The sequence below is a fragment of the Pseudomonas iridis genome (genome assembly GCF_017980685.1).
In the GTDB taxonomy this organism is placed as follows: Bacteria; Pseudomonadota; Gammaproteobacteria; order Pseudomonadales; family Pseudomonadaceae; genus Aquipseudomonas; species Aquipseudomonas iridis.
Genome location: NZ_JACXXO010000002.1, coordinates 284,170 through 341,840, shown reverse-complemented (window position 1 = coordinate 341,840; position 57,671 = coordinate 284,170). Strand labels below are relative to the sequence as shown.

At 60.6% G+C, this 57,671-nt stretch carries 50 protein-coding genes and 1 pseudogene (2 of these 51 only partly in view); 31 read left to right on the top strand and 20 right to left on the bottom strand.

Going from position 1 to position 57,671, the window contains the following annotated elements; genetic code table 11:
* The 4 genes from IEQ42_RS27645 to selO all read left to right on the top strand — a co-directional run.
* Nucleotides 1-99, top strand: partial view of a methyl-accepting chemotaxis protein gene (locus IEQ42_RS27645; protein ID WP_371042268.1) — the end only. The gene continues 774 nt to the left of window position 1, outside the view; 99 of the gene's 873 nt are visible here — the last part of the coding sequence; the start codon falls outside the window, past its left edge; its stop codon occupies nt 97-99.
* Nucleotides 100-531: 432 nt separating this feature from the next.
* On the top strand, nt 532-2,274 hold the full coding sequence (locus IEQ42_RS06505) for a potassium/proton antiporter (protein ID WP_210702946.1): 1,743 nt from the start codon (nt 532-534) through the stop codon (nt 2,272-2,274).
* A gap of 34 nt (nt 2,275-2,308) precedes the next feature.
* Nucleotides 2,309-5,686, top strand: a complete 3,378-nt coding sequence (gene mscK, locus IEQ42_RS06500) for a mechanosensitive channel MscK (protein WP_210702945.1) — start codon at nt 2,309-2,311, stop codon at nt 5,684-5,686.
* Between the two features lie 48 nt (nt 5,687-5,734).
* On the top strand, nt 5,735-7,198 hold the full coding sequence (gene selO, locus IEQ42_RS06495) for a protein adenylyltransferase SelO (protein ID WP_210702944.1): 1,464 nt from the start codon (nt 5,735-5,737) through the stop codon (nt 7,196-7,198).
* Between the two features lie 125 nt (nt 7,199-7,323).
* Here selO and IEQ42_RS06490 read toward each other — a convergent pair whose 3' ends face one another.
* The 3 genes from IEQ42_RS06490 to IEQ42_RS06480 all read right to left on the bottom strand — a co-directional run bounded on the left by IEQ42_RS06490 (nt 7,324) and on the right by IEQ42_RS06480 (nt 8,574).
* Entirely contained in the window at nt 7,324-7,779 is a 456-nt protein-coding gene (locus IEQ42_RS06490) for a hypothetical protein (RefSeq protein WP_210702943.1), read from the bottom strand.
* Between the two features lie 100 nt (nt 7,780-7,879).
* Nucleotides 7,880-8,281, bottom strand: coding sequence for a helix-turn-helix domain-containing protein (locus IEQ42_RS06485; RefSeq protein ID WP_047299431.1), 402 nt, complete (start codon nt 8,279-8,281; stop codon nt 7,880-7,882).
* Entirely contained in the window at nt 8,278-8,574 is a 297-nt protein-coding gene (locus tag IEQ42_RS06480; protein WP_047299429.1) for a type II toxin-antitoxin system HigB family toxin, read from the bottom strand. Before IEQ42_RS06480 ends, IEQ42_RS06485 begins: the two co-directional genes overlap by 4 nt.
* A 194-nt stretch (nt 8,575-8,768) precedes the next feature.
* Between IEQ42_RS06480 and trxC the strand changes: the two genes are divergently transcribed.
* Nucleotides 8,769-9,203 (top strand): thioredoxin TrxC, encoded by a 435-nt coding sequence (gene trxC / locus IEQ42_RS06475; RefSeq protein ID WP_210702942.1) that lies wholly within the window; start codon nt 8,769-8,771, stop codon nt 9,201-9,203.
* A gap of 129 nt (nt 9,204-9,332) precedes the next feature.
* On the opposite strand, the gene IEQ42_RS06470 is transcribed toward trxC, so the two are convergent.
* A complete protein-coding gene (locus tag IEQ42_RS06470; protein WP_042557297.1) occupies nt 9,333-10,103 on the bottom strand; it encodes a ParA family protein in 771 nt (256 codons plus the stop codon).
* Between the two features lie 356 nt (nt 10,104-10,459).
* Between IEQ42_RS06470 and IEQ42_RS06465 the strand changes: the two genes are divergently transcribed.
* From IEQ42_RS06465 to IEQ42_RS06360, 22 genes and pseudogenes are all read left to right on the top strand, one after another.
* Complete coding sequence (locus tag IEQ42_RS06465) at nt 10,460-11,185, top strand: beta-ketoacyl synthase chain length factor (protein ID WP_210702941.1); 726 nt, start codon at nt 10,460-10,462, stop codon at nt 11,183-11,185.
* Complete coding sequence (locus IEQ42_RS06460) at nt 11,161-11,970, top strand: lysophospholipid acyltransferase family protein (RefSeq protein WP_210702940.1); 810 nt, start codon at nt 11,161-11,163, stop codon at nt 11,968-11,970. Before IEQ42_RS06465 ends, IEQ42_RS06460 begins: the two co-directional genes overlap by 25 nt.
* Nucleotides 11,951-12,211: a phosphopantetheine-binding protein gene (locus IEQ42_RS06455; protein ID WP_047299425.1), complete on the top strand. Its 261-nt coding sequence runs from the start codon at nt 11,951-11,953 to the stop codon at nt 12,209-12,211. The genes IEQ42_RS06460 and IEQ42_RS06455 overlap by 20 nt, the downstream gene beginning before the upstream one ends.
* Nucleotides 12,212-12,220: 9 nt before the next feature.
* A complete protein-coding gene (locus IEQ42_RS06450; RefSeq protein ID WP_042557293.1) occupies nt 12,221-12,475 on the top strand; it encodes an acyl carrier protein in 255 nt (84 codons plus the stop codon).
* Nucleotides 12,472-13,017, top strand: a complete 546-nt coding sequence (locus IEQ42_RS06445) for a COG4648 family protein (protein ID WP_150593964.1) — start codon at nt 12,472-12,474, stop codon at nt 13,015-13,017. The genes IEQ42_RS06450 and IEQ42_RS06445 overlap by 4 nt, the downstream gene beginning before the upstream one ends.
* The gene (locus IEQ42_RS06440; protein ID WP_210702939.1) at nt 13,014-14,693 is read left to right on the top strand and encodes an acyl-CoA synthetase family protein; all 1,680 of its coding nucleotides are present in this window, start codon (nt 13,014-13,016) and stop codon (nt 14,691-14,693) included. The genes IEQ42_RS06445 and IEQ42_RS06440 overlap by 4 nt, the downstream gene beginning before the upstream one ends.
* Nucleotides 14,686-15,420 (top strand): glycosyltransferase family 2 protein, encoded by a 735-nt coding sequence (locus IEQ42_RS06435; protein WP_210702938.1) that lies wholly within the window; start codon nt 14,686-14,688, stop codon nt 15,418-15,420. Before IEQ42_RS06440 ends, IEQ42_RS06435 begins: the two co-directional genes overlap by 8 nt.
* Nucleotides 15,417-16,364, top strand: coding sequence for an LpxL/LpxP family acyltransferase (locus IEQ42_RS06430; RefSeq protein ID WP_210702937.1), 948 nt, complete (start codon nt 15,417-15,419; stop codon nt 16,362-16,364). Before IEQ42_RS06435 ends, IEQ42_RS06430 begins: the two co-directional genes overlap by 4 nt.
* Entirely contained in the window at nt 16,345-17,889 is a 1,545-nt protein-coding gene (locus IEQ42_RS06425) for an HAL/PAL/TAL family ammonia-lyase (RefSeq protein WP_210702936.1), read from the top strand. Before IEQ42_RS06430 ends, IEQ42_RS06425 begins: the two co-directional genes overlap by 20 nt.
* Complete coding sequence (locus tag IEQ42_RS06420) at nt 17,882-18,307, top strand: acyl-CoA thioesterase (protein WP_095187415.1); 426 nt, start codon at nt 17,882-17,884, stop codon at nt 18,305-18,307. Before IEQ42_RS06425 ends, IEQ42_RS06420 begins: the two co-directional genes overlap by 8 nt.
* Nucleotides 18,304-18,906, top strand: a complete 603-nt coding sequence (locus IEQ42_RS06415) for an outer membrane lipoprotein carrier protein LolA (protein ID WP_210702935.1) — start codon at nt 18,304-18,306, stop codon at nt 18,904-18,906. The genes IEQ42_RS06420 and IEQ42_RS06415 overlap by 4 nt, the downstream gene beginning before the upstream one ends.
* Nucleotides 18,890-21,229, top strand: coding sequence for an MMPL family transporter (locus IEQ42_RS06410; RefSeq protein ID WP_210702934.1), 2,340 nt, complete (start codon nt 18,890-18,892; stop codon nt 21,227-21,229). Before IEQ42_RS06415 ends, IEQ42_RS06410 begins: the two co-directional genes overlap by 17 nt.
* A complete protein-coding gene (locus tag IEQ42_RS06405; RefSeq protein ID WP_210702933.1) occupies nt 21,226-22,389 on the top strand; it encodes a cation:proton antiporter in 1,164 nt (387 codons plus the stop codon). Before IEQ42_RS06410 ends, IEQ42_RS06405 begins: the two co-directional genes overlap by 4 nt.
* Nucleotides 22,376-23,623 (top strand): NAD(P)/FAD-dependent oxidoreductase, encoded by a 1,248-nt coding sequence (locus IEQ42_RS06400; protein ID WP_210702932.1) that lies wholly within the window; start codon nt 22,376-22,378, stop codon nt 23,621-23,623. The genes IEQ42_RS06405 and IEQ42_RS06400 overlap by 14 nt, the downstream gene beginning before the upstream one ends.
* Nucleotides 23,620-24,345, top strand: coding sequence for a class I SAM-dependent methyltransferase (locus IEQ42_RS06395; RefSeq protein ID WP_210702931.1), 726 nt, complete (start codon nt 23,620-23,622; stop codon nt 24,343-24,345). The genes IEQ42_RS06400 and IEQ42_RS06395 overlap by 4 nt, the downstream gene beginning before the upstream one ends.
* A 131-nt stretch (nt 24,346-24,476) precedes the next feature.
* Nucleotides 24,477-24,959 carry a hypothetical protein gene (locus IEQ42_RS06390; protein ID WP_210624090.1) on the top strand — a complete coding sequence of 161 codons (483 nt, stop codon included), beginning with the start codon at nt 24,477-24,479 and terminating at the stop codon, nt 24,957-24,959.
* A complete protein-coding gene (locus IEQ42_RS06385; protein ID WP_210702930.1) occupies nt 24,956-26,152 on the top strand; it encodes a beta-ketoacyl-[acyl-carrier-protein] synthase family protein in 1,197 nt (398 codons plus the stop codon). The genes IEQ42_RS06390 and IEQ42_RS06385 overlap by 4 nt, the downstream gene beginning before the upstream one ends.
* Nucleotides 26,149-26,613: a hotdog family protein gene (locus IEQ42_RS06380; protein WP_150596011.1), complete on the top strand. Its 465-nt coding sequence runs from the start codon at nt 26,149-26,151 to the stop codon at nt 26,611-26,613. The genes IEQ42_RS06385 and IEQ42_RS06380 overlap by 4 nt, the downstream gene beginning before the upstream one ends.
* Nucleotides 26,606-27,334 (top strand): 3-ketoacyl-ACP reductase FabG2, encoded by a 729-nt coding sequence (locus IEQ42_RS06375; protein ID WP_210702929.1) that lies wholly within the window; start codon nt 26,606-26,608, stop codon nt 27,332-27,334. Before IEQ42_RS06380 ends, IEQ42_RS06375 begins: the two co-directional genes overlap by 8 nt.
* Nucleotides 27,334-28,560: a beta-ketoacyl-ACP synthase gene (locus IEQ42_RS06370; RefSeq protein WP_150687604.1), complete on the top strand. Its 1,227-nt coding sequence runs from the start codon at nt 27,334-27,336 to the stop codon at nt 28,558-28,560. The genes IEQ42_RS06375 and IEQ42_RS06370 overlap by 1 nt, the downstream gene beginning before the upstream one ends.
* A 25-nt stretch (nt 28,561-28,585) precedes the next feature.
* Nucleotides 28,586-29,389: a hypothetical protein gene (locus tag IEQ42_RS06365; protein WP_042557276.1), complete on the top strand. Its 804-nt coding sequence runs from the start codon at nt 28,586-28,588 to the stop codon at nt 29,387-29,389.
* Nucleotides 29,390-29,664: 275 nt separating this feature from the next.
* Nucleotides 29,665-29,853 (top strand): annotated as a pseudogene (locus IEQ42_RS06360) (excinuclease); the annotation flags it as partial.
* Between the two features lie 42 nt (nt 29,854-29,895).
* On the opposite strand, the gene IEQ42_RS06355 reads toward IEQ42_RS06360, so the two are convergent.
* Nucleotides 29,896-30,339, bottom strand: a complete 444-nt coding sequence (locus IEQ42_RS06355; RefSeq protein ID WP_210702928.1) for a DUF2846 domain-containing protein — start codon at nt 30,337-30,339, stop codon at nt 29,896-29,898.
* Nucleotides 30,340-30,408: 69 nt separating this feature from the next.
* Nucleotides 30,409-31,302 (bottom strand): LysR family transcriptional regulator, encoded by an 894-nt coding sequence (locus IEQ42_RS06350; RefSeq protein ID WP_210702927.1) that lies wholly within the window; start codon nt 31,300-31,302, stop codon nt 30,409-30,411.
* Between the two features lie 118 nt (nt 31,303-31,420).
* Between IEQ42_RS06350 and IEQ42_RS06345 the strand changes: the two genes are divergently transcribed.
* A complete protein-coding gene (locus IEQ42_RS06345; protein ID WP_210702926.1) occupies nt 31,421-32,692 on the top strand; it encodes an MFS transporter in 1,272 nt (423 codons plus the stop codon).
* A gap of 177 nt (nt 32,693-32,869) precedes the next feature.
* On the opposite strand, the gene hemE is transcribed toward IEQ42_RS06345, so the two are convergent.
* The 11 genes from hemE to IEQ42_RS06290 form a co-directional block, all read right to left on the bottom strand.
* Nucleotides 32,870-33,937 carry a uroporphyrinogen decarboxylase gene (hemE, locus tag IEQ42_RS06340; RefSeq protein WP_007909440.1) on the bottom strand — a complete coding sequence of 356 codons (1,068 nt, stop codon included), beginning with the start codon at nt 33,935-33,937 and terminating at the stop codon, nt 32,870-32,872.
* 247 nt (nt 33,938-34,184) lie between these two features.
* Nucleotides 34,185-35,603: an FAD-dependent oxidoreductase gene (locus IEQ42_RS06335; protein ID WP_042557272.1), complete on the bottom strand. Its 1,419-nt coding sequence runs from the start codon at nt 35,601-35,603 to the stop codon at nt 34,185-34,187.
* A gap of 123 nt (nt 35,604-35,726) precedes the next feature.
* Nucleotides 35,727-40,172 (bottom strand): glutamate synthase large subunit, encoded by a 4,446-nt coding sequence (gene gltB, locus IEQ42_RS06330; protein ID WP_210702925.1) that lies wholly within the window; start codon nt 40,170-40,172, stop codon nt 35,727-35,729.
* Nucleotides 40,173-40,522: 350 nt separating this feature from the next.
* Nucleotides 40,523-42,115: an AAA family ATPase gene (locus tag IEQ42_RS06325; RefSeq protein ID WP_210702924.1), complete on the bottom strand. Its 1,593-nt coding sequence runs from the start codon at nt 42,113-42,115 to the stop codon at nt 40,523-40,525.
* A 10-nt stretch (nt 42,116-42,125) separates the two neighbouring features.
* Nucleotides 42,126-43,226 carry a 3-dehydroquinate synthase gene (aroB, locus tag IEQ42_RS06320; protein ID WP_210702923.1) on the bottom strand — a complete coding sequence of 367 codons (1,101 nt, stop codon included), beginning with the start codon at nt 43,224-43,226 and terminating at the stop codon, nt 42,126-42,128.
* Between the two features lie 151 nt (nt 43,227-43,377).
* Nucleotides 43,378-43,896 (bottom strand): shikimate kinase AroK, encoded by a 519-nt coding sequence (gene aroK / locus IEQ42_RS06315; protein WP_042557267.1) that lies wholly within the window; start codon nt 43,894-43,896, stop codon nt 43,378-43,380.
* A gap of 4 nt (nt 43,897-43,900) precedes the next feature.
* Entirely contained in the window at nt 43,901-45,976 is a 2,076-nt protein-coding gene (locus tag IEQ42_RS06310) for a type IV pilus secretin PilQ (RefSeq protein ID WP_210702922.1), read from the bottom strand.
* Nucleotides 45,977-45,989: 13 nt separating this feature from the next.
* Entirely contained in the window at nt 45,990-46,517 is a 528-nt protein-coding gene (locus tag IEQ42_RS06305) for a pilus assembly protein PilP (RefSeq protein WP_210702921.1), read from the bottom strand.
* Nucleotides 46,514-47,137 (bottom strand): type IV pilus inner membrane component PilO, encoded by a 624-nt coding sequence (gene pilO, locus IEQ42_RS06300; RefSeq protein ID WP_210702920.1) that lies wholly within the window; start codon nt 47,135-47,137, stop codon nt 46,514-46,516. The genes IEQ42_RS06305 and pilO overlap by 4 nt, the downstream gene beginning before the upstream one ends.
* A complete protein-coding gene (locus IEQ42_RS06295) occupies nt 47,134-47,700 on the bottom strand; it encodes a PilN domain-containing protein (RefSeq protein ID WP_150593940.1) in 567 nt (188 codons plus the stop codon). The genes pilO and IEQ42_RS06295 overlap by 4 nt, the downstream gene beginning before the upstream one ends.
* Complete coding sequence (locus tag IEQ42_RS06290) at nt 47,700-48,764, bottom strand: pilus assembly protein PilM (protein WP_210702919.1); 1,065 nt, start codon at nt 48,762-48,764, stop codon at nt 47,700-47,702. The genes IEQ42_RS06295 and IEQ42_RS06290 overlap by 1 nt, the downstream gene beginning before the upstream one ends.
* Nucleotides 48,765-48,980: 216 nt before the next feature.
* Here IEQ42_RS06290 and IEQ42_RS06285 point away from each other — a divergent pair, with 216 nt between their 5' ends.
* On the top strand, nt 48,981-51,428 hold the full coding sequence (locus IEQ42_RS06285) for a penicillin-binding protein 1A (protein ID WP_210702918.1): 2,448 nt from the start codon (nt 48,981-48,983) through the stop codon (nt 51,426-51,428).
* A 337-nt stretch (nt 51,429-51,765) separates the two neighbouring features.
* Here the strand turns inward: IEQ42_RS06285 and IEQ42_RS06280 are convergent, their stop codons facing one another.
* The 3 genes from IEQ42_RS06280 to rpmE all read right to left on the bottom strand — a co-directional run bounded on the left by IEQ42_RS06280 (nt 51,766) and on the right by rpmE (nt 54,261).
* A complete protein-coding gene (locus IEQ42_RS06280; protein WP_210702917.1) occupies nt 51,766-53,034 on the bottom strand; it encodes a malic enzyme-like NAD(P)-binding protein in 1,269 nt (422 codons plus the stop codon).
* A gap of 184 nt (nt 53,035-53,218) precedes the next feature.
* Nucleotides 53,219-53,968, bottom strand: coding sequence for a thermonuclease family protein (locus IEQ42_RS06275; protein ID WP_215729564.1), 750 nt, complete (start codon nt 53,966-53,968; stop codon nt 53,219-53,221).
* A gap of 65 nt (nt 53,969-54,033) precedes the next feature.
* Nucleotides 54,034-54,261, bottom strand: a complete 228-nt coding sequence (gene rpmE / locus IEQ42_RS06270; RefSeq protein WP_016984589.1) for a 50S ribosomal protein L31 — start codon at nt 54,259-54,261, stop codon at nt 54,034-54,036.
* 332 nt (nt 54,262-54,593) lie between these two features.
* On the opposite strand from rpmE, the gene IEQ42_RS06265 reads away from it, so the two are divergent.
* Together IEQ42_RS06265 and argS are read left to right on the top strand one after the other, a co-directional pair.
* Nucleotides 54,594-56,813 (top strand): primosomal protein N', encoded by a 2,220-nt coding sequence (locus IEQ42_RS06265; protein ID WP_047299391.1) that lies wholly within the window; start codon nt 54,594-54,596, stop codon nt 56,811-56,813.
* 239 nt (nt 56,814-57,052) lie between these two features.
* On the top strand, nt 57,053-57,671 hold the 5' end (the start) of the coding sequence (gene argS / locus IEQ42_RS06260) for an arginine--tRNA ligase (protein WP_210702915.1). Its footprint extends 1,118 nt past the window's final position; the window shows 619 of its 1,737 coding nt (coding positions 1-619); the start codon lies at nt 57,053-57,055; its stop codon lies beyond the right edge, outside the window.

Sequence of the window (57,671 nt, the reverse complement as noted above, 5' to 3'; positions counted from 1 at the left end):
CAATCGGCGACCGGCGCGAATCAGACCAGTGCGGCGAGTAACGAGCTGTCGCGGCTTGCGCTGGATCTGAACAACATGGTTGGGCGGTTCAGCCTTTGATTCTGTAAACCAAGATCAAGATCAAAAGCCCCCTCACCCCAGCCCTCTCCCCGAGGGAGAGGGAGCAGATCATCGTGCTTTTCAAAACCTGAGTTCGACTCGGCATCTCAGGTCGGTGTAGCCCGCACAAGCACCTCGGTCAGTCCCCTCTCCCCCCGGGAGAGGGGGAAGGAAGCAGTGCTTCGTGCTTTTCAAAACCTGAGTTCGACTCGGCATCTCAGGTCGGTGTAGCTCGCACAAGCACCTCGGTCAGTCCCCTCTCCCTCCGGGAGAGGGTTAGGGTGAGGGCAGCAATCGCAAGCCAAACTGAAACCTCGAACACCTCAGCGTGAAAACCTTTTTGACAGCATCACATTTCAACAGGTTAGAATCGCTGGCACGCAGACTGCATGGTCAGTTTGCGCCCGTCTTTACGCTTCTGGAGTACTGCCTTTGAATGCGACGACCATCAACAGCCTGTTCTTGATCGGCGCGTTGCTGGTAGGCGCAAGCATTCTTGTCAGCTCACTCTCTTCCCGGCTCGGCATTCCGATTCTGGTCATTATTCTCGCGGTCGGCATGGCCGCCGGGGTCGATGGCGGCGGGATCATTTTCGACAATTACGCCACGGCTTATCTGGTCGGCAACCTCGCGCTGGCGGTGATCCTGCTCGACGGCGGTTTGCGCACGCGGGTATCAAGTTTCCGCGTGGCGTTGTGGCCGGCGCTGTCGTTGGCGACGGTCGGAGTCTTGATCACCACCGGACTGACCGGCATGGCAGCGGCGTGGCTGTTCGACCTGAACCTGATTCAGGGCCTGCTGATCGGCGCCATTGTCGGCTCCACCGACGCCGCGGCGGTGTTCTCTCTCCTCGGCGGCAAGGGCCTGAACGAACGGGTAAGCGCCAGCCTGGAAATCGAATCCGGCAGCAACGACCCGATGGCAGTGTTCCTCACCGTGACCCTGATCGACATGCTCGCCAGCGGCCAGACCGGTTTGCACTGGAGCCTGTTGACCCACCTGATCCGCGAGTTCGGCATCGGCGGCTTGGTCGGGCTCGGCGGTGGCTGGTTGATGTTGCAAATGGTCAACCGGATCAACCTCGCTGCCGGCCTGTATCCGATTCTGGTGATCGCTGGCGGTCTGGTGGTGTTTGCCCTGACCAACGCCTTGCACGGCAGCGGCTTCCTCGCGGTGTACCTGTGTGGTCTGGTGATCGGCAACCGCCCGGTGCGCAGCCGTCACGGCATCCTGCACATGCTTGATGGCATGGCGTGGCTGGCGCAGATCGGCATGTTCCTGGTGCTGGGGCTGCTGGTCACGCCGCACGATTTGCTGCCTATCGCCTTGCCCGCCCTCGGCCTGGCGCTGTGGATGATTCTGTTTGCGCGACCGTTGTCGGTGATGGTCGGCCTGCTGCCGTTCAAGGCGTTCCATGGCCGCGAGAAAGTCTTTATTTCGTGGGTTGGCCTGCGCGGCGCGGTACCGATCATTCTTGCGGTGTTCCCGCTGATGGCCGGGCTGCCGAACGCGCAGCTGTACTTCAACCTCGCCTTCTTCATCGTGTTGGTGTCACTGCTGGTGCAGGGTACAAGCCTGCCGTGGGTCGCCAAACTGCTGAAGGTCACCGTACCGCCGGAGCCTGCGCCGATTTCGCGATCCGCACTGGAAGTGCACATCACCAGCGAGTGGGAGCTGTTCGTTTATAAGCTCGGCGCGGAGAAATGGTGCATCGGTTCGCCCCTGCGCGAGCTGAAAATGCCCGAAGGCACGCGCATCGCCGCGCTGTTTCGTGGCCAGCAACTGCTCCATCCGTCGGGTAGTACGGTGCTGGAAGTCGATGATTTGCTGTGTGTTATCGGCCATGAACACAACTTGCCGGCGCTTGGAAAACTGTTCAGCCAGGCGCCGCAACGTGGCCTCGACCTGCGTTTCTTCGGTGACTTCGTGCTCGAAGGAGACGCCCAGCTTAAAGCGGTTGCCGCGCTTTATGGCTTGCCGGCCGAAGGCATCGATCCGGACATGACCCTGGGCACCTTCATTGCCCACAAGGTCGGGGGGGCGCCGATCGTGGGTGACCAGGTGGAGTGGAACAACACCCATTGGACAGTGGCGGTCATGGACGGGAACAAGATTGCCAAAGTGGGCGTCAGATTCCCCGAAGGAAGTCGCCCGGGCCCCGGACTCTTCCTCTAAACTGCGTCCACTATCACTTGCTTGACCGGTCTCTATGCCTACCCTGCGCTCCTTTTTCGTCGCGGCCCTTCTGGGCCTGAGTCTTACTGTCGGCCCGCTGCACGCCGCCGAACCACCGTCGAGCCAATCCGTGCAGGCCAGCCTCGACAAGCTCGCCGACAGTAAACTGCCGGATGCCGATAAAAAGACCCTGCAAACTGTCCTGCAGAACACGCTCAATCATCTGAACAATCAGCGTGATTACGAACAGAAGCTGATCGATCTCAAGCAGCAACTGGCCTCCGCGCCCCGGCAGACCATCGAGAGCACCCGCGAACTGACGCGTCTCAAGGCCACTGCGGTGGTGCCGGTGACCCAGCGTTTCCCCAAGGAGTCGATCCAGCAGTTGGAGCAAATCCTGACGGATCGCTCGACTCAGCAAAGTGATCTGCAAAAAGCTCTGGCCGACGCCAACAGCCTGATCATCACCGCGCAGACTCGCCCCGAGCGGGCTCAGGCAGAAATTTCCGCCAGCCAGACGCGCATTCAGCAGATCAACAACATCCTCAAGTCCGGCAAGGAAGCGGGCAAGACCATCAGCGCCGAGCAGCGCGACCAGTTGAATGCCGAGCTGGCGGCGCTGAACGCGCTGATTCCGTTGCGCCGCCAGGAACTGGCCGGCAATAACCAGTTGCAGGATCTGGGCAACGCTCAACATGACCTGCTGTCCGAAAAATCCGACCGCCTCGACCGCGAGATCCAGGAACTGCAAACCCTGATCAACCAGAAGCGTCTGGCGCAGTCTCAGGAAACCGTCACTCAGCAATCGATCGAGGCACAGAAGGCCGGCAGCAGCAGCCTGCTCGCCACCGAAAGCGCCGCCAACCTGAAACTCTCGGATTACTTGCTCAAGAGTACCGATCGTCTCAACGAAGTCACTCAGCAGAACCTGCAAACCAAACAGCAACTCGACACTCTGACCCAGAGCGACTCCGCCCTCGACGAGCAGATTGCCGTGCTCAAGGGCAGCCTGCTGTTGTCGAAGATTCTCTACAAACAGAAACAGGCTCTGCCACGCCTGAAGGTCGACCGCGATCTGGCGGATCAGATCGCCGACATCCGCCTTTATCAGTTTGATGTCAGCCAGCAGCGTGAACTGCTGAGCAATCCGGCGTCCTATGTGGACAACCTGCTGACTACCCAGCCGCCGGAAGAGATTACGCCGCAGCTGCGCAAAAGCCTGCTGGACCTGGCCAACACGCGCGCCGACCTGCTGGAGCGGCTCAACCGCGAATTGAGCGCGATGCTCAACGAATCGATCACCCTGCAACTCAACCAGAAGCAACTGCTGAGCACCGCGCAAAGCCTGCGCGCGACCCTCGACGAGCAGATGTTCTGGATTCCCAGCAACAAGCCGCTGGACCTGGAGTGGATGCGCGGCGTGCCGGATCGCCTCAAGCGTCAGGTCGATACGTTGCCGTGGGCTTCCAGCCTGAGCGAGTTGACCGACGGTCTGACTCAGCGACCGTTGCTGTTCCTGCCGCTGGCGCTGCTGATCGGCGCGCTGCTGTGGCGGCGCAAGAGTCTGTATGGGCGCCTGAACAAGGTTCACCAGGACATCGGCCACTTCAAACGCGACAGCCAGTGGCACACGCCGCAGGCGATCCTGATCAATATTCTGCTGGCGATGCCGGTGGCGCTGGGGCTGGGCCTGTGCGGTCTGGCCTTGCAGATCGACGCCCGCGGGCAGAACGCCAACATGGGCGCGGCGCTGCTGCAAATGGGTCAGGCATGGCTGGTGTTCTACACCGCCTACCGGATTCTGGCGCCGGGCGGCGTGGCCGAATTGCATTTCCGCTGGGAAAAACCCCAGGTCGAATTCCTGCAAGGCTGGGTGCGTCGACTCGGCCTGGTGGTCATGGCACTGGTGGCTGTGGTCGCGGTCGCCGAATTGCAGCCGGCGGCGTTGGCCGACGACGTCCTCGGCATGCCAGTAGTGCTGACCTGCTACGCGTTGATGGCATGGCTGCTCAGCCGTCTGCTGATCAGCAGCCCTACCCACCAAAACACCTCGCTGTTCCGCAAGGCTCTTGGCGTGATGTTTACCCTGCTGCCAATCGCGTTGTTCGTAGCCGTTTGCTTTGGTTACTACTACACCGCGCTGAAACTCAGCGATCGCTTGATCAACACGCTCTATCTGCTGATGTTCTGGCTGGTGATCGAAGCCACCTTCGTCCGCGGCCTCAGCGTTGCCGCACGACGTCTGGCCTACCAGCGTGCCCTGGCCAAGCGCCAGGCCGCGAAAGAGGCCGGCGAAGGCGAAGCCGTCATTGAAGAGCCGACGCTGGACATCGAAAAGGTCAATGAACAATCCCTGCGCCTGATCCGTCTGGCCCTGCTCGGCGGTTTCATCGCGGCGCTGTACTGGGTCTGGTCGGACCTGATCTCGGTGTTCTCGTACCTCGACAACATCACCCTTTACGAATACACCAGCGGCACCGGCGCCAACATGAGCATGGTGCCGATCAGCATCGGCGACATGCTTGGTGCGCTGATCATCATTGGCATCACCTTTGCCCTGGCGCGCAACTTGCCCGGCCTGCTCGAAGTGTTCGTGCTGTCAAAACTCAATCTGGCGCAGGGCAGTGCTTACGCGACCACGACGCTGCTGTCCTACGTGATCGCTGGCATCGGCTTCGTCACGACCCTGTCGACCCTCGGCGTGAGTTGGGACAAGTTGCAATGGCTGGTGGCGGCGCTGTCGGTCGGCCTCGGTTTCGGTATGCAGGAGATCTTCGCCAACTTCATCTCCGGCATCATGATTCTGTTCGAACGCCCGGTGCGGATCGGCGACACCATCACCATCGGCAACCTGTCGGGCACGGTGAGCAAGATCCGCATCCGCGCCACGACCATTACCGACTTCGACCGCAAGGACATCATTGTCCCGAACAAGACGTTCATCACCGGACAACTGATCAACTGGTCGCTGACCGACACCGTCACCCGAGTCACGCTCAAACTCGGTGTCGATTACGGTTCCGATCTGGATCTGGTCAAGGAGCTGCTGCTCAAGGCCGCCCGGGAAAACCCGCGCGTGCTCAAGGAACCGGAGCCGCTCGTGTACTTCCTCAACTTCGGCGAAAGCACCCTCGATCACGAATTGCGCATGCACGTACGCGATCTGGGTGACCGCAACCCGGTGCTCGATGAGGTCAACCGTTTTATCAATCGCGAGTTCAAGAAGCAGCACATCAACATCTCGTTCCGCCAGATGGAGATTTATCTGAAGAACCTGCATGGCCAGGAATACAAGTTGGTGCCCGTCGAAGCGGAGACTAAAAACATCGTGCCGGTTGGCGCCGAGCAAAAACCGCTGCAAGATTCGCCACAAGAGCCTTTGCAAGAGCCGCCACCGACCAAACTCGACTAACCTGGTTAATCCCAGCAGAATGCTCGGACATTCTGCTGGAGCCGGCCCTTGAAAGCCCTCGACGAACTGACCTTCGACAATCGCTTCGCCCGCCTTGGCGATGCATTCTCCGCTCATGTGCTGCCCGAGCCGATCGACAACCCGCGTCTGGTCGTCGCCAGTCCGGCAGCGCTGGCATTGCTGGATCTAGAGCCGGCCACCGCCGAAACGCAAGAGTTTGCCGAACTGTTCGGCGGCCACAAGCTGTGGGCCAATGCCGAGCCGCGAGCGATGGTGTACTCCGGGCATCAGTTCGGCGGCTATACGCCGCAACTGGGTGATGGTCGCGGCTTATTGCTCGGCGAGGTCTACAACGCGGCCGGCGAGCACTGGGACTTGCACCTCAAAGGCGCCGGGCAGACGCCGTTTTCGCGCATGGGCGATGGTCGTGCCGTGCTGCGTTCGTCGATCCGGGAGTTCCTCGCTTCCGAAGCGCTGCACGCGCTGAACATTCCGTCCTCGCGCGCAGCCTGCGTAATCGGCTCCGACACCCCGGTCTGGCGTGAAAAGCAGGAACGCGCCGCGATGGTGCTGCGTCTGGCGCCGAGCCATATCCGCTTTGGCCACTTCGAGTATTTCTATTACACCAAACGTCCCGAGGAGCAGAAGTTGCTCGGCGAGCATGTGCTGGCGATGCATTTTCCGCAATGCCTGGAGCAACCCGAACCGTATCTGGCGATGTTCCGCGAGATCGTCGAGCGCAACGCCGAACTGATCGCCAAATGGCAGGCCTACGGGTTCTGCCACGGCGTGATGAACACCGACAACATGTCGATCCTGGGCATCACCTTCGACTTTGGCCCGTTCGCTTTTCTTGATGACTTCGACGCCAACTTCATCTGCAACCACTCGGACGACCAGGGCCGGTACTCCTTCAGCAATCAAGTGCCCATCGGCCAATGGAACCTCAGCGCCCTGGCCCAGGCGTTGACGCCGTTCATCAGCGTTGAAGCCCTGCGCGAAACGCTCGGCTTGTATTTGCCATTGTTCCAGGCGCACTACCTCGACCTGATGCGCCGTCGTTTCGGGTTCACCACGGCTGAGGATGACGATCAATTGCTGCTGGAAAACCTGCTGCAACTGATGCAGAACAGCGGCGTCGACTACACACTATTTTTCCGCCGGCTCGGTGATCAATCCGCAGAACTGGCCGTTGCTCAATTGCGAGACGACTTCGTCGACATCAAAGGCTTCGACGCCTGGGGCGAACGCTATGTGGCGCGGGTTGCCCGTGATGGCACGCTCGATCAAGAGCAACGCCGCACGCGCATGCACGCGGTCAATCCGCTGTACATCCTGCGTAATTATCTGGCGCAAAAAGCGATTGATGCGGCGGAACAAGGGGACTATTCAGAGGTTCGCCGGTTGTATGCGGTGTTAAGCAAGCCGTTCGAAGAACAACCGGGAATGGAAAGCTACGCCGAGCGCCCGCCCGAGTGGGGCAAGCATCTGGAGATCAGTTGTTCGTCGTGATGGCATCAAACTGGCCAGGCGTAAACTGGAGCGCCGGCGCTGCCAAATGGTGCGGGCAGAGCGAGCGCTCAGGTCTGTGCGGCCGCGAATCTCAATCGCGTTCGCAGGGCCTCACAAGCGTTGAGTTACGCAGCTTGCGTTTGCGCAGGAGGCCGCTCGCCTTGCTTGAATAGCACGAAGACGCGCTCTTCGCTGTCCGTTGCGGCGCTCTTGAGCAGGAACCCGATCACTAGCCCGCCGCCAAACAATACGCCCGAGAATCCCGGGAAAGGTGGTTTGGCAAAGAACATGAAATAGAGCGTCGCGAGCAGGCTGATCAAGAAATACGGCCCCAGAATCAACAACGCCAACTTACCGATACGGGTGGCCGTATGTAGTTTTTTGTCCAGCACCTGACGGTCGGCTTCATCAAGCAATAGATCCGAGCTGCACTGATAACAGTTGATGGGCTGCAACCGAACCAGTTCGAACGCTTGGTGATACGTCGGTTTGAGCGTGTAGTTGCAATGCCCGCAACTCATGCTCGCGTCCTTGTAAGGCGTGGAATCGGTAGGCACAGCGGCCTCTTGGGTGTGGCTCATGACAGTTAATTCCCTTTAGTTGACAGCTACGGCTGAAAAAGCCGCGCGACATGCTAGCAGAGTGCGACTGTCATGACGTTGCGTGGTCTTGCCGTGCCCTTCAGATAAATACATCTACCGGCACGTTGAAGCGCTCTGCCAACCAGCGGACCTGGCGCAAGTTGAGCTTGCGCTTGCCATTCAAGATTTCAGAAACAACCGACTGTGTACCGACACCCGGCAGATCGCTCTGGGTCAAGCCGTGTTCACGCATCATGTAACCGAGAACCTCTTCGCCGCTCGCTTGAGCCATGGGGTGATGGGTGTGATCCCATTCTTTGATCCAGTCACCAATGATGTCGACCAGGCTCATCAACGGATGCGACTCGTCATCGCCGGTAATCTCGAGTATCTCGTCGACTGCCCGAACCAAGGAGTCGTAGTCCTCTTCGCTCTTGGGTTTTCTAACCAATGGAGAAACAAACTCCCAATGTTCAGCAACCGTCTTGATCAACACACTCATACCTTTGCCTCCTTCCATTTCCCACGGTCATATTCGCGGTGATCCAACACATGCTTTATGAAAAGCCTCTGTGATCGGTAACTGACAAAAGCAATTAACCTCAGCTTATTGCCGCCGATGTCAAAGACATGAAATTCGCCCACCTTGTCGATTGCGGGAAATATCGATTTCATCGCCGCGAAATCCTTTGGATAACTCCTGCTTGCCAGACGAAACCACTGCGCCAGCGCGTTTTCTGCCTGTGGCCACCGTGCCTTGGCCTCTCTAATCGGTTTTTCACTGAACACATGCATGCAACATCCTTATCGCATTCTGCTATAGAAAGTTAATCACAGATCGAAATCATCGCAAGTTGCGATACTACCGAGCAGACCAACGGACCCGCTCGGTGTGCTCCAGCCTAGGTGCAGCCTTGAAGCCTGCACGATTGAAAATATGAGCAAACGTCTCCAACTTAGGCTTATCAGCTCTTCATCGGACCTTGCTCATGACCGACCCACTGCTCATCCCTTGCCCCGCCTGCAACGGCCTCAACCGCATTCCCGCCGAGCGTCTGGCTGACCAGCCGAAGTGCGGTCGCTGCAAATCCGCGGTGCTGCTGAGCAAACCCTTCGAACTCAAGCAAGGCGATTACGCCAGCCAGATCAAAGGCGATCTGCCGTTGTTGGTGGACGTGTGGGCGGACTGGTGCGGGCCGTGCAAGTCGTTCGCGCCGATATTCGAGCAGGCAGCTGCGCAGTTGGCGGGCAAGTGTCGGCTGGCCAAGCTTGATAGCGAGGCGAATCAGCAGCTGTCGGCGCAGTTGGGGATTCGCTCGATTCCGAGTCTGATTCTGTTCAAGAACGGTCGGGAGGTGGCGCGCCAGAGCGGGGCGTTTCCGTTGCCACAGTTGATGGCGTGGCTGCGTAGCCAGGGCATCTGACACACCCTGAAAACTCTGTGGGAGCAGGCTTGCCAGCGATGACACTGGATCAGGCACTTCAAATGCTGAATGTGCCCGCCTCATCGCGGGCAAGCCCGCTCCCACAGGTTTTGTGGGAGCTTCGAGAAGTCACGCGTCTTCGAGCAGGTTGTGCAACTCGACAAACTGCTGGGTCAGCTTGTGCCGCGGATCGAGGTGGATCAGCGGCATGCTGGCTTGATGCGATTCACGCATGCGCACTGAACTGGTCAGATACACCGGCAATACCGGCAAACCTTCGGCAATCAGCTCATCGAGAATCTGCTGCGGCAGGCTGGCCCGCGCCTGGAACTGGTTGACCACGATGCCTTCGATTTCCAGCCCTTCGTTGTGGTCTTCCTTCAATTCTGCAATTTCCGCCATCAACCCGTACAAGGCCTGACGCGAGAAGCTGTCGCAATCGAAGGGAATCAGCACGCGATCTGCAGCAATCAGCGCTGATACCGCATAAAAATTCAGCGCCGGCGGTGTATCGAGATAAATCCGGTCGTAATCTTCGGACAACTCATCGAGCAATTTGCGCAGCTTGTTGATCTTGTGCTTCGCCTCAAGCTTAGGCTGAAGATCGGCCAGCTCGGCGGTAGCAGTGATGATGTGCAGGTTGTCGAACGGGGTTTCGTAGATATCCGCCTGATTCTTCTTCGAGAACGGCCCTGAAGACAGCGTTTGCTTGAAGAAATCGGCAATGCCCATCGGGATGTCGTTGCCGGTGAGCCCCGTCAGATATTGAGTGGAGTTGGCCTGAGCATCGAGATCGACCAACAGTGTGCGATAACCCTCACTGGCGCTGACCGCTGCCAGATTGCAGGCAATGCTGGATTTGCCTACGCCACCTTTCTGATTGAACACCACGCGCCGCATGACAAAACCTCCGTGTATCAAAGAATGACCGAGTGTAGATGCGCGCCGCCTCGCTTCGCTACCTTCGCGGACATGGACTACAAGGTCAGGTGCAATTTTCGGCGCGCAGGACCAGTAAAAACCGCCACCAATCGCCGAGATGGCCGACAGACAAGCCGCTGACAATCTGGATAATGGCCAAGTGACAGTTTTACCGCGAACCATTCGGTACATTTCACTGCACAAAATGTAACCAGCATTTGCTACACACCCGTGTCACCGGGATAATGCGCGCCACCCGGCGCCAAGCGCCACGTCAAGCCTGCTGCGGCTTTGGCGACTCACGCCACAACAAAAAGCCCGCAGGGGCGGGATGAATGTCCGTGATCAACTTCAACATCGCCCAGTGGCGCGCGTGGGCCCCAGGGCTCGATAGCGTGGACGCATGGCAAGCCTGGAGCCGACAACCGGTCGTGCTCCAGAGCAGTGATGCCGCGCCCGATGTGTCGTTCTTGCCGGCCATGCAACGCCGCCGCCTCAGCCGACTGGCCAGAATGGCTTTCAGTGTCGGCTGGCCACTGGCCGACGGACGGGAGAATCTGCCTCTGGTGTTCGTCTCGCGACACGGCGAGACCCCGCGCACTTACGAGATCCTCAGTGACCTTGCCAAAGACGAACCGCTGTCGCCGACGCAATTCAGCCTCTCGGTGCACAACGCGATCATCGGCTTGTGGTCGATCATGCGCGGCGAAACCAGCGAAATGACCGCCCTCGCCGCCGCTGGCGACGGTCTCGAACACGGCATGCTCGAAGCCGCAGCCCTGCTCAATGAAGGCGCTCCGGCAGTGTTGCTGGTGATTACCGAAGAACAGCCGCCCGCAGCCTATACGGCGTGGATCGACGATGTGCCGTTTCCTTACGCGCTGGGTCTGTTGCTCACTCCCGGTACCGACTGGCGGCTGACCCTGAACAGCACCACCGAAGCACGGTCCAAAGCGCACTGGCCACACGCGCTCAACTTGCTACGCACTCTGCTCGGCCAGCAGCCACTTTGCCAACATGCCTGGAAAAATCGCGTATGGACCTGGCAACGCAACCCGTGACCGAGAAGAACCGCGACGCCTACTACTGGCGTCTGCTGGCCACCGCGGCGAGTTTCGCGCTGTTCGGGCTGGGCGGGCTGTGCCTGCGCGTGCTGGTTTTCCCGGTGCTCGGCTGTCTGCCCGGTGATGCCCTGAAGCACCGTCAGCGTGCGCGGCACACCGTAAGTCGGCTGTTCTGGTTTTTTGTCCGATTCATGGCTCGCACCGGCGTATTGACCTACGACATTCAGGGCGCTGAACGTCTCGGTCGTCCAGGGCAGATGATCATCGCCAATCATCCATCGCTGATCGATGTGGTGTTCCTGATCGGTCTGGTGCGCCAGGCCAACTGCGTGGTGAAGAAAAGCCTGTGGGAAAACCCCTTCACCCGTGGCCCGCTGCGCAGCACCGAATACATCAGCAACGACGGCAGCATGGACATGCTCGATGCTGCCGCCGAGTCCCTGCAAAACGGCCAGACCCTGATCATTTTCCCTGAAGGCACCCGTACTCAACCGGGCCAGGCGCCAGCCTTTCATCGGGGGGCTGCGGCGATTGCCCTACGGGGTGCGAAAATCCTTACGCCGGTGGTCATCAAGGTCAACCCGACCACCCTGACCAAAGCCGAGCCCTGGTATCGGATCCCCAGGCGCCGCGTACACTTCAGTTTTCGTGTCGGGGCCGATATAGATCCACAGACATTCGCAGCACAAGGCCCGGCACCGCAGGCCTCGCGCAAGCTCAACGACTATTTGCATTCTTACTTCATCAAGGAGCTCGCCGAAGATGAGCGATCTACACCGTGAGATTAAATTGCTGATCATCGACGCCCTCGGCCTCGAAGACATCAGCGTCGACGACATCGGCGACGATCAAACATTGTTCGGCGAAGGCCTGGGCCTGGATTCTGTCGACGCACTGGAACTGGGTCTGGCGATCCAGAAAAAGTACGGCATCAAGATCGACGCCGACGCCAAAGACACCCGCAACCATTTCTCCAACGTGGCGAGCCTTGCGGCCTTCGTCATGGCAAAACAGGCAGCTTGAGACCGGACCATGCAAACTCGTGACGATATTTTCAACACCCTGCGTGATGCCCTGGTCGAGCTGTTCGAACTGGATCCCTCCCGTGTAAGCCTGGATTCCAACCTGTATCAGGATCTGGAGATCGACAGCATCGACGCGGTCGATCTGATCGACCACATCAAGCGCCAGACCGGCAAGAAGATCGCCGCCGAAGAATTCAAATCGGTGCGCACTGTCGGTGACGTGGTCGAGGCGGTCTACCGTCTGGTTCACCCGGCCGCATGAGCCGACTGATCGGCCTCGGCCTGTTGCTGGCCGGTCTGCTGTATCCCTTTGCGGTGTATTTCGGCATGGAGCATTTTGCCCCGTGGCAGTTCGGCCTGCTGCTGGGCAGCCTGTGGCTGGCGCGAGCACTGACCGGCGAACGCAAACCCGGCAGTGTGTGGATGGCCTGCGTGGCGATGATGTTTTGCCTGTTGCTGGCGCTGTTCGACAGCCCGCTATTGCTGCGCTGGTATCCGGTGCTGATCAGCGGTTTCATGCTGGTGCTGTTCAGCCTGAGCCTGAAATACGGCCCGCCGATGGTCGAACGCCTGGCGCGGCTGCGTGAACCGCAGTTGCCGGCCAACGCAATTGCCTACACGCGCAAGGTCACTGTGGCCTGGAGCGTATTTTTCTTCTGCAACGGTTTGTGCGCCGCGCTCCTGACCCTGTGGGCGCCGCTGAGTTGGTGGATGTTGTACACCGGCCTGATCTCCTACGGATTGATCGGCCTGATGTTTGCCATTGAATGGCTGATACGACAACGGGTAAGAGGCCGTACATGAACTGGATAAAACTTGAGCAACTGTTGCTCAAGGCGTTGCCGGCGCGGGCGATCAGCCAGGCCCCGGCATTGGATCACGCACAGCTGTGCGAGCAGGCGTTGAGCGTGGCTGCCGGCCTGCAAGCCCAAGGCGTGCAGCGTTTGGCCGTACATCTGGAAGATGCCGCCGACCTGGCCATCGCCCTGCTCGGTGCCTGGCGCGCTGGCGTCAGCGTATTGCTGCCCTCGGACTTGCAAGCGCAAACCCGCCAGCGCTGGTCCGGCGAAGTGGATCTGTGGCTGACCGATCAGACCGGCGACAGTGGTTTAGCTGAACTCCATCAGCCGCCACTTCCCGGCGCCGAGCTGGATCTGGATCAGTGTCGCTTGAGCCTGTGCACTTCCGGCTCCAGCGGCGAGCCCAAGCGCATCGACAAGACCCTGCGCCAGTTGGCCAATGAGGTCCAGGCGCTGGAACAGCTGTGGGGCGCGGATCTCGCCGACGCATGCATCATCGGCAGCGTCGCCACCCAGCACATCTACGGTTTGCTGTTTCGCGTGTTGTGGCCGCTGTGCGCCGGGCGAACGTTCGTGCGCAAACAACTGGCATTCCCCGAAGACCTGCAACGCGCCAGCCGCGAGTATCCAGCCTTCGCCTGGGTTGCCAGCCCGGCGCTGCTCAAGCGCATGGGTGACAACCTCGACTGGCCAGCTTTGAGCGCCGTGCGCCGGGTGTTTTCCTCGGGCGGCGCACTGCCTGTAGACGCGGCTCAAAGCCTGCATCAACGCTTGCAACAGTGGCCGACTGAAATCCTCGGCAGCTCGGAAACTGGCGGCATCGCCTGGCGTCAGGGCGAGCAGCTGTGGCAGCCGTTCGCCGGTGTCGAATTGAGTCAGGACAACGACGGTGCACTGCTGATCGCCTCACCGTACCTGCCTGCAGGGCATGTCGAACACACCGCCGATGCAGCACGCATTGCCGCCGATGGCCGTTTCGAACTGCTGGGTCGACTGGACCGAATCGTCAAACTCGAAGAAAAACGCATTTCCTTGCCGATGCTTGAGCAAGCCCTGGTCGCCCACGACTGGGTTGCCGAAGCGCGCCTGGGCGTTGTTCAGGAAAATCGTGCGTCCCTCGGCGCCTTGCTGGTGCTCAGCGAGTCCGGCCTGTTTGCTCTGCGCGAGCACGGTCGACGTAGCCTGACCGAAGCCCTGCGCCAGCACTTGAAAGAGCACTGCGAAGCTTTGGCCCTGCCGCGTCGCTGGCGATTGCTGCGGCAAATGCCGCTCAACAGCCAGGGCAAACTGCCGCAGGCGGATATCGAGGCGCTGCTGCTCGGCCCTCGACCGAAAGCCCCCGAGGTGCTGGAGCAAACCGAAACGGACGGCGAATGGAGCCTGCAACTGAGCGTGCCGCCGGATCTGGCGTACTTCAGCGGCCACTTCCCCAAAGCCCCCGTGTTACCCGGCGTGGTGCAAGTGGAATGGGCACTGAACCTCGCTCGGCAACTGCTCAACCTGAGCGGTGCCTTCGCTGGCATGGAAGTGCTGAAATTCCAGCAACTGGTGCGTCCCGGCGATGAAGTCCAGCTGCACCTGCGCTTCGATCCCGAACGCGGCAAATTGTATTTCGCCTATCGCAATGACATGGCGACCTGCTCCAGTGGCCGCATCCTTCTGGAGACTGGCAATGCATAACCCCTGCGCCGTGATCCCGGTCTACAACCACGAAACCGCGATCAGCACCGTTGTCGACGCCCTGCTCGCCCAAGGTCTGCCGTGCCTGCTGGTGGACGACGCCAGCAAGCAGTCCTGCGCGCGGGTGCTGGACGTGCTGGCCGAGCGCGACAACGTCCATCTAGTGCGGCTAACCATCAATCAGGGCAAGGGCGGCGCGGTGATGACCGGCCTGCGCGAAGCCTCGCGCCTGGGCTTCAGCCACGCGCTACAGGTCGACGCTGACGGTCAGCACGATCTGCACGATGTTGCCCGTTTCGTTGAGGAATCGCGCGCACATCCGCAAGCGATGATCTGCGGCTATCCGCTGTTCGACGAAAGCGTGCCCAAGGGCCGCTTATACGCGCGCTACCTGACCCACGTGATGGTCTGGATCAACACACTGTCGCTGCAGATCCGCGATTCGATGTGTGGCTTTCGCGTCTATCCGGTTGCAGCGACGCTGGCGGTGATCGACTCGGCCAAGGTCGGCAAACGCATGGATTTTGACTCGGACATTCTGGTGCGCCTGGCGTGGCGCAATCAGCCGATGCGCTGGCTGGAAACCAGCGTGCATTACCCGCTGGATGGCGTCTCGCACTTTCGGCTGTTCCATGACAACGCGCTGATTTCGAGCATGCACACGCGGCTGTTCTTCGGCATGTTGCTGCGCTTTCCGCTCATCCTCTGGCGACGGTGGCGGACATGACCGTCGATACCGAAAAGAAGCACTGGGCCGACCGCGAGGAACGCGGCAGTTTCCTGCTGATGAAATTCACCGCGCTCGCCGCCAAGGTGCTTGGTCGCCGCCTGCTGAGCCCGTTGTTATACGGCATCGTCCTGTACTTTTTCCTGTTCGGCCGCACGGCCCGACACAGCGCCCGGCAATACCAGCAGCACCTGGCCGACTGGAGCCAACGCGAAGACTTGCGTCCAAGCCATTGGCGGGTGTTCGGCCAGTTCATGGCATTCGCCGATTCGCTGCTCGACAAGCTCGACGTGTGGAACGGCAAGCTGCGCATCGAGCAAATCGAAATCATCGACCCGGCGCTGCTGCGCACTCAGTTGCGCGGCAGTCGCGGGCAATTGCTGGTCGGCGCACACCTGGGCAATCTCGAAGTGTGCCGGGCGCTGGCGGAAATCGGCGAAAAGGTCACGATGAACGTGTTGGTGCACACCAAGCACGCCGAGCAGTTCAACCGCTTGCTGGGGGAAGCCGGGGCGACCAATCTGCGCCTGATCCAGGTCAGCGAACTCGACCCGGTGATCATGCTGCAACTGCACGAACGCCTGGAGCGCGGCGAGTGGCTGGCGATTGCCGGCGACCGTGTGCCGCTGCACGGCGGCCGTAGCGTGACCGTGGACTTCCTCGGCCATCCGGCACCATTCCCGCAAGGCCCATGGCTGCTGGCCGGGCTCCTCAAATGCCCGGTCAATCTGCTGATGTGCCTCAAGCAACCCGACGGCCACTATCGCCTGACCCTCGAACCCTTCGCCGACGCCGTCGTGTGGAAGCGCAGCGAGCGCGAGCAGGTCATTCATCAGTGGGCCACCCTCTACGCGCAGCGCCTGAGTCACTATTGCCTTGAAGCTCCGCAGCAATGGTTCAACTTTTACCCTTTCTGGAAGACCGATGACGACGCCAACCCATGAGCCGGTAACTTTCGGCGAACGCCCTCTGCGCATCGAAGACGTGCTGGCCCTGGCCAACCGTCAGGCGCCCGTACAGTTGCAGAGCGACGCCGCTTACCGGGAACGGATCGCCAAGGGCGCACGGTTCCTCGATTCGCTGCTGGACAAGGAAGGCGTGATCTACGGCGTGACCACCGGTTACGGTGATTCCTGCGTGGTCGCGGTGCCGCTGCATCACGTCGAGGCGCTGCCGCGTCATCTCTACACTTTCCACGGTTGCGGGTTGGGTAAACTGCTTGACGCCCAAGCCACCCGCGCAGTGCTGGCGGCGCGTCTGCAGTCGCTGTGCCACGGCGTTTCCGGGGTGCGGATTGAACTGCTCGAGCGCCTGCACGCCTTCCTCGAATACGACATCCTGCCGCTGATTCCCGAAGAAGGCTCGGTTGGCGCCAGCGGCGATCTGACGCCGCTGTCCTACGTCGCGGCAACCCTGTCCGGTGAGCGTGAAGTGATGTTCCGTGGCGAGCGCCGTCAAGCAGCCGACGTCCATCGCGAACTCGGCTGGACGCCGTTGGTGTTACGCCCCAAAGAAGCGCTGGCACTGATGAACGGCACCGCCGTGATGACCGGCCTCGCCTGCCTCGCCTACGCCCGCGCCGATTACCTGTTGCAACTGGCTACACGCATCACCGCGCTGAACGTCGTGGCACTGCAAGGCAATCCGGAGCATTTCGACGAACGCCTGTTCGCCGCCAAACCGCATCCGGGGCAGATGCAAGTGGCCGCGTGGCTGCGCAAGGATCTGGCGATCGACGCGCCGACTGCGCCGCTGCACCGCTTGCAGGATCGCTACTCGCTGCGCTGCGCCCCGCATGTCCTCGGCGTGTTGGCCGACAGCCTGAACTGGCTGCGCTCGTTCATCGAGATCGAACTCAACAGCGCCAACGACAACCCGATCATCGACGCCGAAGCCGAGCGTGTGCTGCACGGCGGGCACTTCTACGGCGGGCACATCGCGTTCGCCATGGACAGCCTGAAAAACCTTGTGGCCAACGTCGCCGACCTGCTCGACCGTCAACTCGCGCTGCTGGTCGATGAACGTTACAACCACGGTTTGCCGAGCAATCTGTCCGGCGCCACAGCGGATCGGGCGATGCTCAACCACGGCTTCAAGGCTGTGCAGATCGGCACCAGCGCCTGGACCGCCGAGGCATTGAAAAACACCATGCCGGCCAGCGTCTTCTCGCGCTCCACTGAGTGCCACAACCAGGACAAGGTGAGCATGGGCACCATCGCCGCCCGTGATGCGATCCGCGTGCTGGAGCTGACCGAACAGGTCGCCGCCGCCACGCTCCTCGCCGCGAACCAAGGTGTATGGCTGCGCGCGCAAGCCGAAGACGCCCGAGCGCTGCCGCCTGCGCTGGCCGCCATGCACGAAGAACTTGCCAAGGACTTCCCGCCGGTCATCGAAGACCGCGCACTGGAAGGCGAACTGCGCCTGTGCCTGCAACGCATCGCTGCGCAACACTGGAGGCTGCATGCGTAGCGCCGGAGTACTGCACGCCGATACGGAAATCCTCGTCCCGTTCTTCGACGTCGACACCATGCACGTGGTCTGGCACGGCCATTACGTCAAATACCTTGAAGTAGCGCGCTGTGCGTTGCTCGACAAGATCGGCCACAACTACACGCACATGGTCGAATCCGGTTACGCCTGGCCGATCATCGATCTGCAACTGCGCTACGTGCGTGGCGCGGTGTTCGGCCAGAAACTCAACGTGCGCGCCAGCCTGGTCGAGTGGGAAAACCGTCTGAAGATCAACTATCTGATCACCGACCTGCAAAGCGGCGAACGCCTGACTCGCGCAAGCTCCGTGCAAGTGGCAGTCGAAGTGAGCAGCCGCGAGATGCAACTGGCTTCACCAAAAGTCTTCACTGATGCCGTGGAAAGGATGCTGCGATGAACCTGTTTTTCAGAAGTCTTGGTGCGCTGGTGCTGCTGGCCGTGTCGTCACTGGCCCACGCCTTTGACCTGCAACAACTGAGCGCACAACTGGCCAAGCCGGACGTGATCCACGGCCAGTTCGTCCAGGAAAAACACCTGCGCGCCCTGCCCCAGCCGCTGATCAGCAAGGGCAGCTTCGTCCTCGCAAAAAACCAAGGCCTGCTCTGGCTGCTGAAAATCCCACTGCAACAGGATTACCGCATCAGCGCCAAAGGCATTGCCCGGCGTGACGGCAACGGCTGGCAACTGCTGCCGAACAAGAGCGCCGGCGCCGAGCAGAACCGTTTGTTCCTCGCCGTGCTGCAAGGTGACAGCAGCGGCCTGCAACGCGACTTCGAACTGGCGCTCAGTGGCGACGCGCAACGGTGGAAACTCACCCTGACCCCACGTTCGCTGTTGCTCAAGCAAGTGTTCAACCAGATCAACATTGACGGCGGCGAACTGGTGCAAACCATCGAACTGCTGGAAACCCAGGGCGACAGCACCGTGCTGCGCATGCAGGACAGCACCGCCGGCCAACCGTTGAGCGACGCGGAGCAACATGACTTTGCCGAGTGAACGCAAGCTGCCCTGGCTGTTCCTGATTCTGCTGCTGGCGGTCGTCGCGCTGGCCGGTTGGCAGTGGCGCGACGGTGCGCCATTGTCCGCCAACCTGATGGAACTGGTGCCGGGCACCGACCCCGACGCTCTCGAACTGCGCGCCGAACAACGCATGCAGGAGCCTCTCAACCGCGAAATGCTGGTGCTGGTCGGCCACGCCGATCGCCAGCAAGCAGTGGCCATGGCGCAAACGCTGGGGGAGCAATGGCAAGCCAGCGGACTGTTCGAAAAAGTGCAGTGGAACCTGCAAGCAGACCTCCCCGCCTTGCGCAAGCAATTGCTGCAAGGGCGGCTGGCGATGCTCTCGGCGAATGATCGGCAACTCCTGATCGAACATCCCGACGCCTTCATTCAGCAACGGGTGCAGGCACTGTTCGACCCGTTCAGCGGTTTCAGTCTGGTGCCGAGTCAGGACGACTGGCTGGGCCTGACTGCACGCATCCAGAACAGCCAGCCGCAACAAGGCGCGGTGCAACTGGACATCGGTAGCGGTGCATTGGTCGCCGATGCCGACGGCAAGAGCTGGGTGCTGTTGCGCGCACGCACCACCGGCAATGCCTTCGACATGAACCTGCCGCTGCAAGTGGCCGATCTGCTTGAGCACAGTCGTGATCAGGCAGCGAAATCCGACGTGCAGCTTCTGGCCGCCAGCGGTCTGCTGTACGCGGCCAGTGGTCAGCAACAGGCCACTCGCGAGATGACCTGGGTGGGCGGCGGCGCCACAGTCGGGATTCTGCTATTGCTGCTTTTGGCGTTCCGCCGCTGGCGCGTGTTGTTGGCATTTGTGCCGGTGCTGGTCGGCATGTTGTTCGGTGCCGTGGCGTGTGTGGCGCTGTTCGGCCATATGCACGTGATGACGTTGGTACTCGGTTCCAGCCTGATCGGCGTGGCGGTGGATTACCCGCTGCACTATCTGTCGAAGAGCTGGAGCCTGAAACCGTGGCGCAGTTGGCCCGCCTTGCGCCTGACCCTGCCGGGGCTGACGCTGAGCCTGATCACCAGCGCCATCGGTTATCTGGCGCTGGCGTGGACGCCCTTCCCGGCGCTGACGCAAATCGCCGTGTTCTCCGCCGCCGGCTTGCTGGGCGCCTATCTGTCGGCGGTGTGCCTGCTGCCGGCGCTGTTGAAGAATGTCGAACTGCGCCCGGCGCAATGGCCGCTGCATCTGGCCAAACGGCTAATAACCCTGCGGGAAAAACTGCTGGAGCGCATCTGCACGCCAATACTGCTGGCGCTGTTGATCGCCTTCTGTGTGGGCGGCCTCGTGCAACTGCAAAGCAAAAACGACATCCGCCAATGGGTCGGCGCGCCACAGCAACTGACCGACGAAGCGCAGACCATCGCACGCATCACCGGGTATCAGCCGACCAGCCAATTCTTCTTGGTGCGTGCAGCCAATCAACAAGAACTGCTGGAACGCCAAGCAGCACTGAGCGAACGTCTGGAGCAACTGGTCAACCTCGACAAACTGCAAGGTTTTCTGGCGCTCGATCAACTGGTCAGCCCGCCAAGTCAACAAGAGCAAGTGCGCCAGGCGCTGAACAAGCTTCCACAGTTCTGGCAGCCGCTGCTCGATCTCGGCGTGCCGGTAATGGCCCTGCAAAACGAGTTGCAGCAGTTGCAAAGATTGTCCTTTGAGGACATCGACGCCGCGCTGGTCGGTCCGCTCGGCGAGCCCTACCGCACGTTGTGGCTCGGTCCGACCGAAGAGGGCGTGGCGGCGATCACCAGTCTGCAAGGCCTGAACAATTCTTCGCTGCTGCGGGTGCAGGCGCTGGATTTACCGGGGGTGGTGCTTGTGGATCGCCTCGGGGAATTGAACAGTGTTTTCGCCGCCACGCAGATCAGCGCGGCAGAACTGAAACTCGCCTCGTGCGTGTTGATCGTGCTGGTGTTGATCCTGCCGTTTGGTCTCGGCGGCGCCCTGCGCATCGTCACGCTGCCGTTGCTGGCAGCGCTGTGCAGTCTGGCCAGCCTCGGTTGGCTCGGCCAGCCGCTGACATTGTTCAGCCTGTTCGGCCTGCTGCTGGTGACAGCGATCAGCGTCGATTACGCGATTCTCATGCGTGAGCAAGTCGGCGGCGCGGCGGTGAGTCTGCTCGGCACGTTGCTGGCGGCCGTGACGACGTGGCTGTCATTCGGTTTGCTGGCGGTATCGAGCACGCCAGCAGTGAGCAACTTCGGTTTATCGGTCAGCCTCGGTCTGGCCTTCAGCTTCATGCTTGCACCGTGGGCCGGGCGTCACCCACATACCGCAAAAGTCGCGGAGCCGGCAGCATGATGATCGTCGGATTCTGGCTGCTGGCCCTGGCGCTGTTCTTTGTCGCGACCCGCGTCGGTCGCCACTTCGGCCTGATTCCGATTGTCAGCCAGTTGCTGTTGGCGAGCTTCGGTTTGCCGCTGCTGATGTATTTCTGGATCGAACCGGGCTGGCAGCTCAGCGGCGCCGAACTGATCGCGCCGACGTGGCTGAAAGACCTCTACAGCCTGAGTTTTGCCCTGTTGCTCGGGCACATCCTCAGCGATGTGATCGACCTGCGTCTGGATCGCCAGAGCGTGAAAATCGCCGTACCGAGTTTCGCCGTGCCGTTCGCCTGTGGCCTGGCGACCGCCTATTGGCTGCTGCCGGCGCAACCGTGGCTCAATTCGTTGGCTATCGGTCTGGTGTTCGCCATCACGGCCATTCCGGTGCTGTATCTGTATCTGCGGCACATCGACTACCCGCCCGCCGCCACACGACGGCTGGTGCAAACCGCGATCCTGATCGATCTGACCTGCTGGACCCTGTTCGGCCTCGCCCAAGGCAGTTTGCACCTGAGCAGTCTGTTGCTACCACTGGGGCTGGCGTGTGCGCCCTTGCTGCTGCGTCTGTTCGGTGTGCAGCGACCGCTGACTTATAGCCTCGGCTTCTTCGCGTTATTGGTGCTGGCCGAGCACTACAAACTCAATGCGCTGATTTTCGGCATCGGTTACCTGTTGTGCATGGCCACGCTGAAAATACCGCTGGTGCTGCCGTTGCCGGCGCGCTGGATGAGCCGTTTGCAGACGTGGATCGCGATCCCGTTGATCCTCACGTTCGGCATCGTGCAAATCGACGTACACGCCGCCCTCGCCAGCCTTGGCGCGCTGCAATGGGCGGCACTGCTGCTGGTGCCGATTGCCAGTAAACTGCTCGGCAACTGGCTTGGCCTCGGCTGGGCCGGTGCCTCGTTCGAGGGTGCCAGTCGCTGGCGGGAAAGCGTGCTGCTGAACATTCGCGGCCTGAGCGAAATCGTCTTTCTCAACTTGCTGTTGCAACAACAGCTCATCACGCCGGCGCTGTACTTCGCGCTGATGCTGATGGGCCTGATCGCGACGTTGCTGCCAGCCCTCATCGGCCTGCATCGCGCCCCATTGAATTTGAACAATCCACTGCCCCGGAGCTCACGTGCCAATCGTTGAAATGGAATCGCGTCAGGTCGTGATCATCGGCGCAGGCCCCTCGGGCGCCATCGCCGCCGCCCTGCTCAAGCGCAAAGGGCACGACGTGCTGGTAATCGAGCGTCAGCACTTCCCAAGGTTTTCCATCGGCGAAAGCCTGCTCAGCCATTGCCTGGACTTCGTCGAAGAAGCCGGCATGCTCGACGCCGTCAACGCCGCCGGGTTCCAGCGCAAGACCGGCGCGGCGTTTGCCTGGGGCGAACGCTACAGCGCGTTTGATTTTGGCGACACCTTCACCAACGGCAAGCCGACCACGTTCCAGGTACAGCGCGCCGACTTCGACAAACTGCTGGCCGATCAAGCCGCGCTGCAAGGCGCCGAGATTCGCTATGGCGATGCCATCGTCAGCGTCGATTTCGACCGGGCAAAACCGCAGTTGGATGTGCGCCGCGAAGACGGCAGCGAATACCGCGTCGAAGCGGATTTCGTGCTGGATGCCAGCGGTTACGGTCGCGTGCTTTCACGCTTGCTGGATCTGGAGGCGCCGTCGAATTTCCCGGTGCGCCAGGCGGTGTTCACTCACGTCGAAGACCACATCGACAACCCGGCGTTCGACCGCGAAAAAATCCTCGTCACCACGCACCCGCAGCATCGCGATATCTGGTTCTGGACCATCCCGTTCAGCAATGGTCGCTGTTCGGTGGGCGTAGTCGCCGCTGCCGAACACTTCGAAGGTCGCGATACCGATCTTGACGCCTGTCTGCGCGGTTTCATCGCCGAAACGCCAAGTCTGGCCGGCGTCCTCAACAACGCCGAGTGGGATACTCCGGCGCGCACCCTCGGCGGCTACGCAGCCAACGTCAAAACCCTGCACGGTCCGGGCTTTGCGTTACTCGGCAACGCGGCGGAATTTCTCGATCCGGTGTTCTCCTCCGGCGTCACCATCGCCATGCGTTCGGCGAGCATGGCGGCGGCAGTGCTGCATCGTCAGTTGCAGGGCGAAACGGTTGATTGGCAAAGCGAGTTTGCCGAGCCGCTCAAACGCGGCGTCGACACCTTCCGCTGCTATGTCGAGGGCTGGTACGCCGGGACCTTCCAGGATGTGATTTTTTATGAACAGAGCCAGGCCGACATTCGCCGGATGATCTGCTCGATTCTCGCCGGTTATGCCTGGGATGAACGCAACCCGTTCGTCAGCGAAGCTCGGCGCCGGTTGAAGATGATTTCCGAACTTTGTGCAAAGGACGCCCCATGAATTACCGGAGCGACAGCTACGTCGAGGAAACCCGCTTCGGTTTCTGGTTCCTGCGCAGCCACACCTGGCAGCATCACGTGTTGCGCGTGGCAATCAACGATCTGCGTGGGCTGTTCAGCGAAGCACCGCCGGCACACCCGGTGCTGCTCGATGCCGGTTGCGGTCAGGGCAAATCGTTCGGCCATTTGCGCCAGACCTTTGCACCTCAGCGTTTGATCGGCATCGATGCCGATCCGCGCAGCCTTGAATTGAGCGCCGAAGAAGCGGCGCGTCAGGGATTGCACGTCGAGCTGATCGGCAGCGATTGCGCAATGCTCAACGTGCCGGATGCCAGTGTCGATCTGCTGTTCTGCCACCAGACCTTTCATCATCTGGTCGAGCAGGAAAAGGCCTTGGCCGAGTTTTATCGGGTGCTCAAGCCTGGCGGTTATCTGCTCTTTGCTGAATCGACCGAGGCTTACATCGATACCTGGGTGATTCGCTGGCTGTTCCGCCATCCAATGCACGTGCAGAAAAGCGCCGCGCAGTATCTGGAGATGATTCGCGAGCAGGGTTTTGAGTTTGGCGAGCGCAATGTTTCGTACCCCTATTTGTGGTGGAGCCGGTCGAAGGATTTCGGTTTGCTGGAGCGGTTTGGATTGCTCAAACCCAAACCGTTCGGGCAGCGGGAAGAGACGCTGGTGAACGTGGTTGCGCGCAAGCCGCTGGAAGGTGAGATCTGATGTACGGCAGTCGATCAGTACACAACCCACCCTGTGGGAGCTGGCTTGCCAGCGATAGCGGTGGATCAGTCATCCTCAATATTGGACGTGCCGACGCAATCGCTGGCAAGCCAGCTCCCACAGGTTCTTGGGTGTTGCGACTGTTTTTGTTGGTCTGCATCGCGCTGCTAGGTGCCTGCGCAACTCACGCACCACTACCAACGGGCAACCCGACTCTACCGCTGCCCCTGCAACTGCACATCGAACGTAACCTCGCCGAGCAACGCCAGGACTGGCTGCTGGTGATCCAGCGTGAAGGTTCCGGCATCCGCTGGTCGATGATGGACCCGCTGGGCATTCCCCAGGCACGTCAGCAACTGATCGACGGACGCTGGCAGGCCGATGGCCTGCTGCCGCCCAATCCCGAAGCCCGGGAGTTGTTCGCCGCGCTCCTGTTCGCCCTGACCCCGTCCGGCGAACTCCTGCGCAACTACCCCGCCGCGCAGCAACAGGGTGAGCAACGCTCCCTGCCCGCGCGCTGGGATATCCGCTACTCACAACCGTTGAGCTTCGAATTGAAACTGCCTCAAGGCCCGCACTACCGCGTCTCCCCCCTCGGTGAACCGACGCCATGACCGCCTACTTGAATGCCCTCGGCGTAATCTGCGCACTGGGCCGAGACAAGCATGAAGTTGCGCACAACCTGTTCGCTGGCGACTGCTCCGGCATGCGTCGCGAATCCGGCTGGGTGCCGGAGCGTGAGTTGCCGGTGGCCGCCGTGCACGTTGAGCTGGCAGCGATTGCGCCAGAACTCGCCGACCAGCGCAGCCGCAACAATCAGCTTTTGCTGGAAGCCGCGTTGCAGATCCGCGATGACATCGACCGGGCCATTGAGACTTATGGCCGCGAGCGCATCGGCGTGGTGCTCGGCACCAGCACCTCGGGCATTGACGAAGCCAGTCGTGGTCTGGCGCATTTCCTTCGTGAACAGCAGTTCCCGAGCGGATACGACTATCGGCAACAGGAACTCGGCGCCCCGGCGAATTTCCTTGTCGACTGGCTACAACTGAGCGGGCCGGCCTACGTGATTTCCACCGCGTGCACTTCCAGCGCACGCGCCCTGATGAGCGCGCAGCGCCTGCTCGATCTCGGTCTGTGCGATGCAGTGCTGTGCGGCGGCGTCGATAGCCTGTGCAAGCTGACCCTCAACGGTTTTTCATCGCTGGAAGCGGTATCCGATGAGCGCTGCAATCCGTTCTCGGCCAATCGCAACGGCATCAACATCGGCGAAGCCGCGGTGCTGTTCGTGATGAGCAAGCAACGCGGGGAGGGTCCGGCCATCGCCCTGCTCGGCGCTGGCGCCAGTTCCGATGCGCACCATATCTCGGCGCCGGAACCGAGCGGGCGCGGCGCGCTGCAAGCGATGCAAAAAGCCCTGAGTCGCGCGCAATTGCAGCCTGGGCAAATCAACTATCTGAACCTGCACGGCACCGCCACCCAACACAACGACGCCATGGAAAGCCTGGCGGTCGCCACGCTGTTCCTCGACGGCGTGGCGTGCTCGTCGACCAAACCGATGACCGGTCACACGCTCGGTGCTGCCGGCGCGCTAGAAGCGGCGTTCTGCTGGCTGAGCCTGAGCGCTGACAACCCAGGCCACGCGCTTCCGCCGCACGTTTGGGACGGCCAACCCGATCCCGACCTGCCAGCGCTCAAGTGGGTGACCGCAAGTGAACCCCTGACGTCCATTGCACCCCGCTACCTGATGAGCAACTCGTTTGCCTTCGGGGGCAACAACGTCAGCCTGATTATCGGAGACGCCCCATGACTGACTGGCCGCTCGCCGAACTGCTGCCTCACGCAGGCGACATGATCCTGATCGACAAGATCACCCGCTTCGACGATGAACAGATTTACACCTGCCTCACGGTCAAGCCTGACGGCCTGTTCAGCCTGCCCGACGGCAGCCTGCCGGCGTGGGTCGGCGTCGAGCTGATGGCACAAAGCGTCGCTGCGTTCGCCGGTTGTCATGCACGGCGCAAAGGCAATCCGGTGGAACTGGGTTTCCTGCTCGGCACACGCAAGTTCGAGTGCAACGTCGAAGCGTTTCCGGCCGGCAGCGAGTTGACCGTCCATGGCATCCGCTCGCTGGAAGATGACAACGGCATGGGCGTGTTCGAATGCCACATCACTGCGCCCGGCATCCAGGCCAGCGCTCGACTGAATGTGTTCCGCCCGCCGCAACCGTCCCAATATCTGCAACAGACACAGGAGTCGAACGATGACTGAATCCGTACTGGTCACCGGCTCCAGCCGTGGCATCGGCCGCGCCATTGCCTTGCGTCTGGCGCAGGCCGGCCACGACATCGTCCTGCATTGCCGCAGCGGCGTCGCCGACGCCCAGGCAGTGCAGGCTGAAATTCAAGCGCTGGGCCGCAACGCGCGCATCCTGCAGTTCGATGTCGCCGACCGTGAAACCTGCAAAACCATTCTCGAAGCCGACGTTGAAACCCACGGTGCCTATTACGGTGTGGTGCTCAATGCCGGGCTGACCCGCGACGGTGCCTTTCCAGCCCTGAGCGACGACGATTGGGACGTGGTGCTGCGCACCAACCTCGACGGTTTCTACAACGTCCTGCACCCGGTGATGATGCCGATGATCCGTCGCCGCGCCGCCGGTCGCATTGTTTGCATCACTTCGGTGTCGGGATTGATCGGCAACCGTGGCCAGGTCAACTACAGCGCCTCCAAGGCCGGCGTCATCGGTGCCGCAAAAGCGTTGGCGATCGAACTGGGCAAGCGCAAAATCACCGTTAACTGCGTCGCGCCAGGCCTGATCGACACAGCGATGCTCGACGAAAACGTGCCGGTGGAAGAATTGATGAAAATGATCCCCGCGCAACGCATGGGCACCCCGGAAGAGGTGGCCAGTGCCGTGAATTTCCTGATGTCGGCGGAAGCCTCGTACATCACCCGCCAGGTCCTGGCGGTCAACGGAGGCTTGTGCTGATGAAGCGCGTCGTTGTCACCGGCATGGCCGGCATCACCTCGCTGGGCAGCGACTGGCAGACCATCGCTGGCAACTTCGCGGCCAACCGCAGCGGCATCCGCCGGATGGACGAGTGGGATCGCTTCAGCGAACTGAACACACGTCTCGCCGGCCCCATTGATGATTTCGTCGTCCCGGCGCACTGGACCCGCAAGCAACTGCGCAGCATGGGCCGGGTTTCGCGTCTGGCTGTCGGTGCAGCGGAACAAGCCCTGGCCGATGCCGGCCTGCTCGGCGACGCATCGATCAAGGACGGGCGTATGGGCGTAGCCTGCGGGTCGTCCACCGGCAGCACCGACGAGATCAAGGCGTTCGGCAACATGCTGCTCAACTCGGTGGCCGAGGGCCTCAACGCTAACTCCTACGTGCGCATGATGCCGCACACCACAGCGGCGAATATCAGCATCTTCTTCGGCCTCACCGGGCGTCTGATTCCGACGTCCAGCGCCTGCACCAGCGGCAGTCAGGGCATCGGTTATGCCTACGAGGCAATCAAGTTCGGACGCCTGCCGCTGATGCTGGCCGGCGGCGCCGAAGAACTCTGCCCGACCGAAGCGATGGTGTTCGACGCGCTTTACGCCACCAGCCTGAAAAACGACGCGCCACAGACCAGCCCACGTCCGTACGACAAGGGCCGCGATGGTCTGGTGATCGGTGAAGGCGGCGGCATGCTGGTGCTCGAAGAGCTGGAACACGCCCTTGCTCGCGGTGCACATATCCACGCCGAGCTGGTGGGTTTCGGCAGCAACGCCGACGGCCAGCACACCACACGCCCGGAACAAACCACCATGCGCCGTGCGATGGAACTGGCGCTCGAAGACGCCGGGCTCACACCGGATGCAATCGGTTACGTCAATGGCCACGGCACCGCTACAGAACAAGGCGATATTGCCGAAACACTGGCGACCAGCAGCTTATTCGGTGAACGCATGCCGATCAGCTCGCAGAAGAGTTTTCTCGGCCATACGCTGGGGGCCTGCGGAGCGCTGGAGTCGTGGTTCAGCATCGAAATGCTCAACCGCGACCTGTACGTGCACACGTTCAACCTCGATGAGGTCGATCCGCACTGCGGCAAGCTCGACTACCTGCGCGGTGAATTCCGCCAGATGAGCAACGAATACGTGATGAACAACAATTTCGCTTTTGGTGGGGTCAACACCTCGTTGATTTTCCGCCGCTGGCACTGACCGCTACACGTTTGGAGTGAAGGGAATGACTCAGTTTCACCGCATCGCCGCCCTGCTGGCCCTGGCTTTTGTACTCGGCGGTTGCACCAGCAAACCGGTGTACAACGCCAAGGAAGAGTTCTCCAGCAACCTGGGCTTCACCGAATCACAGATGAGCCGCGCCATCGTCACTGCGCTCAATGATCGCCAATGGGTCGTGCAATCGGTGCGTCCGGGCATGATCAAAGCCGCGATCACCGTGCGTGGTCGGCATCACGCCGAAGTCGACATCCCGTTCACCCCGACTTCGTTCGAAATCGACTACCGCAGCAGCTACGGCCTGAATGCCAAGGACGGCAAGATCCACGGCAACTACAACCGCTGGGTCAACCGTCTGCGCGACAACGTCCTCAAAGAGCTGTCGATCAACCCGGACATCGAAGCCGTCAACAGCCTTGGCATCATCAAGCAAGGCGCCGACGAGCCGACCTACCTCAGCTTCCGCGAAGGCGTCAAACGCGCCACCGACGCCGGCCTGCTCGACGGCAGCGTCAAGTTCTACCTGGCCGGCGAAACCCTGCCAAAACAGGTGCGCAAACTCGACACCGTCAGCAGCAGCCGCAAGACCAACGGCTCGAACAAGTCCGACGAAGACGCCTGCTTCTGGGCCTTGCAATCGGCCCTCGCAACCCTGCAGAACGCCGCCAAAAAGGCCGACGCCAACGCCGTGATCAATATCGCCAGTGTCGACCAGCGCGACCTCTACAAAGACACCGAAAAATTCCAGTGCCGCGCCGGGTTGGTGGTGTCGAGTGTGGCGTTGCGTGGGGATTTGGCGCACGTGGATTGATGGAACTGTAGAAACGACAAAGGGCGCCTTTCGGCGCCCTTTCACAGACAGGTTGGCTTGTCATCGCCCGCCACCTGTCTGGCTCTGCGATGGCTGGTTACCCAGGATCCTCAGAGTCTCACAAGCCCCTTTCGGGAACGCCGGCAGTATTGCCTGAAATGGCATCACTGGCAATGAATGGCATTTGGCTTCAACGCGCCATCCTGATTGCCACTACAGCCCCAGCGCCTTTCTGACCGCGGTTTTAATGGCATAAAACTCGTCTGTTGCAAGGTGAATGGGTGTTGCAGTCGAACCTGATCAAGTTGCAGGCCGAGGCCAAACGGGTCGGGGCGAACGCGGTGACCAATATCGTCAGTTATTACGACCAGCGTGTGCGCAAGGATTTGAATACTTACGAGTGTCGGGCGGGGATCTTCGTGACGCGGGTGGCGTTGAGGGGGGATTTGGTGCGGTTGCCTTGATTGATATCACCTCCACGCCCAGCGCGGAGGTGACCAGAAAGCTTATTGAGCCTGAATCAGCTTACTTTCGCTTACACCGCTACGACCGGTCTTTTCATCGACTACTTGCAGGCTGTTGCGCGCTTTGATGAAGCCGACTTTCACTTCCTGCCAGACGAAGTAATTCTTGCCTGCTTCGGCAGACAGTTTCAGTTCCGAATCGTTTTCTGCCGAAGACACGAGAGTCTGCTGGCCCGCCGGTACCGACAGCATCAGATACGACTTGGCGACAGTTGCGCCAACCGGTTTGCCATTAAGTGCTACGGGCATTTTCACGCCTGCGCCCATGCTTTCGTTGCGATAAACATAAATATTGGCCTTGTCCGGAGTTACCTGGAACGTTTTGGCCTGTGCATCTTGAGTCTCGTCGGCCATTTTTACCGAAGCACAACCTGTGCTCAACGCGGTGACTACCAACAAGGCGGCAAAGCTGAACTGCTTGAACATCTGTCTCTCCATAAGTTTGATGATCCAACCAGAATCTATCGGCCGACTCTCGGAAAAGCCCAACCTTTTTTAATCATTCACCTTACTTGTAAGCAATTCGACAAACGCCTTGGCCATCGGCGATTTCTGGTCCTTGCGCTGCACCAGCCACACTGCCGATACCGCTGCTGGATCGAGCAGTGGCCGGTAGACCACGCCGTCGATGCGCATCCGCTGGTAGGACGCCGGCAACACCGACACGCCCAACCCCGCTGCCACCAGACCGATGATGGTCATGGCTTCGCCGGCCTCTTGGGCGAAATGCGGGCTGAAACCGGCGTCGCGCGCCAGGCTGAGCAGTTGTGCGTAGAGACCGCTGCCATAACTGCGCGGGAAGAACACGAAAGGCTCCGGCGCCAACGCCGAGAGAAACAAACCCTCCTCGCTGCCCTGCGCCAACGGATGCTTGGAACTGAGCACCGCCACCAGCGGTTCACGCATCAGCTCGACCACGCTCAACGAATCCGGCAAACCCAGCGGGCGCATGATGCCGACTTCAATTGATTCGTCGACCAACGCATCGGCAACCTGGGTGCTACTCATCTCACGCAAATGCAGATGCACCGCCGCAAACCGCTGGCGAAATGAAAAGATCGCCTGCGGAATGGTCGAGTTGAACGGCGCCGATGAGGTGAAGCCGATCTTCAGTTCCCCGAGTTCACCGAGTTGCGCACGACGGGCGACATCCGCCGCTTTGTCGACTTGCGCCAGCACCAGCCGCGCCTCTTCCAAAAACAATCTGCCGGCCTCACTCAGCTCGACCCGACGATTGGTCCGTTCAAACAGACGTGCACCGACCTCTTGCTCGAGCGCCTGAATCTGCTGGCTAAGTGGTGGCTGGGAGATGCCCAGCACCTGTGCTGCGCGGCCGAAATGCAATTCTTCGGCGACGGCGATGAAGTAGCGCAGGTGACGCAATTCCATGGAAACCCCATTAGGTCGTTTAAGCTATCAAACAGGTCGAACAATATATTGGATAGAAACATTAGCCAGCTATATGATTTTTTCATTGCCTGCCCGGCTGCGCTCTTCGAGGTCCGATGTGAAAACTGCCACCGCCCCCCTTGCCCATGAGGTTCCGCCTGCAGCGGACGATGTCGTCTCCGAACGGCAAGAGATCTACATCGAAAAAGGCACACCGATGTTCATGCGCACGGTGCTGGCGCTGTTCAGCGGCGGGTTCGCGACGTTTGCGCTGCTGTATTGCGTGCAGCCGATGATGCCGTTGCTGTCTCATGAGTACGGAATAAACGCGGCGCAGAGCAGCCTGATTCTTTCGGTGGCCACCGGTATGCTCGCCATTGGCTTACTGATCACCGGGCCGATTTCCGATCGGGTCGGGCGTAAACCGGTCATGGTTGCCGCGCTGTTCGCGGCAGCGCTGTGCACCATGGCCAGTGCAATGATGCCGAGCTGGCACGGCGTGCTGATCATGCGCGCGCTGATCGGCTTGTCGTTGAGCGGCCTGGCGGCGGTGGCGATGACTTATCTGAGCGAAGAAATTCATCCGCAGCACATCGGTCTGGCCATGGGTTTGTACATCGGCGGCAACGCAATTGGCGGGATGAGCGGACGCCTGATTACCGGGGTGTTGATCGACTTCGTCAGTTGGCACACGGCGATGCTGGTGATTGGCGGTCTGGCGATGATTGCGGCGGCGGTGTTCTGGAAGATCCTGCCGGAGTCGCGCAACTTCCGCTCACGCTCGCTGCATCCGCGCAGCTTGCTTGACGGTTTCACCATGCACTTTCGCGATGCCGGTCTGCCGCTGTTGTTTCTTGAAGCGTTCGTACTGATGGGCGCGTTTGTCACGTTGTTCAACTACATCGGCTATCGCTTGCTGGCTGCACCGTACAACCTCGATCAAGTGTTCGTCGGTTTGCTCTCGGTGGTGTACCTGTCAGGGATCTACAGTTCGGCGAAAATCGGTTCGCTGGCGGACCAACTCGGGCGGCGCAAAGTGTTGTGGGCAACTATCGCGCTGATGTTCGCCGGTCTCGCGTTGACCATGTTTACACCGCTGCTGCTGGTGATCGTCGGCATGTTGATTTTCACCTTCGGCTTCTTCGCCGCGCATTCGGTAGCGAGCAGCTGGATCGGCCGGCGGGCGATCAAGGCCAAGGGCCAGGCGTCGTCGCTGTACCTGTTCAGCTATTACGCCGGGTCAAGCATTGCCGGGACAGCGGGCGGGGTGTTCTGGCATTTGGGTGGGTGGAACGGGATTGGGCTGTTTATCGGCGCGCTGTTGCTGGTGGCGCTGTTGATAGCGTTGAAGCTGGCGAAGTTGCCGCCATTGGGTGGTGTGAAGGCCTGACCCAAAACCAGTGTGGGAGCGAGCCTGCTCGCGAAAGCGGCGGATCAGTCAGCAAATTTATTGACGCAAACTGCGCATTCGCGAGCAGGCTCGCTCCCACATTTGATCAGCGTCCGACTGTGGATTAGGCATACAAAAACGCCCGGCATTGGCCGGGCGTTTTTTATTGCGTATCGATTACTCGTGATACTGAGCCGACAACTCATGCACCGCGCGCAGGAAGGCGCCGGCGTGTTCCGGGTCGACTTCCGGGGTAATGCCGTGGCCGAGGTTGAACACGTGGCCGCTGCCCTTGCCGTAGCTGGCGAGGATGCGCCCGACTTCGGTGCGGATCGCTTCCGGCTTGGCGTAAAGCACGGTCGGGTCCATGTTGCCTTGCAGGGCAACCTTGTCGCCAACACGAGCGCGGGCGTTGCCGATGTCGCAGGTCCAGTCCAGCCCCAGTGCGTCGGCGCCAGCCTCGGCAATGCTTTCCAGCCACAGGCCGCCGTTCTTGGTGAACAGGATCACCGGCACCTTGCGACCGTCGTTTTCGCGGATCAGGCCACTGACGATTTTCTTCATGTAGGCCAGCGAGAACTCCTGATACGCCGCCGCCGACAGGTTGCCGCCCCAGGTATCGAAGATCTGCACCGCTTGCGCGCCAGCCATGATCTGGCCATTGAGGTACGAGGTCACCGACTGCGCCAACTTGTCCAGCAGCAGGTGCATGGCTTGCGGGTTGTCGTAGAGCATCGCCTTGGTCTTGCGGAAGTCTTTCGACGAGCCGCCTTCAACCATGTACGTCGCCAGGGTCCACGGGCTGCCGGAGAAACCGATCAGTGGCACACGGCCGTTCAGTTCGCGACGGATGGTGCTCACCGCGTCCATCACGTAGCCAAGGTCTTTGTGCGGATCAGGAATCGGCAAAGCTTCAATGTCGGCCAGGGTGCTGACGACTTTCTTGAAGCGCGGGCCTTCACCGGTCTCGAAGTACAGACCCTGGCCCATGGCATCGGGGATGGTGAGGATGTCGGAAAACAGGATCGCCGCGTCCAGTTGTGGATAGCGGTCGAGCGGTTGCATGGTGACTTCGCAAGCGAACTCCGGATTCATGCACAGGCTCATGAAGTCACCGGCGTGGGCACGGCTGGCGCGGTATTCCGGCAGGTAGCGGCCGGCCTGACGCATCATCCACACGGGGGTGACGTCTACGGGTTGCTTGAGCAGGGCGCGCAGGAAACGGTCGTTCTTCAGGGCAGTCATGTCGGCATCCGGAAAAAAAGTGCGGGCATTTTCTCAGAGCGCGAGGGAAAAGGCACGGATGCAGGTCAGCCTTTTGTCTATCGGGTCAATTTATTGCGTTGGAATGCAGACTTTGTAACACCACAAAACACTGTGGGAGCTGGCTTGCCAGCGATGCAGACACCTCGTTTTGCCGGATTGACCGAGGTGATGCTATCGCTGGCAAGCCAGCTCCCACAGGTATTGTATTGCAGTCAGCTAGACGGGTTTAGACGCCCAGGTAATCAAGGATCCCTTCGGCGGCATTACGGCCTTCGAAGATTGCCGTCACTACCAGGTCGGAACCGCGCACCATGTCGCCACCCGCAAAGATCTTCGGGTTGCTGGTCTGGTGCTTGTACTGACCTTGCTCAGGCGCAACTACGCGGCCCTGGCTATCCGTCTGGATTTCGAACTGTCCGAACCAAGGCGCCGGGCTCGGACGGAAACCGAAGGCGATGACCACGGCGTCGGCCGGGATGATCTCTTCGGAGCCCGGGATCGGCTCGGGGCTGCGACGGCCACGGGCGTCCGGTTCGCCGAGACGGGTCTCGACCACTTTCACGCCTTCGACCCGGTCTTCGCCGACGATGGCGATCGGCTGGCGGTTGTAGAGGAATTTCACGCCTTCTTCCTTGGCGTTCTTCACCTCTTTGCGCGAGCCGGGCATGTTCGCTTCGTCACGACGATAAGCGCAGGTTACCGACTTGGCTCCCTGGCGGATCGAGGTGCGGTTGCAGTCCATCGCCGTGTCGCCGCCACCGAGCACCACAACCTTCTTGCCTTTCATGTCGACGAAATCTTCCGGCGACTTTTCAAAGCCCAGGTTGCGGTTGACGTTGGCGATCAGGAAGTCCAGCGCGTCATAAACGCCCGGCAGGTCCTCACCGGCGAAACCGCCCTTCATGTAGGTGTAAGTACCCATGCCCATGAACACTGCATCGTATTCGGCGAGCAGTTGTTCCATGGTCACGTCAGTGCCGACTTCGGTGTTGAGCCGGAACTCGATGCCCATGCCGGTGAAGACTTCGCGACGATTGCTCAGCACGCTCTTTTCCAGCTTGAACTCGGGGATACCGAAGGTCAGCAGACCACCGATTTCCGGGTTCTTGTCGAACACCACCGGGGTCACACCGCCACGCACCAGCACGTCGGCACAGCCCAGACCTGCCGGGCCAGCACCGATGATCGCGACACGTTTGCCGGTCGGTTTGACCTTGGACATGTCCGGGCGCCAGCCCATGGCGAACGCGGTGTCGGTGATGTACTTCTCGACCGAACCGATGGTCACTGCACCGAACCCGTCGTTAAGGGTGCAGGCACCCTCGCACAGACGATCCTGAGGGCAAACCCTGCCGCAGACTTCCGGCAGGGTGTTGGTCTGGTGCGACAGCTCGGCGGCCTGAAGGATGTTGCCCTCGGCCACCAGCTTCAGCCAGTTGGGAATGAAGTTGTGCACCGGGCACTTCCATTCGCAGTACGGGTTGCCGCAACCCAGGCAGCGGTGGGCCTGATCGGCCGACTGCTGGGGTTTGAACGGTTCGTAGATCTCGACGAACTCTTTCTTGCGTTGACGCAACAGTTTCTTCTTCGGATCTTTGCGCCCGACATCGATGAATTGAAAGTCGTTACTGAGACGTTCGGCCATCTTCAAAACCTCATAACAGCAGCTTCAAGCTACTAGCTTCAAGCTGCAGGAAAATCACTCTGCAGGCACATCGCGCACTGCTGTTAACTTGCGGCTTGTAACTTGCCGCTTGCAGGTGCGCCGTTATTGCGGACTCGCACGAGTACTGGAGAGCAGAGATTTCAGGCTCGCCGCTTTCGGTTTGACCAGCCAGAAACGGCGCAAGTAGTCATCGAGGTTTTCGGCGAGTTCACGACCCCACTCGCTGTCGGTTTCCGCGACGTACTCGTTCAGCACGTTTTGCAGGTGGCTGCGATAGGATTCCATCGCCTCACCGCTGATCCGCTGAATTTCCACCAGTTCGTGATTGACCCGGTCAACGAAGCTGTTGTCCTGGTCGAGCACGTAGGCGAAACCACCGGTCATGCCAGAGCCGAAGTTGTAACCGGTCTTGCCCAACACGCAGACAAAACCACCGGTCATGTACTCGCAGCAGTGATCGCCAGTGCCTTCTACAACCGTGTGGGCACCGGAGTTGCGCACGGCGAAACGCTCGCCTGCGGTGCCAGCGGCGAACAGCTTGCCGCCAGTGGCGCCGTACAGGCAGGTGTTGCCGATTATGGCGCTGTTCTGAGTCTTATAAACGCTGCCCTTGGGCGGCACGATGGTCAGCTTGCCACCGGTCATGCCTTTGCCGACGTAGTCGTTGGCGTCGCCTTCCAGGTACATGTTCAGACCGCCGGCGTTCCACACGCCGAAGCTCTGACCGGCCGTCCCTTTGAAGCGGAAGGTGATCGGCGCCTTGGCCATGCCTTGGTTGCCGTGCTTGCGGGCGATTTCGCCGGAGATCCGCGCACCGATCGAACGGTCGCAGTTGCAGATGTCCAGTTCGAACTCGGCGCCGCTGAGGTCGTTGATCGCCGACGTCGCCAGATCGACCATTTTCTCGGCCAGCAGGCCCTGATCGAAGGGCGGGTTGCGCTCAACCTGGCAGAACTGCGGCTTGTCCGCCGGGATGTGATCGCTGCCCAGCAGCGGAGTCAGATCCAGGTGATTTTGCTTGGCGGTCTGGCCTTCGAGGATGTCCAGCAGATCGGTGCGACCGATCAGCTCTTCGAGGGAGCGCACGCCCAGCTTGGCCAGCCACTCACGGGTTTCTTCGGCGACGTAGGTGAAGAAATTCACCACCATGTCGACGGTGCCGATGTAGTGATCCTTGCGCAGCTTCTCGTTCTGAGTGGCAACGCCGGTGGCGCAGTTGTTCAGATGGCAGATGCGCAGGTATTTGCAGCCCAGCGCGATCATTGGCGCGGTGCCGAAGCCGAAGCTTTCGGCGCCTAGGATCGCTGCCTTGATCACGTCGAGGCCGGTTTTCAGGCCGCCGTCAGTCTGCACCCGGACTTTGCCGCGCAGGTCGTTGCCGCGCAGAGTCTGGTGGGTTTCGGCCAGGCCGAGTTCCCACGGTGCGCCCGCGTACTTGATCGAGGTCAGCGGCGAAGCACCGGTGCCACCGTCGTAGCCGGAAATGGTGATCAAGTCCGCGTAGGCCTTGGCCACACCGGCGGCGATGGTGCCGACGCCAGCTTCAGCGACCAGTTTCACCGAGACCAGCGCCTTCGGGTTGACCTGCTTGAGGTCGAAAATCAGTTGCGACAAATCTTCGATGGAATAAATGTCGTGGTGCGGCGGTGGCGAAATCAGCGTCACGCCCGGCACTGCATAACGCAGCTTGGCGATCAGCCCGTTGACCTTGCCGCCCGGGAGCTGCCCACCCTCGCCCGGCTTGGCGCCTTGGGCGACCTTGATCTGCAGCACTTCGGCGTTGACCAGGTATTCCGGCGTCACGCCGAAACGGCCAGTCGCGACCTGCTTGATTTTCGAGCTCTTGATGGTGCCGTAACGCGCCGGGTCTTCGCCGCCTTCGCCGGAGTTGGAACGCGCACCAAGGCGGTTCATGGCTTCGGCCAGGGCTTCGTGAGCTTCCGGCGACAGAGCGCCCAGCGAGATACCGGCAGAGTCGAAGCGCTTGAGCACCGATTCCAGCGGTTCGATTTCACTGATGTCCAACGGCGTGTCGAGGGTCTTGACCTTGAGCAGGTCGCGAATCATCGACACCGGACGGTTGTCCACCAGCGAGGTGTATTCCTTGAACTTGGCGTAGTCGCCCTGCTGCACAGCGGCTTGCAGGGTGTTGACCACGTCCGGGTTGTACGCGTGATATTCGCCACCGTGGACGAACTTCAGCAGACCGCCCTGCTGGATCGGCTTGCGCGGGCTCCAGGCTTCGGCAGCGAGGGCTTTCTGCTCGGCCTCGATGTCGACGAAACGCGCACCCTTGATGCGGCTCGGCACGCCACGGAAGCTCAGGTCGCACACTTCTTCGGACAGGCCAATGGCCTCGAACAACTGCGCACCACGGTATGAAGCGATGGTCGAGATGCCCATCTTCGACAGAATCTTGAGCAGGCCTTTGGTGATGCCTTTGCGGTAGTTCTTGAACACCTCGTAGAGGTCGCCCAGCACTTCACCGGTACGGATCAGGTCGCCCAGCACTTCGTAAGCCAGGAACGGATAGACCGCCGAGGCACCGAAACCGATCAGCACCGCAAAGTGATGCGGATCACGCGCGGTAGCGGTTTCAACGAGGATGTTGGAATCGCAACGCAGGCCTTTTTCGGTCAGGCGATGGTGCACCGCACCGGTCGCCAGCGAAGCGTGGATCGGCAGTTTGCCCGGCGCGATATGACGGTCGCTCAGAACGATCTGGGTACGGCCGGCACGCACGGCTTCTTCAGCCTGATCGGCGACGTTGCGGATCGCCGCTTCCAGACCGACGCTTTCTTCGTAATTGAGGTCGATGACCTGCCGCTCGAAACCCGGGCGATCAAGGTTCATCAGCGAACGCCACTTGGCCGGGGAAATGACCGGCGAGCTGAGGATCACGCGCGAGGCGTGCTCCGGCGACTCCTGGAAAATGTTGCGCTCGGCACCGAGGCAGATTTCCAGGGACATCACGATCGCTTCACGCAGCGGGTCGATCGGCGGGTTGGTGACCTGCGCGAACTGCTGGCGGAAATAGTCGTACGGCGTGCGCACGCGCTGGGACAGCACGGCCATCGGCGTGTCGTCGCCCATCGAACCAACGGCTTCGTAGCCTTGCTCGCCAAGCGGACGCAGTACCTGATCGCGCTCTTCGAACGTGACCTGATACATCTTCATGTATTGCTTGAGCTGATCGACGTCGTAGAAAGCCGAACCGTGGTCGTTGTCTTCCATGGTCGCCTGAATGCGCAGGGCATTCTTGCGCAGCCATTGCTTGTACGGATGACGGGATTTGAGACGGTTGTCGATCGCATCGGTGTCGAGGATCTGCCCGGTTTCGGTATCCACGGCCAGGATCTGGCCCGGGCCTACGCGGCCCTTGGCGATCACGTCTTCGGGCTGGTAGTTCCAGACGCCGATTTCCGAAGCAACGGTGATGAAACCGTTGGTGGTGGTAACCCAGCGCGCCGGGCGCAGACCGTTACGGTCGAGCAGGCAGACCGCGTAGCGACCATCGGTCATGACCACGCCGGCCGGGCCGTCCCACGGCTCCATGTGCATCGAGTTATACTCGTAGAACGCACGCAGATCCGGGTCCATGGTTTCGACGTTCTGCCACGCAGGCGGAATGATCATCCGCACGCCACGAAACAGGTCGATGCCGCCGGTGACCATCAGCTCAAGCATGTTGTCCATGCTCGAGGAGTCGGAACCGACACGGTTAACCAGCGGGCCGAGTTCTTCCAGATCCATCAGATCATTGGTGAACTTGGTCCGACGGGCCTGAGCCCAGTTACGGTTACCGGTGATGGTGTTGATCTCGCCGTTGTGGGCGAGGAAGCGGAATGGCTGAGCCAGCGGCCATTTCGGCAGGGTGTTGGTGGAGAAGCGCTGGTGGAACACGCAGATCGCGGTTTGCAGGCGCTCGTCACTCAGGTCCGGATAAAACGCGGCCAGATCGGCCGGCATCATCAAGCCTTTATAGATGATGGTCTTGTGCGAAAAGCTGCAGATGTAGTGGTCGCTGTCGACAGCGTTGGTCACCGACGAACGGCGACGGGCGCTGAACAGCTTGACCGCCATGTCCTGATCACTCAGGCCTTCGCCGCCGATGTACACCTGCTCGATTTGCGGCAGGCGTTCAAGGGCCAGGCGGCCGAGGACACTGGTATCGATTGGCACTTTGCGCCAGCCGATCAGTTGCAGGCCTTCGGCAAGGATCTCGCGGTTCATGTTCTCGCGAGCGGCTTCGGCCTTGGCCGAATCCTGGTTGAAGAAGACCATGCCCACGGCATATTGCTTGGGCAACTCGACGCTGAAGGCTTCCTGAGCGATAGCGCGCAGGAAGGCGTCGGGCTTTTGAATCAGCAGACCGCAACCGTCACCGGTCTTGCCGTCGGCATTAATCCCACCGCGGTGGGTCATGCAGGTCAGGGCCTCAATGGCCGTTTGCAAAAGGGTATGACTGGGCTCGCCCTGCATATGGGCTATCAGGCCGAAACCGCAGTTATCCTTGAATTCATCTGGTTGGTACAGACCTGCTTTCATAGACACTTTCTCACCAGGCTGCCTCTTTTCGAGGCAAATTTCTTTTCAATTCAACCACTTGCGATCCGCGCCGAACGTACGCCGGCTTAGCGGGGGCAAAAGGGTGGTCATTGTACACAGCGACACAGAGGCTCACAAATTTGACGACGAACTGTCGCAAATTCATGTCGCATTTGTGAAAGGTTTAAAGCGATCTGCTGTGCTAGTCAAAACTTTTTTAATTTTGACTGCAACGACTCAAAGACTACTGTGACGCAGACACCACAAGGCACGCGACCTGTGAAGGCGGCGCGCACTCGTAGAAATTTTGAGGTGCTTGGAGAGGCGGCCTGGGTAAGGCCGCCGAATCTTCAGCGAGTTGTTGCCAGTTCCTGTTGGACGCTGGCGACAGTGCGAGGCCAAGGTTTACCAGCCTGAACCTTCGCTGGCAAGGCCTTGATGGCAGAAACAGCCGCATCACGATTGGCGAAGTTGCCATAGGTGACCACGTAAAGAGGCTTGCCGTTGAGGACTTTCTTGAAATAACGGTACTCGCCGCCCTGCTCCTTGACGAAGCTTTGCGCGGCCGTCTCGGAGCTGGTGCCGAGGATCTGCACCACGTAGTTGCTCGTCGGCTGCCCGGCGTACCAGCTGCCACCAGCGGCTTTGGCCACGGTAACCGGCTTCTCGGCGGGTTTGGCGGCGGCAACGGGTTTGGCTGGCGCTGGAGCAGGTTTGGCCGCTGGCGCCGCCGGAGCAGGCTTGGCGGTGGCGATTTGTGTCGGGGCAGGCGCCGGATTGGCAGCTGGCGCTGGAGCCGGGGTTGGTGCCGGACCGGCCGGAACGCCCGCAGGAGGCGCCGAAGTGGTCACGGTTGGCGGCGTGTCGCTGGAGCCTTCCAGTGGCACACCGTCGTCGCCCTCGGTGATACCGCCAGCAGCTTCGGCCAGCGGGCCGCGCATGACCGGTTGCGAGTTGCCAACCAGCGGCAACGGCATCGGCTGCGTATTACCGGCGAATTCGACGTTCGGCGCGCCGCCATTGGCTGCGCCCTGGCCCAATGGCAGTTGTGCCTGTTCGTTGGCGGGTGCGCCGGTGGTTGGCGCCTTGTTGCGACCCGGCATCAGCCAGGCGGCGGCGACCGCGACCACAACGACGGCGGAAATCGCCAATACGTGTTTCTTCGGCATGTTGAACCCCATACTTGGACGCTTGACCGCAGAGCGGCTGGCTATCATGACTTCGATCAGTGCATCGCGAGCGACCTGGTTGATGTTGCCAGGCCAACCCTCGGAGCTTTCGTGAATATCAGAGATCTGATCCGCGGTGAAAAGTTCGACACCCCGGCCCGCACCTTCGAGCCGTTGGTCGAGATACTCGCGCGTCTCTTCTTCGGTGTAAGGCTGCAATTCGATGACGTGGAAGCGCTCTTCTTCGAGGTGCAAAGCCTCAAGCTGAGCGATCAGAGACGACTCACCGAACAGGAACACATGCGGGCGACCTTCCGGCGCGCCGGCACCCAGTGCCATCAGCGCTTCCAGGGCGGATTCGTCGAGCTGCTCGGCGTCATCCACCAGCAAATAGACTTCCTGGCCGGTCAGTGCCAACTGCACCACCTGATCCAGAATCGCGCCGACTTCGGCCTGAGCCACGTTCAGCGCCTGCGCCACCTGACGCAGTACGCCAGCGGCATCGCCGGCACCCCGCGCGGAAACCACAACGCTTTGTACCGATTGCTTGTTGGTGCTGGCGACCAGCGCCTGGCGCAGCAAAGTCTTGCCACTGCCCTGCGGGCCAGTGACCGCCAGCAGCAACTGGCTGTAACGCGCCAGGTGATGCAGTTGGCCGAGCACCGGTTTGCGCTGGGCCGGAAAGAATTTGAAGCCCGGAACGCGCGGCGCGAAGGGGTCGTGGCTTAACTGGAAATGGCCGAGGAACGCCTCGTCGGCATGCAAACTAGTCATCGGAATCTTATTAACCTTTAAGCTGAGCCAGGGCGCGGTAATCCGCTCCCAGCGTGGCCTGTAGAACCTCTTTCGGATAATCGTCGGTCACTACCGCTTCACCCATCCGGCGCAGCAGCACCAGGCGCAGACGACCGTCGATCACTTTTTTGTCGATTGCCATGTGTTCAAGAAAATCGGCTTCGCTCATTTCAGAAGGCGGAACCACTGGCAGGCCGGCCCGCTGAAACAGGCGAATGCCGCGATCGCGCTCCTGTTCGCTGATCCAGCCCAGACGCGCTGACATCTCCAGCGCCATCACAGTGCCAGCCGCCACCGCCTCACCATGCAACCAGACACCATAGCCCATGTGGGTCTCGATGGCGTGGCCGAAGGTGTGGCCGAGGTTGAGCGTGGCGCGTACGCCGGTTTCCTTCTCATCGGCGCCGACCACCGCAGCCTTGGCTGCGCAGGAGCGCTCGATGGCGTAAGTCAGGGCTGTTTGATCCAGCGCGCGCAAGGCGTCGACGTTGTCTTCGAGCCAGCCGAGGAACGGCTCGTCGCAGATCAGACCGTACTTGATGACCTCAGCCAGACCCGCCGACAGCTCGCGTGGTGGCAGGGTTTTCAGGGACGCCGTATCGATCAGCACGACATTCGGCTGATAGAACGCGCCGACCATGTTCTTGCCCAGCGGATGGTTGATCCCGGTTTTGCCGCCCACCGACGAATCGACCTGGGACAGCAACGTGGTGGGGATCTGGATGAAGTCGACGCCGCGCTGATAGCAGGCAGCGGCGAAACCGGCCATGTCGCCGATCACACCGCCGCCAAGGGCGATAACAGTAGTGCGGCGATCATGACGGGCGGTCAGCAAACCGTCGAAGATCAGTTGCAGGGTTTCCCAGTTCTTGAAGGCTTCGCCGTCCGGCAACACCACGGAAATAACCGAGAACTGCGCCAGACTGCGCGTCAGACGTTCGAGATAGAGCGGCGCAACGGTCTCATTGGAGATGATTGCCACCTGGCGCCCGTGGATATGCGGAGCCAGCAACTCGGGCTGATCCAACAAACCTTCGCCAATATGAATCGGGTAGCTGCGCTCGCCTAGATCGACCTTGAGTGTCTGCATGTGTCCCCACAGTGAAGATGGAAGCAGGCGTCCTGCCCTGAATTATTGGTTACTGCGGCCTGTAGCGGGTATGACGCCACCGGCACGCCATCCGCCACAACCTTGGCGGGCTGTGACAGGACGCCGAGGATAGCGCATTTCGGGCGATGCTTTAACGGGGAGGAAGCTGCGCCAGACGGTCGAGAATGTCGAGCACTACCATACGCGGCGGCCGTTCGTCGGTTTCCACCACCAGATCGGCAATTTCCCGATAGAGCGGATCACGGATGGCGAGCAGGTCACGCAGGGTTTTCGCCGGATCGGCGGTGCGCAGCAACGGTCGATTGCGATCGCGGGAAGTGCGGCCGACCTGCTGTTCGACGGAAGCGTGCAGATACACCACGCGCCCGCCCTCATGCAGGGCCTTGCGATTGGCATCGCGCATGACCGCGCCACCGCCGGTCGCCAACACCACGCCGTCGAACTCGCACAGCTCGGCGATCATCGCCTGCTCACGGTCACGAAAGCCCGGCTCGCCTTCCTTGTCGAAGATCCACGGGATATTGGCGCCCGTGCGCAGTTCAATTTCCTTGTCGGAATCTTTGAACGGCAGGCGCAGCTCTTTGGCCAGTAATCGGCCGATGGTGCTTTTGCCAGCACCCATCGGACCTACAAGAATCAAATTTCGCACAGAATCAACGACTCACAGCAATCGCCTGGTTATTCATGATACGCGGAGTGAGAAATACCAGCAGCTCGGATTTTTTCTCCGAAACCACATCACGCCGGAAAAGGCGGCCAAGATACGGCACATCGCCAAGAAATGGCACCTTATCTACGACCTTGCTCTGAGTATTTGAGAAAACCCCCCCAATCACGATGGTTTCGCCATCATTGACCAGCACTTTGGCGTTGACCTCGTTCTTTTTGATCGGCGGTACATCCTGCACTTTGTTCAGGTAATCCGGTTCGTCCTTGGTGACCTTGACCTCCATGATGATGCGGTTATCCGGGGTGATCTGCGGGGTCACTTCCAGCGACAGCGAAGCCTCCTTGAACGACACCGACGTGGCGCCGCTGGAGCTGGCTTCCTGGTAAGGAATCTCGGTGCCTTTGAGGATCTTCGCGGTCTCTTTGTCGGAGGTGACCACATTGGGCTGCGAAACGATTTCACCGTTGCCGGTCTTCTCCATGGCCGTCAGCTCCAGATCGAGCAAAACGTTGTCGGTAATGAACGCGATACCGATCCCGGAAGTATTGCCGACGGTCCCCATGTCGACGAACGGCGAGTTGGTACTGGTGCTGCCCGGCGTGCCGATGGTGGTCGATGAACCGTTGACCCCGGAGGCATTCCAGTTGCCCTTGTTCTGGATCGAACCACCCCAGCGCACCCCCAGACTCTTGTCGTAATCGACGTTGGCCTCGACGATGCGCGCCTCGATCATCACCTGACGCACTGGAATATCCAGTTGCGCCACGATCCGCCGCAGCTCGTCGAGGCGATCCTGAGTCTGGTAGGCAATGATGTTGTTGGTCCGTTCGTCGACAGTGATTGACCCACGCTCATCGATCTTCGCCTCGGCGCTGGTCACCGACTGGAACAGCTTGGCGATGTCCGCAGCCTTGGCATAGTTCACCTGCAACAGCTCACGACGCAGCGGCGCCAGTTCGGCGATCTGCTTCTGCGACTCCAGCTCCTGACGTTCGCGCGCGGCAATTTCATCAGCCGGGGCCACCAGCAGCACATTACCGATTTTGCGTTTATCCAGGCCTTTGGTCTTCAGCACCAGATCCAGCGCCTGATCCCACGGCACGTTTTGCAAACGCAGGGTGATGCCGCCCTGCACCGTGTCGCTCGCCACCAGATTGAGGTTGGTGAAGTCGGCGATCAGTTGCAGCACCGAGCGCACGTCAATGTCCTGGAAGTTCAACGAGAGCTTTTCACCGACATAGGCCTGACGATCGGCGTTGCGTTTTTGCAGGTCATCGAAGGTCATCGGACGGATGCTGACGGTCAGTTTGTTATCGGTCTGGAACGTGGAATAGTCAAAGGTGCCGCTGGGCTCGACGGTAATGACCGTGCGATCACCGGTTACGCCGGCGTTGACGAATTGCACTGGCGTGGCGAAATCCTTCACGTCGAGACGCACCCGCAGCTTTTCCGGCAATTGCGTACGGGCGAAGCTGAGGATGATCTTGCCGTCATGCTCCTGGATATCCGGGGCGATGGTCGGGTCGGACAGGTCGATGACGACATTGCCCTCGCCCGCAGTGCCGCGCTGAAAATCCACACCGCGAATGGCGCGGGATTTCGCCACGAACGCCTTGGCGGGGGCAGCAGTAGTCGCCACGCGTGGTGCCGCCACTGCCGGTCGCGGCGCCTTGGCCGGCGCGCCCTGACCAACCACCACGAACAGATAGTTGCCCTCAACCCGTGTGTCGTAAGGCGCCAATTGCGTGAGACTGACAATCAGCCGCGTGCGGTCCTTGGCTTCAACCACCGTGGCCGTGCGCGCATTGCCACTGCCCAGATCGAGATTTTTGCTCGCCAACTGACTGGCCACACCGGGCAAGTCCAGCGCAATTCGCGCCGGTGACTCGGTGGTGTAACCCTTGGGCTGCGGCGGCGGGCCGTCGAACGACAGCTTCAGTTCGACTCGATCACCCGGCAACGCTGCCACATCCAGCGCCTTCAAGTTGGCCGCCTGTACCATCGGTGACAACAGCGCTATCCATAGCGAAAAACCGAGGGTGGAGAAAATCCTGTTCATTATTCGACTTCCACTATGAATGCTCTTTCAAAGGAATGGTGCGCGGACGTTCCAGCCAGGTGCCTTCACCGTCGGGCACGATTTCAACCACATCGACCTGGGTGGCGCTGATGGCGACAATGCGGCCATCGTTGCGGCCCAGGTAATCGCCAACCTTCAGGCGATGCACCCCGCCGGCGCCACGCAATAGCGCGAAGGAACCGGAAGCATTGGCAATCGTGCCGACCATCTCGAACTGCTCGATGTTGAAACCTTCGAGGTATTGCTTGACCCGACCAGGATCGGGCTTGACGTTGCGCGAACCACGCTTGTGCCCGGCCAGATCGACGCGCACCTGACGCGAGAACGGACTGCGCAGGTTGGCAGCGCTGTAACTGAATGCTGGGTAAGACCGGAATGTGGGTGTTGGTTCAATCTTGCCTGCCGGACGCAAGCGCACTTCATTCATGTAGGCGTCGAGGTCGCTGAAGTCATTGCTGGCACCACAACCGCTCAATGCCAGCAGTGCCATCAACCCGGCGCAACAACGTTTCGGGGTCATTTTTGCAGCCCCTTGTCGTTGTAGCGGTAGGTCTTGGCGAGGATGCTCATGCGCAACTTCGACCCACCTTCTTTGCTGGCCGGGGCCAGTTCGAAGTCATGCAGGGTCACGATGCGTGGCAAACCGGCCACGCCACTGACGAACGTGGCGAGGTCGTGATAGGCGCCAGTGACGGTAATCTGGATCGGCAGCTCGATGTAAAACGGCTGGGTGACCTCCGGCAACAGTTTGATTTCCTCGAACTCAAGACCACTGCCCAAGCCCGTTCGCGTGATGTCTTCCAGCAAGCCCGGCACTTCGGTGTCACTGGGCAATTGACGCAGCAGCACGCCGAAGGAGTTTTCCATCTCCTTCATCTGCTGGGTGTACAGATCCAGATTGGCGGATATGCGCGCTTTGCTGGCGAACTGCTCCTTCAGCGTGGCCTCTTCTTCGCGCTTGAGCTGCAGTTGGTTTTGCATGTCACTGATGAAAAAGTTATAGCCAAACGCCAACACGAGCACCATCAACAGCGCCCCGGCGATGGCTTTGACTGCGCCCGGCCACGACCCGATGTTGCTGGTGTCCAGATCGTTGAAATCGATGTTGCGCAGACTCTCCAGCCATTCGGACGGCTTCATTGCTCGTCCTCCACAATCTTCGGCTGGGTCTGACGAACGGTCAGCTGAAAGACGTTGGTCTGCTCCACCTGATCGGCACTGGTCGCTTTGACTTCAGTGAGGCTTGCCGCGTCGAACCAGTCGGACGCATCCAGATTGCGCATCAGCTCGGAGACGCGGTTGTTCGACTCCGCCGCACCGCTGATCGACAAGGTTTTACCGGCCATCTTCACGTCAGTGAAATACACACCGTCGGGCAATGTGCGCGCCAGTTGATCGAAGATTCGTCCGCTGACCTGCCGGTTACCCTGCAAGTCCTGAATGATGCGCATGCGCTCGACCAGCTGCTGGCGATGGGCCTTGAGTTCGCTGATCTGCTTGATGCGTTCGTCGACCACGGCAATTTGCTTGCCGATGTAGTCGTTGCGCGCCACTTGCCGGTCGATGGCCGCACTGATGATCTGATCGGCAATGAACACCGCGCCGATCGAACCGACCACCACGCCGGTCAGCGCCAGCAGGAAGCGTTTGCGCCGCTCTTCGCGGCGCTCCTCGCGCCAGGGTAAAAGGTTGATCCGCGCCATCAGTCGAAACTCCTGAGCGCGAGCCCGCAGGCGATCATCAAGGCCGGCGCGTCACTGGCCAGCGCCCCGGCGTTGACCTTGCTGCTCAGGGCCATATTGGAAAACGGATTGGCCACCTGGGTCGGAGTATCCAGGCGCTGTTCGATCAGCCGGTCCAGCCCCGGCACCGACGCCGTGCCGCCAGCGAGCAGAATATGATCGACCGCGTTGTACTGGCCGGAAGCGAAGAAAAACTGCAACGAACGCGATACCTGTTGTACAAGCGCCTCGCGAAACGGCTGCAACACCTCGCTGACGTAATCGTCGGGCAGACCGCCCTGCTTCTTTGCCAGCCCCGCCTGCTCGATGGTCAGGCCATAGCGACGCTGGATCTCCTCGGTCAATTGCCGGCCGCCGAACAACTGCTCGCGGGTGTAGATGATCTTGCCGTTGTGCAGGACGCTGAGGGTGGTCATGGTGGCGCCGATGTCGACCACCGCCACGGTCAAGCGCTCTTGAGAAGCCGCCAGCTGCGTCGCGAGCAAGCCGAACGAACGCTCCAGCGCGTACGCTTCGACGTCCACCACACGCGCGGTCAACCCGGCCAGCGCCAGTGCCGCTTCACGGACTTCGACGTTTTCCTTGCGACAGGCGGCCAGCAACACGTTGACCCGCTCGGGGTTGCGCGGTGACACACCCTGAACCTCGAAGTCGATGGCGACTTCATCCAGCGGATAGGGAATGTATTGGTCGGCTTCAATCTTGAGCTGGTTTTCCAGTTCGTCGTCGGAAAGTCCGGCGTCCATCTCGATGATCTTGGTAATCACCGCTGACCCGGCCACTGCCACCGCCACGCCTCTCAGCCCGGTGCGTGCCTTGCCCAGCACCCGGGTCAGGGCCTGGCCCACGCCCTCGAGCTCGGCGATGTTTTTTTCGACCACGGCGTTCGGTGGCAGCGGCTCCACCGCATAAGCCTCGACCCGGTAGCGATCACCCTGACGACTAAGTTCCAGCAGCTTCACCGACGTGGAGCTGATGTCGATCCCCAGTAACGCATTGGTCTTTTTATTGAAGAGTCCCAGCACTACCAATTCCCTATGACTTTCCGTGAGTTACGGACTCTGTAATACACATTGCGTTCCTTCACCCCGTCTTGACAGAAGCGCAAATGACGCCCCCAGCAGAAAAGTGCTTATAATGCCCAGCGATTTTTTCCGCTTTTTACTGCCTGCGCGGACCGTTCTGTGTGTAGCCGGAACCCCGTCGCCAAATTCATTTTTTGCTCTGGATGTCCAAAAGCCTTGATTCGTCTGCTGAAATTTTTCGGTTGGTCCATCGTCGCCGTTTTCTGCGGACTGCTTTTAGGTCTCAGCGGCGCTTATCTTTACCTTAGTCCGGGTTTGCCGTCTGTGGAGGCTCTGCGAAGCATTCAGTTGCAGATTCCCCTGCGGGTCTACAGCAGCGACGACAAGTTGATCGCAGAGTTTGGCGAAATGCGCCGTACTCCGATCCGTTTCGCCGACATTCCCCCCAATTTCATTAATGCGTTACTAAGTGCTGAAGACGACAACTTCGCCAACCACTACGGCGTCGATCCGAGCAGCCTGATGCGTGCCGCGACTCAATTGGTCAAGAGCGGTCACATTCAGTCCGGCGGCAGCACCATCACCATGCAGGTGGCGAAGAACTTCTTCCTCTCCAGCGAACGCAGCTTCTCGCGCAAAGCCACTGAAATTCTTCTGGCCTTGCAGATCGAACGGCAACTGACCAAGGACGAGATCCTTGAGCTGTACGTGAACAAGATTTATCTGGGCAACCGCGCTTACGGCATCGAGGCGGCGGCGCAGGTGTATTACGGCAAGTCGATCCGCGACGTCAGCCTGGCGCAGATGGCGATGATCGCCGGCCTGCCGAAAGCCCCTTCGCGCTTCAATCCGCTGGCCAACCCGGCGCGCAGTAAAGAGCGTCGCGACTGGATCCTGGGGCGCATGTACAAGCTCGGCAAGATTACCGAGCCTGAGTACACCGCGGCGATCAACGAGCCTCTGAACGCCAGCTATCACGTGCCCACCCCGGAAGTGAACGCACCGTACATTGCCGAAATGGCCCGTGCCGAAATGGTCGGTCGTTATGGCAGCGACGCCTACACCGAGGGTTTTCGGGTCACCACCACGGTGCCGAGCAACCTGCAGGAAATGGCCAACACCGCGCTGCATGAAGGCTTGATGACCTACGATCAGCGTCACGGCTACCGTGGCCCCGAATCGCGCCTGCCGGGCAAGACCCGCGAAGCATGGGCCACCGAGCTGACCAAACAACGCACCATCAGTAGCCTTGAGCCGGCCATCGTCACTCAGGTCGACAAGGATGGCCTGCAAGTGCTGACCCGCACTGGCGATGAACATGTTGCGTGGGACACCATGAAATGGGCGCGGCCGTTCCTTAATACCAACAGCATGGGCGCCAACCCGCGCCAACCGTCGGATGTTGCGCAGATCGGTGATCTGGTTCGCGTGCAGCGTCAGAAAGACAATTCGCTGAAGTTCAGCCAGCTTCCCCAGGCGCAAGGCGCACTGGTGTCGCTGGATCCACAGAACGGCGCGATCCGCTCGCTGGTCGGCGGTTTTGCTTTCGAGCAGAGCAATTACAACCGCGCCATGCAGGCCAAGCGTCAGCCGGGCTCGAGCTTCAAGCCGTTCGTCTACAGCGCTGCGCTGGACAACGGTTACACCGCCGCCACGCTGGTCAACGACGCCCCCATCGTGTTCGTCGACGAGTATCTGGATAAGGTCTGGCGCCCGAAGAACGACACCAACACCTTCCTCGGGCCGATCCGCTTGCGCGAAGCGCTGTACAAGTCGCGCAACCTGGTTTCGATCCGCCTGCTGCAAGCAATGGGCGTAGGCAAGACCATCGACTACATCACTCGCTTCGGCTTCAACAAGCAGGACCTGCCGCCGAACCTGTCGCTGGCGCTGGGTACCGCAACGCTGACGCCGATGGAGATCGCCACCGGTTGGGCCACGTTCGCCAACGGCGGCTACAAGATCACCCCGTTCATCATCGACAAGATCGAAAGCCGCAATGGCGACACGCTGTTCGTCGCCAATCCGCCGACCGTTCCGCAGGATACCTCGGCCACTGATGGCCTCGCGGCGCCGGCCACTGAATCGTTTACCGTCAACGCCGCGCCGGTGCCGGGCGAAGCACCGGGCACCGCTGCCGTGCCGCAAACGCCGGCAGTCGCTGAACGCATCGTCGACGCTCGCACGACATACATCCTCAACAGCATGCTGCAGGACGTCATCAAGCGCGGCACGGGGCGTCGTGCGCTAGCCTTGGGCCGCAGCGACATCGCCGGTAAAACCGGTACGACCAACGAATCGAAAGATGCGTGGTTCTCCGGTTACAACGCCGATTACGTGACCACGGTCTGGACCGGTTTCGATCAGCCGGAAAGCCTCGGTCGCCGCGAGTTCGGCGGCACAGTGTCACTGCCGATCTGGATGAACTATATGGCGGCCGCCCTCAAGGACAAGCCGCCGCACGTGCAGCCTGAGCCGGAAGGTATGCTGAGCCTGCGGGTGGATCCGGCCAGTGGTCGCGCGGCGACGCCGAGCACGCCGGGAGCCTACTTCGAGCTGTTCAAGGCTGAGGACACGCCGCCATCGGTGAATGAGCTGGGGAATGGCTCCGTGCCGGGCAGTCCGCTGCCGGCGGATGAGCAGGCGCCGATCGATTTGTTCTGATCCCGGCGCACATTGAAAAGCCCCGCCTTCGTGAGAAGTGCGGGGCTTTTTGTTTTCTGCGCGCCGGGATTGGCATTTCATATCGAGAGTCCCCTCACCCTAACCCTCTCCCAGAGGGAGAGGGGGCTGATCGCGGGATGCTGGAGAAATACGCTGACCTGAAAGTCTTGCTGTGAATCCATAATCGACTCGGTCATTCAGGTCGATGTATAGGGCAAGACAGCTCGATCGGTTCCCTCTCCCTCTGGGAGAGGGTTAGGGTGAGGGGCTTTTGGCAGCCACAAAAAAGCCCCGAATCATAATGAACCGGGGCTTTTGCTTGAAGCGCTACAACAGCTTAGCCGTTGAACACGTCATCCACGCTTTTCAGCGGGTAGTTCTTCGGATACGGCAGGGTTGCCACACCGGTCTCGATTGCGGCTTTGGCCACAGCGTCGGAGATCAGGGTGATCAGGCGCTTGTCCATTGGCTTCGGAATGATGTACTCACGACCGAATGCCAGCGGAGCACCACCGTAGGCATCGCACACGTCCTGAGGCACTGGCAGTTTGGCCAGTTCGCGCAGGGCGTTGGCGGCAGCCACTTTCATTTCTTCGTTGATGCGCTTGGCGCGAACGTCCAGGGCACCACGGAAGATGAACGGGAAGCCCAGAACGTTGTTGACCTGGTTCGGGTAGTCCGAACGGCCGGTCGCCATGATCACGTCGCTACGGGTAGCGTGAGCCAGTTCCGGGGAGATTTCCGGATCCGGGTTCGAGCACGCGAACACGATCGGATTTGCCGCCATCGACAGCAGGCCTTCAGCGCTCAGCAGGTTCGGGCCGGACAGACCGACGAATACGTCAGCGCCTTGCAGCGCGTCAGCCAGGCTGCGCTTGTCAGTAGCGTGGGCGAACACGGCTTTGTACTGGTTCAGGTCATCACGGCCGGAGTGGATCACGCCGGTACGGTCAACCATGAAGATGTTTTCGATGCTTGCGCCCATGCTCACCAGCAACTTCATGCAGGAGATGGCGGCAGCGCCGGCGCCCAGGCAGACGATCTTCGCTTCCGGCAGGGTTTTGCCAGCAATTTGCAGGGCGTTGATCATGCCCGCAGCGGTCACGATCGCGGTGCCGTGCTGGTCATCGTGGAATACCGGAATGTCGCACTGCTCGATCAGAGCACGTTCGATCTCAAAGCACTCAGGGGCCTTGATGTCTTCCAGGTTGATGCCACCGAAGGTGATGGAGATACGCTTGACGGTGTCGATGAAGGCTTGCGGGCTTTCGGAGTCGACTTCGATGTCGAACACGTCGATGCCGGCGAAGCGCTTGAACAGCACGCCTTTACCTTCCATGACGGGCTTGGAAGCCAATGGGCCGAGGTTACCCAGGCCGAGAATCGCGGTGCCATCGGAAATGACTGCAACCAGGTTGCCCTTGCCGGTGTACTTGTAGGCCAGTTCAGGATCGCGAGCGATCTCGCGCACTGGTTCAGCTACGCCGGGGCTGTAGGCCAGCGACAGGTCGCGGGCGGTAGCAGTGGCCTTGGTGAGCTCGACACTCAGCTTCCCTGGACGAGGATGAGCATGGTATTCGAGAGCGGCAGTTTTCAGATCAGACATTTTGGCATTCCGCTTTTTTACTGTTGGACAGACTGGTCAGCGAGGATACGCGCCTCGCAAAGTCCCCACAAGACTGAGCGGTCACCCCTGTCAAGCGCCCTGCCCTACGACTTTGGGCCAAGAGCCACGGCGCACAAGGGCTTGACTGTTCACAATCGACAGAAAAAATGTCTACAATTTTTATTCAGCGTGCGCTCTGCAGCATGGCAGGATCGGTCAGTGGCAGCAGCCAACGCGGCTGACCCGGTTTCAACCCACCGCGCCGCGAACGATCGACCACCCAGCCACGCGCCTCGATTTGCTTGCCCTTCAGCGCTTGCAAGCGAGCATTGTCAAATTGTCCGACCAGATTGGGTGCAACACGCAATACAAGCGAGTCCTGCAACTCGATCCAGATTCCACCGCGATTGCGTTGCACTTTGCTCACACGGCCACTGACCACAGCGAAACCCGAGCGCTGGATCTGCTCTGCTTTCAGTACAGGTGATTGCCGCCAGAGGCCTCGACCCGCTTGTCGCGCTTCGCGTTCAGCCGCTTGCTGACAGGCAACAAGATCGACATTCGGCGCCACCGCGACCTGGAAACCCAGGCCATCGGCGAGCATTTGCGCTTCGAGGTTGGCGCCGCTGGCACTGTAGAGATGGGCCAGCGTACGGCCGTAATGGTCTTTTGACTCTTTGCCGGGAAGCACACCGACGCGCCCGCCGCTGTCAGCCACTAGTGCTTCCAGGCGTTTACGCGCAGCAATGGCGAATGGCTCGTCGCTGCGACCCTGCTTGCCGAGTTCAGGCGTATTGAGGCCGATCATCCGTACGCTGCGGCCGTCGCTCAGGCGCAAGGTGTCGCCATCGACCACGCGCTGCACGGCGATTTGCGTCAGCCCGGCGGGTGTCGGGCAGTACGCAAGCGCGGTGGAAAGCCAAATCGCAGGCATAAAAAAGGCGCCCGCAAGGGACGCCTTTTTCAGCAGCGAGGAAAAGCCCACCGGGCTCTTCAACCTTACTCTGCAGCAGCAGGTTTCTTGCCGAAAGCACCGAAACGGTCTGCGAAGCGCTGAACGCGGCCGCCAGTGTCCAGAGTCTTTTGCTTACCGGTGTAGAACGGGTGGCATTCGTTGCACACGTCGATTGGCAGAGCTTTGCCGAAGGTCGAACGGGTTTCAAACTTGTTGCCACAGCTGCAGGTAACAGCGATGACTGGGTAATTCGGGTGGATATCAGCTTTCATGGTGTCTTCCTCAGCTAGCGTGCCGCCATCCAACACTATTGTTGAATACCGCACGTAATTAGGCCGCGGATTCTACCAGACCTTTGCAATCACGCAAGCTGTCCCGGGTGCCCTCCATCAGAAAAGCTGTTCAATGCTGACGGAGGACACAGAACCGACTGTCTGCTAGGCTCCCGACCCATTGCGCTGTCCCTGAGGGAGCGAGCCTGCTCGCGAAGACGATCTATCAGCCAGCATTTTCGTCGCCTGACACACCGCTTTCGCGAGCAGGCTCGCTCCCACAGGTTATGTACCCAATCCTTTTAATCGTCTGCTGATCGAGATCCCCCCGCGTGCCCGACGCCATTCTGCGCCTCGCCCTGCCTTCGCCTTTGCGCCGCCTGTTCGACTATCGGGCGCCGGCTGGCGTACTGCGCGCGCAGTTGCAACCGGGCATGCGCCTGCGGGTGCCATTTGGCCGACGCGAGATGATCGGCATTCTGGTGGAGGTGACCGACACCAGCGAAGTGCCGGTGGAGAAACTCAAACCGGCGCTGGCCCTCCTCGACGCCACCCCGCCACTGCCGCCAGCGCTATTCAAGCTGTGCCTTTGGACATCCCAGTATTATCAGCACAGCCTGGGCGACACCTTGAGCTGGGCGCTGCCGGTGCTATTGCGTCAGGGTGAACTGGCCGAAGCCCGGCAGGAGCGCTTCTGGTCGGTAATGCCGGGCGCCAGCGTCGACGATCCGCGCATCGCCCGTGCGCCGCGTCAGCGTGAAGCCTTGACCACGCTGGCCCAACACCCTCACGGCGTCGCCCATCAGTTGCTGAGCAAACTGATGCTGAGCAAGGACAGTCTCGATCTGCTGCTGGCGAAAAATCTGGTGCAAGTCGAGATCCGCCGCCATGCACCCGGCGCACGCCATGAACATTGGCTGGCGCAACCGGAGCTGCCGCTCAATCCAGAGCAGCGCGCTGCGTATGAGGCGATTCGCGCAGGCTTCGACAGTTATCACGCGTTTCTGTTGGCCGGCGTCACGGGCAGCGGCAAGACCGAAGTCTATTTGCAACTGATCCGCGAAACCCTCGAGGCCGGCAAACAGGCGCTGGTGCTGATCCCGGAGATCAACCTCGGTCCGCAGACGCTGGCGCGCTTCGAACAACGTTTCAACGCGCGGATCGCCCTGATCCACTCGGCCGTCAACGATCGCGAGCGCCTCGAAGCCTGGCTCGCCGCCCGCGACGGCGAGGCCGACATTATTATCGGCACCCGCTCGGCGCTGTTCACCCCGATGAAGAATCCGGGGCTGATCATCATCGACGAAGAGCACGACGGCTCCTATAAACAGCAGGAAGGCTTGCGCTACCACGCCCGTGATCTGGCGCTGGTGCGCGCGCGGCAGGAAAACATCCCGATTGTCCTCGGCTCCGCCACGCCTTCGCTGGAAAGCCTGCACAACGCCTACACCGGCCGTTATGGCCTGCTACGCCTGAACGAACGCGCCGGTGGTGCCAAGCAACCGCGCTTCCTGCGCCTGGATGTGAAAAGCCGCCCACTGGACAGCGGGATTTCCGGGCCGATGCAGCAAGCCATTGGCCAGACCCTGGCAAATGGGCAACAGGTGCTGGTATTCCTCAACCGTCGCGGTTTTGCACCAACGCTGCTTTGTCACGATTGCGGCTGGATGTCCGAATGTTCACGCTGCGATGCGCGGATGACGGTTCACCAGCGCCACGGCGAATTGCGCTGCCACCATTGCGGCTACGTCGAGCGCACACCGCGCCAATGCCCGAAGTGCAACAAGGTCGATCTGCGCCCGGTCGGCGCCGGTACCGAGCGCGCAGAGGAACGCCTGGCGATTCTGTTCCCGGATTACCCGGTGCTGCGGGTCGACCGCGACAGTACGTCGCGCAAGGACGCGATGAATCAGCTGTTCGCAACGATCCAGAAGGGCCAGCCCTGCATTCTGGTCGGCACACAGATGTTGGCCAAGGGGCACCATTTCCCGCGGGTGACGCTGGTGTCGATTCTCGATGCCGACGGTGGCTTGTTCTCCGGCGACTTCCGCGCCAGCGAGCGCATGGCGCAGCTGATCGTGCAGGTCGCCGGACGGGCCGGCCGGGCGGAAGAGCCTGGCAAGGTGATCATTCAGACCCACCTCGCCGACCATCCTTTATTGGTGCAACTGACCGAACAGGGCTATTTCGCCTTTGCCGAACAGGCCTTGAGCGAGCGCCGCGCCGCCGGCCTGCCGCCGTTCGCGCATTTGGCGCTGCTGCGTGCCGAAGCGCACAAGCCGGGGCAGGCCGAAGGTTTTCTCGATGAGGCGTGCAGCGAGGCCGAGCGTTTACTGGTCGAGCAGGGGCTGAACGGGATTGAACTGCTGGGGCCGGTGCCGGCGCCGATGGAGCGGCGTGCCGGGCGTTATCGCGCGCAGTTGCTGCTGCAGGCGACAGCACGGGCACCGCTGCATCGGCTGCTGGCCAGTTGGTTGCTGGTCCTGGAGCAGATGCCGAGCGGGCGGGCGGTGCGTTGGTCTTTAGATGTCGATCCGGTCGATTTGTATTGACCTGAAGATCGCCTTCGCGAGCAGGCTCGCTCCTACGAGGGATTGATGCCAGACACATAATGTATCAACGCCGCAGATCCAATGTGGGAGCGAGCCTGCTCGCGAAAGCGGTCTATTTGTCACCACATATCCATAAGCTGCCTGCTAAGGTTGGCAAGCCCGTCTTCGCAACGGATAATGCCCAGTTTTTCCACCCGCGCATCGATGCGCCGCCGCGCTTGCGGTCGAAAGAGAAGACCATGAAAGACACCATTCGCCAGCTGATCCAACAAGCCCTCACCCAACTCGTCAACGAAGGTGTGTTGCCTGAAGGCCTGACGCCGGCGATTCAGGTGGAGAACGCTCGTGACAAGACTCACGGCGACTTCGCCAGCAACATCGCGATGATGCTGGCCAAGCCTGCGGGCATGAAGCCGCGCGATCTGGCGGAAAAAATCATCGCTGCGCTGCCGGCTGACGAGAACGTCACCAAGGCCGAAATCGCCGGCCCGGGCTTCATCAACTTCTTCCAGAACACTCAGGCGCTGGCTTCGCGACTCGACGCTGCCCTGGCCGACGCCCATGTCGGCGTGCGCAAGGCAGGTCCTGCGCAGCGCACCGTGGTCGACCTGTCTGCGCCGAACCTGGCCAAAGAGATGCACGTCGGCCACTTGCGCTCGACCATCATTGGCGATGGCGTGGCACGCGTACTTGAATTCCTCGGCGACGAAGTGATCCGTCAGAACCACGTTGGCGACTGGGGCACCCAGTTCGGCATGCTGATGGCCTATCTGCAAGAGAACCCGATCACCAGCGACGAACTGTCGGATCTGGAAAACTTCTACCGCGCCGCCAAGCAGCGTTTCGACGAGTCCACCG

What these genes read in the sequence shown, in the direction of transcription:
- mscK (WP_210702945.1), top strand. Translation starts at nt 2,309, where the DNA reads ATGCCTACCCTGCGCTCCTTTTTCGTCGCGGCCCTTCTGGGCCTGAGT.
- IEQ42_RS06490 (WP_210702943.1), bottom strand. Translation starts at nt 7,779, where the DNA reads ATGAGCCACACCCAAGAGGCCGCTGTGCCTACCGATTCCACGCCTTAC.
- IEQ42_RS06485 (WP_047299431.1), bottom strand. Translation starts at nt 8,281, where the DNA reads ATGAGTGTGTTGATCAAGACGGTTGCTGAACATTGGGAGTTTGTTTCT.
- IEQ42_RS06480 (WP_047299429.1), bottom strand. Translation starts at nt 8,574, where the DNA reads ATGCATGTGTTCAGTGAAAAACCGATTAGAGAGGCCAAGGCACGGTGG.
- trxC (WP_210702942.1), top strand. Translation starts at nt 8,769, where the DNA reads ATGACCGACCCACTGCTCATCCCTTGCCCCGCCTGCAACGGCCTCAAC.
- IEQ42_RS06470 (WP_042557297.1), bottom strand. Translation starts at nt 10,103, where the DNA reads ATGCGGCGCGTGGTGTTCAATCAGAAAGGTGGCGTAGGCAAATCCAGC.
- IEQ42_RS06465 (WP_210702941.1), top strand. Translation starts at nt 10,460, where the DNA reads ATGTCCGTGATCAACTTCAACATCGCCCAGTGGCGCGCGTGGGCCCCA.
- IEQ42_RS06460 (WP_210702940.1), top strand. Translation starts at nt 11,161, where the DNA reads ATGGACCTGGCAACGCAACCCGTGACCGAGAAGAACCGCGACGCCTAC.
- IEQ42_RS06455 (WP_047299425.1), top strand. Translation starts at nt 11,951, where the DNA reads ATGAGCGATCTACACCGTGAGATTAAATTGCTGATCATCGACGCCCTC.
- IEQ42_RS06450 (WP_042557293.1), top strand. Translation starts at nt 12,221, where the DNA reads ATGCAAACTCGTGACGATATTTTCAACACCCTGCGTGATGCCCTGGTC.
- IEQ42_RS06445 (WP_150593964.1), top strand. Translation starts at nt 12,472, where the DNA reads ATGAGCCGACTGATCGGCCTCGGCCTGTTGCTGGCCGGTCTGCTGTAT.
- IEQ42_RS06440 (WP_210702939.1), top strand. Translation starts at nt 13,014, where the DNA reads ATGAACTGGATAAAACTTGAGCAACTGTTGCTCAAGGCGTTGCCGGCG.
- IEQ42_RS06435 (WP_210702938.1), top strand. Translation starts at nt 14,686, where the DNA reads ATGCATAACCCCTGCGCCGTGATCCCGGTCTACAACCACGAAACCGCG.
- IEQ42_RS06430 (WP_210702937.1), top strand. Translation starts at nt 15,417, where the DNA reads ATGACCGTCGATACCGAAAAGAAGCACTGGGCCGACCGCGAGGAACGC.
- IEQ42_RS06425 (WP_210702936.1), top strand. Translation starts at nt 16,345, where the DNA reads ATGACGACGCCAACCCATGAGCCGGTAACTTTCGGCGAACGCCCTCTG.
- IEQ42_RS06420 (WP_095187415.1), top strand. Translation starts at nt 17,882, where the DNA reads ATGCGTAGCGCCGGAGTACTGCACGCCGATACGGAAATCCTCGTCCCG.
- IEQ42_RS06415 (WP_210702935.1), top strand. Translation starts at nt 18,304, where the DNA reads ATGAACCTGTTTTTCAGAAGTCTTGGTGCGCTGGTGCTGCTGGCCGTG.
- IEQ42_RS06410 (WP_210702934.1), top strand. Translation starts at nt 18,890, where the DNA reads ATGACTTTGCCGAGTGAACGCAAGCTGCCCTGGCTGTTCCTGATTCTG.
- IEQ42_RS06405 (WP_210702933.1), top strand. Translation starts at nt 21,226, where the DNA reads ATGATGATCGTCGGATTCTGGCTGCTGGCCCTGGCGCTGTTCTTTGTC.
- IEQ42_RS06395 (WP_210702931.1), top strand. Translation starts at nt 23,620, where the DNA reads ATGAATTACCGGAGCGACAGCTACGTCGAGGAAACCCGCTTCGGTTTC.
- IEQ42_RS06385 (WP_210702930.1), top strand. Translation starts at nt 24,956, where the DNA reads ATGACCGCCTACTTGAATGCCCTCGGCGTAATCTGCGCACTGGGCCGA.
- IEQ42_RS06380 (WP_150596011.1), top strand. Translation starts at nt 26,149, where the DNA reads ATGACTGACTGGCCGCTCGCCGAACTGCTGCCTCACGCAGGCGACATG.
- IEQ42_RS06375 (WP_210702929.1), top strand. Translation starts at nt 26,606, where the DNA reads ATGACTGAATCCGTACTGGTCACCGGCTCCAGCCGTGGCATCGGCCGC.
- IEQ42_RS06370 (WP_150687604.1), top strand. Translation starts at nt 27,334, where the DNA reads ATGAAGCGCGTCGTTGTCACCGGCATGGCCGGCATCACCTCGCTGGGC.
- IEQ42_RS06365 (WP_042557276.1), top strand. Translation starts at nt 28,586, where the DNA reads ATGACTCAGTTTCACCGCATCGCCGCCCTGCTGGCCCTGGCTTTTGTA.
- IEQ42_RS06355 (WP_210702928.1), bottom strand. Translation starts at nt 30,339, where the DNA reads ATGTTCAAGCAGTTCAGCTTTGCCGCCTTGTTGGTAGTCACCGCGTTG.
- IEQ42_RS06350 (WP_210702927.1), bottom strand. Translation starts at nt 31,302, where the DNA reads ATGGAATTGCGTCACCTGCGCTACTTCATCGCCGTCGCCGAAGAATTG.
- hemE (WP_007909440.1), bottom strand. Translation starts at nt 33,937, where the DNA reads ATGACTGCCCTGAAGAACGACCGTTTCCTGCGCGCCCTGCTCAAGCAA.
- IEQ42_RS06335 (WP_042557272.1), bottom strand. Translation starts at nt 35,603, where the DNA reads ATGGCCGAACGTCTCAGTAACGACTTTCAATTCATCGATGTCGGGCGC.
- gltB (WP_210702925.1), bottom strand. Translation starts at nt 40,172, where the DNA reads ATGAAAGCAGGTCTGTACCAACCAGATGAATTCAAGGATAACTGCGGT.
- IEQ42_RS06325 (WP_210702924.1), bottom strand. Translation starts at nt 42,115, where the DNA reads ATGACTAGTTTGCATGCCGACGAGGCGTTCCTCGGCCATTTCCAGTTA.
- aroB (WP_210702923.1), bottom strand. Translation starts at nt 43,226, where the DNA reads ATGCAGACACTCAAGGTCGATCTAGGCGAGCGCAGCTACCCGATTCAT.
- IEQ42_RS06310 (WP_210702922.1), bottom strand. Translation starts at nt 45,976, where the DNA reads ATGAACAGGATTTTCTCCACCCTCGGTTTTTCGCTATGGATAGCGCTG.
- IEQ42_RS06305 (WP_210702921.1), bottom strand. Translation starts at nt 46,517, where the DNA reads ATGACCCCGAAACGTTGTTGCGCCGGGTTGATGGCACTGCTGGCATTG.
- pilO (WP_210702920.1), bottom strand. Translation starts at nt 47,137, where the DNA reads ATGAAGCCGTCCGAATGGCTGGAGAGTCTGCGCAACATCGATTTCAAC.
- IEQ42_RS06295 (WP_150593940.1), bottom strand. Translation starts at nt 47,700, where the DNA reads ATGGCGCGGATCAACCTTTTACCCTGGCGCGAGGAGCGCCGCGAAGAG.
- IEQ42_RS06280 (WP_210702917.1), bottom strand. Translation starts at nt 53,034, where the DNA reads ATGTCTGATCTGAAAACTGCCGCTCTCGAATACCATGCTCATCCTCGT.
- IEQ42_RS06275 (WP_215729564.1), bottom strand. Translation starts at nt 53,968, where the DNA reads ATGCCTGCGATTTGGCTTTCCACCGCGCTTGCGTACTGCCCGACACCC.
- rpmE (WP_016984589.1), bottom strand. Translation starts at nt 54,261, where the DNA reads ATGAAAGCTGATATCCACCCGAATTACCCAGTCATCGCTGTTACCTGC.